At 73.7% G+C, this 57,671-nt stretch carries 43 protein-coding genes and 1 pseudogene (1 of these 44 running past the window's edge); 30 read left to right on the top strand and 14 right to left on the bottom strand.

Annotation, left to right across the window (positions count from 1 at the left end; genetic code table 11):
• The 5 genes from MTQ01_RS17100 to MTQ01_RS17080 all read left to right on the top strand — a co-directional run.
• Positions 1-684, top strand: partial view of a family 2B encapsulin nanocompartment shell protein gene (locus MTQ01_RS17100; RefSeq protein ID WP_247491401.1) — the final stretch only. 708 nt of this gene lie to the left of the window's left edge; only the last 684 of its 1,392 coding nucleotides appear in the window; its start codon lies beyond the left edge, outside the window; its stop codon occupies positions 682-684.
• Between the two features lie 459 nt (positions 685-1,143).
• Complete coding sequence (locus MTQ01_RS17095; RefSeq protein ID WP_247491399.1) at positions 1,144-1,578, top strand: Crp/Fnr family transcriptional regulator; 435 nt, start codon at positions 1,144-1,146, stop codon at positions 1,576-1,578.
• Positions 1,579-1,782: 204 nt separating this feature from the next.
• A complete protein-coding gene (locus MTQ01_RS17090) occupies positions 1,783-3,036 on the top strand; it encodes a helix-turn-helix domain-containing protein (protein WP_247491397.1) in 1,254 nt (417 codons plus the stop codon).
• A gap of 376 nt (positions 3,037-3,412) precedes the next feature.
• On the top strand, positions 3,413-4,936 hold the full coding sequence (locus MTQ01_RS17085; RefSeq protein ID WP_247491395.1) for an aldehyde dehydrogenase family protein: 1,524 nt from the start codon (positions 3,413-3,415) through the stop codon (positions 4,934-4,936).
• Between the two features lie 94 nt (positions 4,937-5,030).
• A complete protein-coding gene (locus tag MTQ01_RS17080; protein ID WP_247491393.1) occupies positions 5,031-5,480 on the top strand; it encodes a DUF779 domain-containing protein in 450 nt (149 codons plus the stop codon).
• An 84-nt stretch (positions 5,481-5,564) separates the two neighbouring features.
• Here the strand turns inward: MTQ01_RS17080 and MTQ01_RS17075 are convergent, their stop codons facing one another.
• Positions 5,565-5,756, bottom strand: coding sequence for a hypothetical protein (locus MTQ01_RS17075; protein ID WP_247491391.1), 192 nt, complete (start codon positions 5,754-5,756; stop codon positions 5,565-5,567).
• Between the two features lie 158 nt (positions 5,757-5,914).
• Positions 5,915-6,382 (bottom strand): DUF6643 family protein, encoded by a 468-nt coding sequence (locus MTQ01_RS17070; RefSeq protein ID WP_247491386.1) that lies wholly within the window; start codon positions 6,380-6,382, stop codon positions 5,915-5,917.
• A 271-nt stretch (positions 6,383-6,653) separates the two neighbouring features.
• Here MTQ01_RS17070 and MTQ01_RS17065 point away from each other — a divergent pair, with 271 nt between their 5' ends.
• From MTQ01_RS17065 to MTQ01_RS17045, 5 genes are all read left to right on the top strand, one after another.
• Positions 6,654-7,913: a TerD family protein gene (locus MTQ01_RS17065; RefSeq protein WP_247491706.1), complete on the top strand. Its 1,260-nt coding sequence runs from the start codon at positions 6,654-6,656 to the stop codon at positions 7,911-7,913.
• 208 nt (positions 7,914-8,121) lie between these two features.
• Positions 8,122-8,907 (top strand): glutamate racemase, encoded by a 786-nt coding sequence (locus MTQ01_RS17060; RefSeq protein WP_247491385.1) that lies wholly within the window; start codon positions 8,122-8,124, stop codon positions 8,905-8,907.
• A gap of 155 nt (positions 8,908-9,062) precedes the next feature.
• Positions 9,063-9,563: an NUDIX domain-containing protein gene (locus MTQ01_RS17055; RefSeq protein ID WP_247491383.1), complete on the top strand. Its 501-nt coding sequence runs from the start codon at positions 9,063-9,065 to the stop codon at positions 9,561-9,563.
• Between the two features lie 170 nt (positions 9,564-9,733).
• Entirely contained in the window at positions 9,734-10,645 is a 912-nt protein-coding gene (locus MTQ01_RS17050) for a MerR family transcriptional regulator (protein ID WP_247491381.1), read from the top strand.
• Between the two features lie 213 nt (positions 10,646-10,858).
• Positions 10,859-11,713 carry a trypsin-like serine protease gene (locus tag MTQ01_RS17045; protein WP_247491379.1) on the top strand — a complete coding sequence of 285 codons (855 nt, stop codon included), beginning with the start codon at positions 10,859-10,861 and terminating at the stop codon, positions 11,711-11,713.
• Positions 11,714-11,919: 206 nt separating this feature from the next.
• Here MTQ01_RS17045 and MTQ01_RS17040 read toward each other — a convergent pair whose 3' ends face one another.
• The 3 genes from MTQ01_RS17040 to dhaK all read right to left on the bottom strand — a co-directional run bounded on the left by MTQ01_RS17040 (position 11,920) and on the right by dhaK (position 14,033).
• Entirely contained in the window at positions 11,920-12,330 is a 411-nt protein-coding gene (locus MTQ01_RS17040; RefSeq protein WP_247491378.1) for a PTS-dependent dihydroxyacetone kinase phosphotransferase subunit DhaM, read from the bottom strand.
• Complete coding sequence (dhaL, locus tag MTQ01_RS17035) at positions 12,323-12,907, bottom strand: dihydroxyacetone kinase subunit DhaL (protein ID WP_247491704.1); 585 nt, start codon at positions 12,905-12,907, stop codon at positions 12,323-12,325. The genes MTQ01_RS17040 and dhaL overlap by 8 nt, the downstream gene beginning before the upstream one ends.
• A gap of 133 nt (positions 12,908-13,040) precedes the next feature.
• Positions 13,041-14,033: a dihydroxyacetone kinase subunit DhaK gene (gene dhaK, locus MTQ01_RS17030; RefSeq protein WP_247491376.1), complete on the bottom strand. Its 993-nt coding sequence runs from the start codon at positions 14,031-14,033 to the stop codon at positions 13,041-13,043.
• Positions 14,034-14,383: 350 nt separating this feature from the next.
• On the opposite strand from dhaK, the gene MTQ01_RS17025 reads away from it, so the two are divergent.
• The 6 genes from MTQ01_RS17025 (at position 14,384) to MTQ01_RS17000 (ending at position 21,197) form a co-directional block, all read left to right on the top strand.
• On the top strand, positions 14,384-16,558 hold the full coding sequence (locus MTQ01_RS17025; RefSeq protein ID WP_247491374.1) for a tetratricopeptide repeat protein: 2,175 nt from the start codon (positions 14,384-14,386) through the stop codon (positions 16,556-16,558).
• A 125-nt stretch (positions 16,559-16,683) separates the two neighbouring features.
• The gene (locus MTQ01_RS17020) at positions 16,684-18,384 is read left to right on the top strand and encodes an NAD(P)/FAD-dependent oxidoreductase (protein WP_282613792.1); all 1,701 of its coding nucleotides are present in this window, start codon (positions 16,684-16,686) and stop codon (positions 18,382-18,384) included.
• Positions 18,385-18,542: 158 nt separating this feature from the next.
• Positions 18,543-19,388: an alpha/beta fold hydrolase gene (locus tag MTQ01_RS17015; RefSeq protein ID WP_247491372.1), complete on the top strand. Its 846-nt coding sequence runs from the start codon at positions 18,543-18,545 to the stop codon at positions 19,386-19,388.
• Between the two features lie 233 nt (positions 19,389-19,621).
• Positions 19,622-20,164 carry a VOC family protein gene (locus MTQ01_RS17010; RefSeq protein WP_247491370.1) on the top strand — a complete coding sequence of 181 codons (543 nt, stop codon included), beginning with the start codon at positions 19,622-19,624 and terminating at the stop codon, positions 20,162-20,164.
• A gap of 115 nt (positions 20,165-20,279) precedes the next feature.
• Positions 20,280-20,681 carry an ACT domain-containing protein gene (locus MTQ01_RS17005; protein WP_247491368.1) on the top strand — a complete coding sequence of 134 codons (402 nt, stop codon included), beginning with the start codon at positions 20,280-20,282 and terminating at the stop codon, positions 20,679-20,681.
• Positions 20,682-20,702: 21 nt separating this feature from the next.
• Positions 20,703-21,197, top strand: a complete 495-nt coding sequence (locus tag MTQ01_RS17000) for a hypothetical protein (protein WP_247491366.1) — start codon at positions 20,703-20,705, stop codon at positions 21,195-21,197.
• 63 nt (positions 21,198-21,260) lie between these two features.
• Here MTQ01_RS17000 and MTQ01_RS16995 read toward each other — a convergent pair whose 3' ends face one another.
• Entirely contained in the window at positions 21,261-22,364 is a 1,104-nt protein-coding gene (locus tag MTQ01_RS16995; protein ID WP_247491364.1) for an aminoglycoside phosphotransferase family protein, read from the bottom strand.
• 256 nt (positions 22,365-22,620) lie between these two features.
• Here MTQ01_RS16995 and MTQ01_RS16990 point away from each other — a divergent pair, with 256 nt between their 5' ends.
• Positions 22,621-24,117, top strand: a complete 1,497-nt coding sequence (locus MTQ01_RS16990; protein WP_247491362.1) for a hypothetical protein — start codon at positions 22,621-22,623, stop codon at positions 24,115-24,117.
• A 235-nt stretch (positions 24,118-24,352) separates the two neighbouring features.
• On the opposite strand, the gene MTQ01_RS16985 is transcribed toward MTQ01_RS16990, so the two are convergent.
• On the bottom strand, positions 24,353-25,819 hold the full coding sequence (locus tag MTQ01_RS16985; RefSeq protein ID WP_247491360.1) for a PP2C family protein-serine/threonine phosphatase: 1,467 nt from the start codon (positions 25,817-25,819) through the stop codon (positions 24,353-24,355).
• A 355-nt stretch (positions 25,820-26,174) separates the two neighbouring features.
• On the opposite strand from MTQ01_RS16985, the gene MTQ01_RS16980 reads away from it, so the two are divergent.
• The 5 genes from MTQ01_RS16980 to MTQ01_RS16960 all read left to right on the top strand — a co-directional run bounded on the left by MTQ01_RS16980 (position 26,175) and on the right by MTQ01_RS16960 (position 38,828).
• The gene (locus tag MTQ01_RS16980; RefSeq protein ID WP_247491700.1) at positions 26,175-27,638 is read left to right on the top strand and encodes a HEAT repeat domain-containing protein; all 1,464 of its coding nucleotides are present in this window, start codon (positions 26,175-26,177) and stop codon (positions 27,636-27,638) included.
• Between the two features lie 184 nt (positions 27,639-27,822).
• Positions 27,823-31,434: a hydantoinase B/oxoprolinase family protein gene (locus MTQ01_RS16975; RefSeq protein ID WP_247491358.1), complete on the top strand. Its 3,612-nt coding sequence runs from the start codon at positions 27,823-27,825 to the stop codon at positions 31,432-31,434.
• Positions 31,435-31,476: 42 nt separating this feature from the next.
• Positions 31,477-33,039: a hypothetical protein gene (locus tag MTQ01_RS16970; protein WP_247491356.1), complete on the top strand. Its 1,563-nt coding sequence runs from the start codon at positions 31,477-31,479 to the stop codon at positions 33,037-33,039.
• A 79-nt stretch (positions 33,040-33,118) separates the two neighbouring features.
• Positions 33,119-34,033 (top strand): hypothetical protein, encoded by a 915-nt coding sequence (locus tag MTQ01_RS16965; RefSeq protein ID WP_247491354.1) that lies wholly within the window; start codon positions 33,119-33,121, stop codon positions 34,031-34,033.
• A gap of 190 nt (positions 34,034-34,223) precedes the next feature.
• Positions 34,224-38,828 carry a hypothetical protein gene (locus MTQ01_RS16960; protein WP_247491353.1) on the top strand — a complete coding sequence of 1,535 codons (4,605 nt, stop codon included), beginning with the start codon at positions 34,224-34,226 and terminating at the stop codon, positions 38,826-38,828.
• Positions 38,829-38,999: 171 nt separating this feature from the next.
• Here the strand turns inward: MTQ01_RS16960 and MTQ01_RS16955 are convergent.
• A pseudogene (locus MTQ01_RS16955) lies at positions 39,000-39,278 on the bottom strand (hypothetical protein); the annotation flags it as partial.
• Positions 39,279-39,661: 383 nt separating this feature from the next.
• Between MTQ01_RS16955 and MTQ01_RS16950 the strand changes: the two are divergent.
• From MTQ01_RS16950 to MTQ01_RS16920, 7 genes are all read left to right on the top strand, one after another.
• Positions 39,662-42,334, top strand: a complete 2,673-nt coding sequence (locus MTQ01_RS16950) for a nitrate- and nitrite sensing domain-containing protein (protein ID WP_247491350.1) — start codon at positions 39,662-39,664, stop codon at positions 42,332-42,334.
• The gene (locus MTQ01_RS16945) at positions 42,331-42,780 is read left to right on the top strand and encodes a roadblock/LC7 domain-containing protein (protein ID WP_211039643.1); all 450 of its coding nucleotides are present in this window, start codon (positions 42,331-42,333) and stop codon (positions 42,778-42,780) included. Before MTQ01_RS16950 ends, MTQ01_RS16945 begins: the two co-directional genes overlap by 4 nt.
• Before the next feature lie 9 nt (positions 42,781-42,789).
• Positions 42,790-43,257 (top strand): DUF742 domain-containing protein, encoded by a 468-nt coding sequence (locus tag MTQ01_RS16940; RefSeq protein WP_247491348.1) that lies wholly within the window; start codon positions 42,790-42,792, stop codon positions 43,255-43,257.
• 103 nt (positions 43,258-43,360) lie between these two features.
• Positions 43,361-44,320, top strand: coding sequence for an SDR family oxidoreductase (locus MTQ01_RS16935; RefSeq protein ID WP_247491346.1), 960 nt, complete (start codon positions 43,361-43,363; stop codon positions 44,318-44,320).
• Positions 44,317-44,931: a carboxymuconolactone decarboxylase family protein gene (locus MTQ01_RS16930; protein WP_247491344.1), complete on the top strand. Its 615-nt coding sequence runs from the start codon at positions 44,317-44,319 to the stop codon at positions 44,929-44,931. Before MTQ01_RS16935 ends, MTQ01_RS16930 begins: the two co-directional genes overlap by 4 nt.
• The gene (locus MTQ01_RS16925) at positions 44,928-45,545 is read left to right on the top strand and encodes a TetR/AcrR family transcriptional regulator (protein ID WP_247491342.1); all 618 of its coding nucleotides are present in this window, start codon (positions 44,928-44,930) and stop codon (positions 45,543-45,545) included. The genes MTQ01_RS16930 and MTQ01_RS16925 overlap by 4 nt, the downstream gene beginning before the upstream one ends.
• 265 nt (positions 45,546-45,810) lie before the next feature.
• Complete coding sequence (locus tag MTQ01_RS16920; protein ID WP_247491340.1) at positions 45,811-46,416, top strand: ATP/GTP-binding protein; 606 nt, start codon at positions 45,811-45,813, stop codon at positions 46,414-46,416.
• A 129-nt stretch (positions 46,417-46,545) separates the two neighbouring features.
• Here the strand turns inward: MTQ01_RS16920 and glpK are convergent, their stop codons facing one another.
• From glpK to MTQ01_RS16900, 4 genes are all read right to left on the bottom strand, one after another.
• Complete coding sequence (gene glpK / locus MTQ01_RS16915; protein WP_247491338.1) at positions 46,546-48,054, bottom strand: glycerol kinase GlpK; 1,509 nt, start codon at positions 48,052-48,054, stop codon at positions 46,546-46,548.
• A 14-nt stretch (positions 48,055-48,068) separates the two neighbouring features.
• Positions 48,069-48,803, bottom strand: coding sequence for an MIP/aquaporin family protein (locus MTQ01_RS16910; RefSeq protein ID WP_247491335.1), 735 nt, complete (start codon positions 48,801-48,803; stop codon positions 48,069-48,071).
• A gap of 455 nt (positions 48,804-49,258) precedes the next feature.
• Entirely contained in the window at positions 49,259-50,188 is a 930-nt protein-coding gene (locus MTQ01_RS16905; protein WP_247491334.1) for a M15 family metallopeptidase, read from the bottom strand.
• A 72-nt stretch (positions 50,189-50,260) separates the two neighbouring features.
• On the bottom strand, positions 50,261-52,630 hold the full coding sequence (locus MTQ01_RS16900; RefSeq protein ID WP_247491332.1) for a glycoside hydrolase family 31 protein: 2,370 nt from the start codon (positions 52,628-52,630) through the stop codon (positions 50,261-50,263).
• Positions 52,631-52,895: 265 nt separating this feature from the next.
• Here MTQ01_RS16900 and MTQ01_RS16895 point away from each other — a divergent pair, with 265 nt between their 5' ends.
• Positions 52,896-54,914 carry an acetoacetate--CoA ligase gene (locus tag MTQ01_RS16895; protein ID WP_247491330.1) on the top strand — a complete coding sequence of 673 codons (2,019 nt, stop codon included), beginning with the start codon at positions 52,896-52,898 and terminating at the stop codon, positions 54,912-54,914.
• A gap of 80 nt (positions 54,915-54,994) precedes the next feature.
• On the opposite strand, the gene ptsP is transcribed toward MTQ01_RS16895, so the two are convergent.
• Entirely contained in the window at positions 54,995-56,665 is a 1,671-nt protein-coding gene (ptsP, locus tag MTQ01_RS16890) for a phosphoenolpyruvate--protein phosphotransferase (RefSeq protein WP_247491328.1), read from the bottom strand.
• A gap of 75 nt (positions 56,666-56,740) precedes the next feature.
• Complete coding sequence (locus tag MTQ01_RS16885) at positions 56,741-57,190, bottom strand: PTS glucose transporter subunit IIA (protein WP_247491326.1); 450 nt, start codon at positions 57,188-57,190, stop codon at positions 56,741-56,743.
• Positions 57,191-57,671 lie beyond the last annotated feature (481 nt).

Raw genomic sequence — 57,671 nt, 5'->3', positions numbered from 1 at the left:
CTGGAGTTGCCGGGCACGTTCGTGGATTACGACGTGTCGCCGCGGGAGTACGAGTTGTCGGTGGCGCAGACGGTGCTGCGGGTGCATTCGCGGGTCGCGGATCTGTACAACGAGCCGATGAACCAGGTGGAGGAGCAACTGCGCCTGACCGTCCAGGCGTTGAGGGAGCGGCAGGAGCACGAGCTGGTGAACAACCGGCAGTTCGGTCTGCTGCACAACGCCGATCTCGGGCAGCGTCTGCACACCCGCACCGGCCCGCCGACCCCCGACGACCTCGACGATCTGATCACCCGTCGGCGCAAGACCCAGTTCCTGCTGGCGCACCCGCGCACCATCGCCGCGATCGGCCGGGAGTGCAGCAGCCGGGGGATCTACCCCGGCCACGCCGAGGTCGACGGCTCCGCGGTCCGCACCTGGCGCGGCATCCCGCTGCTGCCCTGCAACAAGATCCCGATCAGCAAGAACCACACCAGCTCGGTGCTCGCGATGCGCCTGGGCCAGGAGAACCAGGGTGTCGTCGGCCTGCACCAGACCGGCATCCCGGACGAGATCGAGCCGAGCCTGAACGCCCGCTTCATGGGCATCAACGACAAGGCGGTGATGTCCTACCTGGTCAGCGTCTACTTCTCGGCCGCCGTACTGGTCCCGGACGCCCTCGGCATCCTGGAGGACGTGGAGATCTAGCACTCGACACGGACCGCAGCACTGGGCGCGGTACCGGGTTCCGGTGGCAGCCGGCGCGAAGACACCGCGCCGGCTGCCACCGCGCGCACCCGTCTCCCGCCGCCGTCTCCGCACCCGCCTCCCGTAGCCGTCCTCGCACCCGCCTCCCGCCGCCGTCTCCGCACCCGCCTCCCGCGGCTGTCCCCGCACCCGCCTCCCGCGGCCGTCCCCGTACCTGCCTCCCGCGGCGGTGCGCACCGGTCCTTGCCGTTGCCGGTCCGGTGCGCACCCGCGGCGTGCCCGGCCCGCACCGGCGGCCCGTCCGCGGCGTTCCGCCACGGCTGTCCCCGCCACGGTGTCGGTGTGACACTGGGGGAGGGGCGGCCGTGGTGACCGCCCGACCCCGTCGGCAGTCCGCGCCGGGGGCCGGGCCCGCGGCTCCCCGTGCCGGGGACGCAGAGCCCGGCGAGAGGAGGCGCCATGCGGACCAGAACAGGACTGCTCGGCACGCTCAGCCCCGAGCACGCGGCGCGGCTGCGACAGCTCGGCCGGGAGGTGGCCTTCTCCTCGGGAGAGCGCATCTTCGAGGAGGGCGACAGGGCCGACCGTTTCTGGATCGTCCACACCGGGTCCGTGACGCTGGAGCAGCGGGTGCCGGGCCGCAGCGCCCAGGTCGTGGAGAACATCAGCCACGGTGAACTGCTCGGCTGGTCCTGGTTCTTCCCGCCCTTCGCCTGGCATCTGAGCGGCGAGGCGGGCAGTCCGGTGCGCGCCCTGGAGTTCGACGCCGCCGAGGTGCGGGCGCTGTGCGAGCGGGACCACGAGCTGGGGTACGCGCTCGCGCTGGCCGTCGGCGAGATCGTCTCGCACCGCCTCCAGCGCTCCCGCAGCCGGCTGATCGATCTGTACGGCTGAGGGGCGGCCCGCCGTGCCTCCCCTCCCGGTTCCGCCGGCGCCCCGCCGGGTCGCGGAGGGCCTGCGATGAGCCCGTTCCGCCGGCCCGGCCCGCCGCGGGACCAGCGCCAACCGGAGTGGCGCGGGCTCAGCGGCCCCGCTCCGCCCGCAGTTCGTACACACGGTCCCATTGCCCACCCGCCCGCGCTGGCGCACGATGTGCACGTGCTGAACCCCTGGCTGGCGCTGGCAGCCGGCGCGGACCCGCAGGAGCGGGCCGTCGCCGTGCGTCGCGCGCACGCCGACTTCCTGAGCGACGGCACCGTGCGGCCCGGGGTGCGCCCGGTGGTCGCCGAGTCCTGGCGGCGCTGCGCCGGGGCCAGGGTCGGCCCCGGCGAGGTCGCCGAGGTCGACATGTCCGACGCCGACCTCGCTGCGCACCGCGCCCAGCACCCGCTCGCCCAGGTCATGCCGCTGGTACGGGAGTTGCTGGGCGGCGTCGCCCAGGACGGCGAGCATCTGCTCTCGGTCTGCGACGAGTACGGACGGATGCTCTGGGTCGAGGGCCACCCCCAGGTCCGACGGCGCGCGGAGCGCATGAACTTCGTTCCGGGGTCCCGGTGGGCGGAGGCCCGGGTCGGCACCAACGCGCCCGGCACCGCGCTGGCCGTCGACCACGCGGTGCAGATATTCGGCGCCGAGCACTACTGCCTCCCGGTGCAGCAGTGGACCTGCGCGGCGGCCCCCGTCCACGACCCGCGCACCCGGCGGATCATCGGCGTACTGGACATCACCGGTGGCGACCACCTCGCCGCCCCGCAGAGCCTGGCCCTGGTCCAGGCGACCGCCAGGGCGGCCGAAGCGCAGCTGGCGGCGCTCGGCACCCTGCCCGACCGTGCCCGACTGCAGGTGCTCGGCCGCGACGAGGCCGTGCTCCACCGAGGCGGCGGCAGCGTGCGGCTGGGCCGCCGGCACAGCGAGATCGTGACGCTGCTCGCCGCCCATCCCGACGGCCTGAGCGGCCAGGCACTGGCCTGGGAGCTGTACGGCGAGCGCGAGGTCAACCCCGTCACCCTGCGCGCGGAGCTCTCACGGCTGAGGCAGCTGCTCGGCGCCTTCCTCGCCTCGCGGCCCTACCGGCTGACCCAACCCGTCGACACCGACGCCGGATTCGTCGCCGAGGCCCTGCGCGCCGACCCCGCCGCGGCGCTCGCCGCCTACCGCGGGCCGCTGCTGCCCGAGTCCGAGGCGCCCGGCATCGTCGGGATGCGCCGCCGCCTCCTGGGAGGGCTCCGGCAGGCGCTGCTGGGTGCCGGCGATCCCGCTCTGCTCCGCGACTGGGTCGCCACCGGCTGGGGCGAGGACGACCTCGAGGCGTGGGAGGCGCTGCTGGCGCTCGTCCCCACCCGTGAGCACGCCGTGCTCACCGCCCGTGTCGCCGCACTGCGGACCGACTACGGACTGGACGCGTCCCACTGAGCACGGCCGCCCCAGCCGACCGCCCCGCCCCGCTCGCCCCCCCCGCCCCGCTCGGCCGCACCGCAGGACCGCGCAGGACCACACCCCGCAGGGCCGGAACGCCCCGCTCCGGCCAGGAACCGAAACGCCCCCGCCCCTCGGCTCCGCCGACCCGCCCCCCCCGGGGGGGCGCGCTGCCGTCGCAACCGCCGGCGCACACTCCGGTCCGCACCACCTGCCGCGCTCCCCGGCGAGCGTGCCCCCGTACCCCCGTCCGGCGCCGAACTCCCCGTGTCCGCACGGCGCAACGTCCGTGCAACCTCCCCGCACCTACGCTCTGGGCCCAGGCCGCCGCACCGCAGTGGGTGGGGCGGCGACCCCAGCCAGGAGGGCGACCATGAGCCGCTACGCCGCGCCCGGGACGGCCGACGCCGTCATGAGCTACCAGTCCCGCTACGACCACTGGATCGGCGGGGCCTACGCACCGCCCGCGGGGGGCCAGTACTTCGAGAACCCGAGCCCGGTCAACGGGCAGCCGTTCACCGAGATCGCCCGCGGCACGGCGGCGGACGTCGAGGCCGCGATCGACGCGGCGCACGCGGCGGCTCCGGGGTGGGCCGCCACCTCGGCCGGTGAACGCGCCCTCGTCCTCAACCGGATCGCCGACCGCATGGAGGAGAACCTCGAGCGGCTGGCCGTCGCGGAGAGCTGGGAGAACGGCAAGCCGGTGCGCGAGACGCTGGCCGCCGATCTGCCCCTGGCCGTCGACCACTTCCGCTACTTCGCGGGCGCGATCCGGGCCCAGGAGGGCACCCTCTCCGAGATCGACCCCGACACCGTGGCGTACCACTTCCACGAGCCGCTCGGCGTGGTCGCCCAGATCATCCCGTGGAACTTCCCGCTGCTGATGGCGACCTGGAAGCTGGCCCCGGCACTCGCGGCGGGCAACGCCGTCGTGCTGAAGCCGGCCGAGCAGACACCCGCCTCGATCCACTACTGGATGAGCCTGATCGCCGATCTGCTCCCGCCCGGTGTGGTCAACATCGTCAACGGCTTCGGTGCCGAGGCCGGCAAGCCGCTCGCCTCCAGCGCGCGGGTCGCCAAGGTCGCCTTCACCGGTGAGACCACCACCGGCCGGCTGATCATGCAGTACGCCTCGGAGAACCTGAAGCCCGTCACCCTCGAACTCGGCGGCAAGAGCCCGAACATCTTCTTCGACGACGTCTCCGCCGAGCAGGACGACTTCCTCGACAAGGCGCTCGAGGGCTTCACGATGTTCGCGCTGAACCAGGGCGAGGTCTGCACCTGCCCCTCGCGGGCGCTGATCCAGCGCGGCCACTACCGGGACTTCCTGGACGCGGCTGTCGCCAGGACCGAACAGATCGTCCAGGGCAACCCGTTGGACACCGAGACGATGATCGGTGCCCAGGCGTCCAACGACCAGCTGGAGAAGATCCTGGCCTACCTCGACATCGGCGCGCAGGAGGGCGCGAAGGTGCTCACCGGCGGCACCCGGGCGGAGCTGGACGGCGAGTTGGCCGGCGGCTACTACGTGCGCCCGACCATCCTGGAGGGCGCCAACCACATGCGGGTCTTCCAGGAGGAGATCTTCGGACCGGTCGTCGCCGTCACCGGGTTCGACGACTACGCCGATGCCATGAAGATCGCCAACGACACGCTCTACGGGCTCGGCGCCGGAGTGTGGACCAGGGACGGCAGCACCGCCTACCGGGCGGGCCGGGCGATCCAGGCCGGCCGGGTGTGGACCAACTGCTACCACGCCTACCCCGCACACGCCGCGTTCGGCGGCTACAAGCAGTCCGGCATCGGGCGGGAGAACCACCGGATGATGCTCGACCACTACCAGCAGACCAAGAACCTGCTGGTCAGCTACTCCCCGAAGAAGCTCGGCTTCTTCTAGGCCGCGTGTGTGCCGGCTCGCCGCGGCCCGCGGCCCGCGGCCCGCGGCGGGCTCGTGCGGCGGCGGGTCCGCACGGAGGAAAGGAGGAGCGCAGGTGTCCAGAGTCGAACTGACCGGTGCGGCGGGCGAGTTGCTGGCGCGGCTCACCGCTCTGCACGGGCCGCTGATGTTCCATCAGTCCGGTGGCTGCTGCGACGGCAGCTCACCGATGTGCTATCCGCGCGGCGACTTCCGCACCGGGGCCTCGGACGTGCTCCTCGGCGAGCTGACAGCGCCGGGAGTGCCGGAACCGGTGCAGTTCTGGATGTCGGCGAGCCAGTACGCGTACTGGAGCCACACCCACCTGACGGTGGACGTGGTGCCGGGCCGTGGCGGCGGCTTCTCGGTGGAGGCGCCGGAAGGGGTGCGGTTCCTGATCCGCTCCCGGCTGCTCACCGACGAGGAACTGCGGGCGCTGGAGGCGGAGGACGGGACGGCGGACGAGCGGGACGAGGCGTCGCGGACCGACCGCGCCGCGCCGCCCGCGGACCGCCGGAGCGACTGACGACCGGCTGACGACCGACTGACGGCGACCCGGTATCCCGATACCCCGTCGTATGCCTGCCCGTGGTGCACGGGCCGCCGGCTCCTACAGGCCGGCGGACCGACGGCCGACGGCGGCGGGCAGGCGTACGGCGGCCCCGAGGCCGCGCCCCTCGTGCGAGCGGGGCGCGGCCTCCTCCTCGAAATTGCGCGTCTCCTCGAACTCCCGCGTCTCCCCGAACTCCCGTGCGCCCGCCGGGTGCCGGCCGCCCGGTGGGGGCGAGGGCCTGTGCGCCACCGATCCGGTGTGCGCGAACCGCGACACCCACGCGACGGGGCGGCGGCGGAGGAACGGATGTCGTTCCCCGCCGCCGCCCCTGACGGCTGAGCTGGACCACCCCCGTGGTGCTGGGCCCAGTGGTTGCGGTGCGTAGGACGCGTGCGGTGGTCTGCGGCTCAGTAGCCGTGGCCGGGGTGCGGCCTTCCGTACGGGTCCTCGTAACGCGTGGGTGCGGGCTGCGCGTTCATCGGGCGCGGAGCGGCGGGCCGGGGCGCCGCCGGACGCATCCGGGTCTGCTGCGGGTACCCGCCCGGCTGCTGGTACGGCTGCCCGTACTGCTGCTGTGCGCCCACCGACGCCTGCTGCGGGATGTAGGGCGCGGGCGCCTGCTGGAGCGGCGCCGCGTGCTGCACGGGCTGGGGGAAGCCGCGCTGATGCCCCAGCGAGGCCTGACTCGGCCCCGAGGCGAGCGCCGGGAGCGCGGGCAGATTGCTCGCACTCTCGTACGCGGCGGGAACCCGGATGGGCGCGATCTGCGGGGTGCCCCGCTCGGCCACCAGGCTGTCGTAGATAGGCGTGTCGGCGAAGGATGGGGCGGAGTAGTAGCCGCCGCCGTATCCGCCGCGGGAGGAGGGGGAGGTCATGCTGCCCAAGTTAAACCGAAGAAAGGCTTTCTGAGGAGGGTGGCAAGGGGGTCATTTGCCGCCGTTCCGGTGGCAACGATCTTCGAACCGCCGCGAAGTGACGCAAACCGCCCAGGAGTTGGCCGTCGCGACATGGTGGCCGGGGTCCGTGCGCGGTCGACCGCCGCCGTCCGGCAAGGGGCGGCGGTGGCATAGGTTGGGTGGTCGGCGAGCAGTGAACAAGCGGGCGGCGCCATGAGGGTTGGCCGTTTTGAGGGGAATCACCATGACGATGAGTAAAGGCATGAACGTCCCGGTCGCGGCGTCGGCGGTGCGAGTGGAGATCGGCTGGCAGACCGGCGCCGGGGTGCCCGACGTCGACGCCTCCGCTCTGCTGCTGCAGGATTCCGGCAAGGTGCGCTCGGACGAGGACTTCGTCTTCTACAACCAGGCGCAGCACCCCTCCGGCGCGGTCCGCCACGCCGGCAAGTCACCTGCGGGCGGCGCGGTCAGCGATGCGCTGACGGTCGAGTTCGGACAGGTCGAGGCCGGGATCGAGAAGGTCGTGCTCGTCGCCTCCGCCGACGGCGGCACCTTCGGGCAGGTGCCCGGCCTGCACGTGCGCGTCCTCGACAGCGCGAACGGCGCGGAGTTGGCCCGCTTCGACAGCGAGGACGCCTCCAACGAGACGGCGTTCGTCCTCGGCGAGCTCTACCGCAGGCAGGGCGCCTGGAAGTTCCGCGCAGTCGGCCAGGGCTACGCCACCGGACTCGGCGGCCTGGCCACCGACTTCGGGATCTCCGTCGAGGAGCCCGCCCCCGCCCCTGCGGCCCCCGCGCCCACACCCGTGCAGCCCGCGCCACCCGCACCGCAGGCCCAGCCCACCCCGCCGCCCGCCCCGCCCGCGGCGCCGGTGAGCCTGAGCAAGATCACGCTCACCAAGGAGGCGCCGGTCGTCTCCCTCACCAAGCAGGGCGGCACCTCCGGCAATCTGCGGGTCAACCTCAACTGGGAGGTCCGCAAGCAGTTCAAGGGCTGGGGCCAGAAGCTCGGTCGCGCCATCGCCCAGCACAACGACCTCGACCTCGACCTCGGTGCGCTCTTCGAGCTGAACGACGGCCGCAAGGGTGTCGTCCAGGCCATCGGCAACACCTTCGGTGCGCTGGACCGCCCGCCCTACATCCACCTGGACGGCGACGACCGCACCGGCGCCGTCTCCAGCGGCGAGAACCTCGACGTCAACCTCGACCACGTCCAGGACTTCAAGCGCATCCTCGTCTTCGTCACCGTCTACGAGGGGGCCCGGTCCTTCGCCAACCTCAACGCGACCGTCACCCTCCAGCCGCAGCACGGCGCCCCGGTGGAGTTCTTCCTCGACGAGTGCACGGTGCCCTCCACCGTCTGTGCGCTCGCGCTGCTCACCAACCAGGGCGGCGAGCTCGTCGTCCAGCGCGAGGCCCGCTACCTCGTCCCCGAGCGCGGCGTCAGCCCGCAGCGCACCCTGGACTACGCCTACGGGTGGGGACTGAACTGGACCCCCGGCCGCAAGTGAGGCAGCCCCGCCGGGGCTGATCCCGAATTCGACCGCGACCGGTCCGCGCACATTCCGCGCCGCCGCACCCCGTCCGGGGGCGTGGCGGCGCGGCACGCCCCCGGGCGGGGCAGGCGCGGGGCGGGTTCGGGGCCGCGCCCGGCGCGGACGGCGCGGCAGCGGTGGCGCGGAAGCCGGTGCCGGACACCGCCGACGTACGCTCTGTGTTGTGAAAATCGCGCTCATCGACTCCGGCGTCGGGCTCCTGGCCGCCGCTGCCGCCGTACGCAGGCTGCGGCCCGACGCCCATCTCGTGCTCTCGAGCGACCCCGACGGGGCGCCCTGGGGCCCCAGGACCGAGGCCGAGATCCGGGAACGGGCGCTGCTGTGCGCCCGAGCCGCCGCGGCGCACGGACCGGACGCCCTGATCGTCGCGTGCAACACCGCCTCGGTGCACGCACTGCCGGCCCTGCGCGCGCAGCTGGAGCCCGACATCCCGGTGATCGGTACGGTGCCCGCGATCAAGCCCGCGGCGGCCGGCGGCGGCCGGGTCGCGGTGTGGGCCACCCCGGCCACGACCGGCAGCGCGTACCAGCGACGGCTGATCGAGGAGTTCGGCGGCGGCGCGGACATCACCGCCGTTCCCTGTCACGGCCTCGCCGAGGCGGTGGAGCACGGCGACGAGAGCGCGATCGACCGGGCCGTCTCGGCCGCCGCGGAACTCACCCCCGAAGGTGTGAACGCGGTCGTACTGGGCTGCACCCACTACGAGTTGGTCGGCGAGCGGATCCGCGGCGCCGTACGGCTCGACGGCCGTCCTGCGCCCGACACCCACGGCTCGGCACGGGCGGTCGCCGCGCAGGCCCTGCGGCGCGCGGGCGCGCTGCCCAAATCGCCGGCACACCCGGTGGGCACGGTGACCGTGCTGCACAGCGGTCGCCCGGCAGGGCTGGGCGGGACCGCGCAGGTCTACGCCGAGGGCCGGCTGCTCGCAGCCCCGAGCCCGGTGGTGTGACGCGGTGGCGTGTGCGCCGCCCCGACCGGCCCGCACGCGCGCCCGCACACGAGCCGCGCACGCGCCCGACCGGACCGCACACGAGCCCGTACGAGCCCCGTACGGGGCCTGTGGACATCGGCAGGCGGCTGCCCGCGGCGACGTAGGGTCGGGGCATGGCGACTCCCGACTTCATCCGCGAGCTGCGTGCCGGCATCGGTACGCGGTTGCTGTTCCTGCCCGGCGTCACGGCGATCGTCTTCGACGACGAGGGCCGCGTACTGCTCGGCCGCCGTTCGGACACCGGCCGCTGGGCGGTGATCGGCGGCATCCCCGACCCCGGTGAGCAGCCCGCCGAGACCGCGGTGCGGGAGGTGTACGAGGAGACCGCGGTGCACTGCGTGCCCGAGCGGATCGTGCTGGTGGAGACGCGGGACCCGGTCACCTACGACAACGGCGACGTCTGCCAGTTCATGGACGTGACCCTGCGCTGCCGTGCGGTCGGCGGCGAGGCCCGGGTGAACGACGACGAGTCCCTGGAGGTGGGCTGGTTCGCGCGGGACGCGCTGCCGCCGCTGGAGGAGTTCGGGCTGACCCGCATCAAGCTGGCCGCCGGCGACGATCCGACCTGGTTCGCCCCGGCCGCGCCGCAGGACGCCCGACCGCAGGACGCCTGACCGCAGGACGTCCGGGGCCGTCGTTCGGCCCGTGTGCCGGGGTGGGGCACGCCGGGCCGCAGCCGCTCGGGTTGCACCTTCCGCAGCGGCATGTGTTCCGGTGGGATCCGGCTCCCACCCCGCCCAGGCCGGTGGAGCAGCTTCCCCCTCGCCCAGGAAGGCCCCTGTTCATGTCCTCGCCCCTCATCAACTCGCCGCGCCGGGTCAAGATCGGTGACGCGGCGGCCTTCGTCGGCACCACCGCCCGGGCGATCCGGCACTACCACGGGATCGGCCTGCTCCCGGAGCCGGAGCGCGGCGGCGACGGCCGCCGCCGCTACGGCTACGAGGACATGATCCGGCTGCTGTGGATCCGCAGGATGGCCGACGCCGGGATCGCCCTGGACGACATCCGCGGCGCCTTCGCCGACACCGCGGCCGCCGATCCGGCCGGTCCCGCCGCACCTGCCGACCCCGCCGGCGAGGACGGCCTCGCCGGCATCCTGGAACGGCTGGAGGAGACCCTGCTCGCCCAGGAGGCAGAACTCCGTCGGCAACGCACGGCCGTGCAGCGCATGCGCACCGAGGGCAGCCGGATGGGCCTGCTCTCCGACTTCGTCACCCGCCGTCTCACGGACCTGCCCGAGGGCTCCCTGCGCCAGGCGGACCTGGACAGCCTGCTGGTCACCGAGCGCATCTTCGGCCCGCTCGGTGCCGCGGTCCAGGCCACCCGCTTCATCGCCCTGGCCACGCACCCGGAACTGCGGGAGGGCTCCGACCGCGTCGACGCCGCCGAGGAGGCGCTGGACGACACGGTCGCCGTCGACGACCCCCTGGTGGCCCGGGTGGCTGCCGAACGGCACGCCTTCGAGGCGGAGTTGAACGCCGTCATCGAGGAGTCCGGCCTGGCGGCGAGCGACGAGGCGCTCTTCGACGACTGGGAGGCACTGCACCCCGTCAACGCCGACGAGGACGACCCGGACTCCGAGCGCAAGCAGAGAACCATGAGCGTGTTCGAGGCGACGGGCAAGATGCCCTACGACTTCTCCCCGGCCCGTCTGCGCTGCATGGAACTGTCCGTGGAGCTCCTCACCCGCGAGTAGCCCGCCTCCGGGAGCACGCCCCGTCAGACCGGACGGGGGCGCAGCTCCCCGGCGAGGGAGCGGCCCCGGGCCGACCCGTCGCGGTTGCCCGACTCGCCCCGGGCCGGAGGCGGTCGGACGGCCGTGCCGGGCCGAGGAGGCCGTACGGAACTTCTCGCCGCCGCCGAGGAACGCTTACTTTGCTGCAAGGTCGGGCGTGCTGGACTGCGGCGCATGAAGATCCCAGCGAAGACCAGAAACAGCAGCGGTTTCGGACGTCCGGGCGGCGGGCGTTCCCCGCTCTCCCGGCGCGCCCTGTGTGCCTCCGGCGTGGTGGCCGCCCTGGTGGCCGGTGTCGCTCCCGCGCAGGCGATCAGCGGGGGAGAGGAGGCAACCGCCACCTACTCGTTCATGGCGTCGCTCCAGGAACGCGAGAGCGGCGAGCACTTCTGCGGCGGAACGCTCGTGGACCGGCAGTGGATACTCACCGCCGAACACTGCCTGCTCGCCCGGGACGACGCCTCCGGGAACGAGCTCACCGATCCGGAGCAGATCCGGGTGCGGCTGGGCAGCAACGACCGTACGAAGGGCGGCGTGATCCGCCACGGCACCAGGATCGCGGTGGCGCCCAAGGACGGCGAGATCGGCCAGGACATGGCGCTCCTCAAGCTCGACGCCCCGGTCGACGCCGCACTTGCGACCCTGCCCGACACGGCCTCCGAGCCGGGGCAGGCGGTGCGCACCATCGGCTGGGGCAACCACGAGATTCCGGAGGACCCGACCGGTCCCTGGCCGCCGCTGCCGATCAAGCTGCGCCAACTGGACACGCACGTCATCGAGGACGACCGCTGCCCCGGGATGAGCGGCGAGCCCATCCTGTCGCGGGAGTTGTGCGTCGAGGCTCTGCCCGGCGAGGGGAAGTGGCCGCAGACGACGCGGTCCGGGGACTCCGGCGGCCCTCTGCTGGTGAAGGCGGGCGACTCCTGGACCGTCGTCGGCGTCGTCTCCCGCGGCAGCCGCGAACAGCACGCGATCTTCGGTTCCACCCACGGTGAGCTGGAGTGGATCGAGGAGACCGTCGGCCGGTGACGCCTCGTCTGGGGCCGGGCCGCCACGCCCGCCGCGTGCGCGGCCCGGCCCCCGCACCGCGGGCCCGGCCTCCCGGCCCTGCCCGCCGCCCCGCCGTACGCTCGCGGCCCGCCGTACGCTCCAGCCCCGTCCCGGCCCCGGGCGTCGCGTCCCGGCGCGCCGGGAACGCGGCTCCGGCTTCCCGTCGCCGGGACGGCCGCGCCGGCTCAGAGCTTGCGGTACGCGTACGCCTCCTCGGCCGCGGCCCGTACCGCCTCGACATCGCCCCCGGCCGAGGCGGTGACCAGTGCGGAGACGGCCCCCTCCAGGAAGGGAGCGTCCGCGACGACGGTCTGCGGCGGCAGTTCGTCCTCGTCCGCCAGCAGACTGCGCACCGTCAGCACGGCGCTGCCCAGGTCGACCAGAACGACCACGCCCGCACCCCGGTCGACCTCGCCGGCAGCCGCCACCACCCGCTCCGAGCTGGTGCCCACCCCGCCGTCGTCGGTGCCGCCCGCCGCGGCCAGCGGCGCGTGGCCGCCTCCCGGCGTGAGGTCCTGTGCCAGCCGGGCGACCGACTTGGCCACCTCTGCGCTGTGCGAGACCAGCACCAGTCCGACCCGACCGCGCTCACTCATCGCCCGCCACCTCCGCCAGTGCGCCGAGCAGCAGGGCCGCCGAGGTCGCGCCGGGGTCCTGGTGGCCGACGCTGCGCTCGCCCAGATAGCTCGCTCTGCCCTTGCGGGCGCGCAGCGGCACCGTGCCCTCGGCGCCGCGCAGCGCGGCCTGCGAGGCCGCCGCGAACCCGCTCTCCAGTGCGTCGACCGCGGGTTGCAGGGCGTCCACCATCGTCTTGTCGCCCACGGCAGCCCCGCCGAGCTTCACCACGCCCTCCACGCCGGCGCGCAGACCCTCGCCCAGCACCGAGGGGTCGACCTCGGCCTCGTCGCCCAGCGTCTTGCCCACGCGCCGCAGCAGCGTCCCGTACAGGGGCCCCGAGGCGCCGCCGACCTTTGAGATCAGCGTGCGGCCCGCGAGTGTCAACACGGCTCCGGGGCCGGTGAGTTGGCCCTCCTCCTGGGCGGAGTCGAGAGCCGAGGTCACCGCCTGGAAGCCTCTGCGCATGTTGCCGCCGTGGTCGGCGTCGCCGATCGGTGAGTCCAGCTCGGTGAGCCGCTGCTCGTTGTCCGTCATCGCACGGGCCGCCGCCGCCATCCAGTGCCGGGCCCGATTGGAGTCCCACTTCGCCTCTGTGTTCCGGTCGCTCACGCCGCTCCGCCTCTCCTGTCGGCCGTACGAGATCCGCTCCGCCGCCCGCGCGCCCGCTCCGGACGCCCGAGCGCCCGCTTCAGGCACCCCAGCGCAGGCCGGGCGTCCGCACGGGGGCGTCCCACAGCCGCAGCGTCTCCTCGTCCGCCTGGCACAGGGTGAGCGAACAGCCGGCCATGTCGAGCGAGGTGACGTAGTTGCCGACCAGGGTTCGGGCCACCACCACACCGCGCTCGGACAGCGCCCGCTGGACCTCGGCGTTGAAGCCGTAGAGCTCCAGCAGCGGGGTGGCGCCCATGCCGTTGACCAGTGCGAGGACCGGAGCGGTGGGCATCCGGTCGGCGAGCAGCGCGTCGACGGTGGCGTCGGCGATCTCGCCCGAGGTCATCATCCCGCGCCGCTCCCGCCCCGGCTCGCCGTGAATGCCGATCCCCAACTCCAGCTCGCCGGCGGGCAGTTCGAAGGTGGGACTGCCCTTCGCCGGAGTCGTGCACGGGCTGAGGGCGACACCGAAGCTGCGGCAGGACTCCGACACCTGCCGGGCGATCGCGGCCACCCGGTCCAGCGGTGCGCCCTCCTGCGCGGCGGCACCGGCGATCTTCTCCACGAAGAGCGTGCCCCCGGTGCCGCGGCGGCCGGCGGTGAAGGTGCTGTCGGTGACCGCCACGTCGTCCTCCACCAGGACCCTGGCGACCTGTACGCCCTCGTCCTCGGCGAGTTCGGCGGCCATGTCGAAGTTGAGCACGTCGCCGGTGTAGTTCTTCACCACGAACAGCACGCCCGCGCCGCTGTCCACCGCGGCCGCGGCCCTGGTCATCTGGTCCGGCACGGGGGAGGTGAACACCTCTCCGGGGCAGGCGGCGTCCAGCATGCCCGGACCGACGAAACCGCCGTGCAGCGGCTCGTGACCGCTGCCGCCGCCGGAGACCAGCGCCACCTTGCCGGCGACCGGGGCGTCCGCGCGCGTGATCACCCGGTTCTCCACATCGACACTCAGCTCGGGGTGGGCAGCCGCCATCCCGCGCAGCGCGTCGGCCACCACCGTCTCGGGCACGTTGATCAACTGCTTCATGGGACCTCCTGGCGCGAGTGGCGGATCGCCGCAGCGGCGTCCGTGCCTGGTGCCGACCGTGCCAGTATCGCGGCAATCGGCCACTCCGGCAGGGGTACCGCCGGACGGGTCCCCGCGCCCCCGGAGAACGCGGCGCCCGCGCGGCCCGAGCACCGGCCGCGGGCGCGGTTCTGCCAGGTCCGGGCCACCTGCGGCCCGGTCCGCACGGGTGCGGCGGGTGCCCGCGGCACGGGTCGCGGCACACGTCCCGGTACGGGTCGCGGTACGGGGCCCGCCATACCCAGGCCGAGCGGCGACGGACATACTGTTCGGGCGCAAGGGGAGCTGAGGCACACGACGGGGGCGGAGAGATGGAGGGGACCACGCTGATCCAGGGCAGATACCGGCTGCTGGAGCGGATCGGTCGTGGCGGCATGGGCGAGGTGTGGCGCGCCCGTGACGAGTCGTTGGGACGACGAGTGGCCGTCAAGTGCCTGCGCGCGGGCCGCAGTCAGGGCGGCGGACTCGACGACGAACTGCATCAGCGCTTCCGCCGTGAGGCGCGGGTGGCCGCCTCCCTCCAGCACCGGGGAGTGACCGTCGTCCACGATTTCGGCGAGTCCGAGGGCACGCCGTTCCTGGTGATGGAGCTGCTGGAAGGGCTGAACCTCAGTCAGCTGCTGAAGGAGAACGACGGCGATCCGCTGCCGGTGGCCGACATCTGGGACATCGCACAGCAGATCTGCGAGGCGCTGGCGTACACCCACGGCCAGGACATCGTCCACCGGGACCTCAAGCCGGCCAACGTGATGCGGCTGACCGACGGCACCGTGAAGATCTGCGACTTCGGCATCGCCCACCTGAACCAGGAGCCGGGCTTCACCGCACGCACGCCCAACGCCGGTGCCGCGATGGGCACTCCGCCGTACATGTCGCCCGAGCAGATCAGCGGCCGAGCGGTGGACGAGCGCAGCGACCTGTACTCGATGGGCTGCGTCCTCTACGAACTCGCCACCGGTGCACCGCCGTTCGACCTGGAGGACACCTGGTCCATCCTGATCGGCCACACCGAGACCGAGCCGACCCCGCTGCGCGAGGCGCGCCCGGGACTGCCCGAGGAGCTGGACCGGATGGTGCTGGCGCTCCTCGCCAAGGAGCCGCACGACCGCCCGCAGGGGGCGACCGAGGTCGTCGAGTGGATACAGCGGGCCAGGCTCGACACCGGCCCGCTGGTTCCCGCCCCGCGCGGCGGGGAGCAGGAGCTGCTGCCGGGCTGGGCGCTCGGCATCCGGGCGGGCCTGGCGCCCGGCCGCCTGCCGCGCGGACGTGCCCCCGAGCCGTCGCCGCTCAGCGCGCGCTGGACGCTGCCCCGCCCCGGCCTCGAACCCCACGCCGCCGTGCTCGGCGCCGTGCCGACGCCCGCGACCGTCGAGGAGCGGCACGCACTGGGGCTGAGCCTGGGGCACCACGGGCGGTGGGCCGAAGCGGGCGAACTGCACCAGCAGGTCGCCGCCGAGCGGGCCGCGGCCCTGGGTCCCGAACATCCCGAGACCCTCTCCAGCCGCTACGAGCTGGGGTTCGCCCTCTCCCGGCAGGGTCGGCACGCCGCGGCGCTCACCGAGTTCGAGCAGGTCGCGGCCGCCAGGGAGCGGCAGTTCGGGGCCACCCACGCCGAAGTGCTGGACGCGCTCCAGGAGTCGGCGTACGTCCTCGACGGCCTCGGCCGCCACGAGGAGGCCCACCGGACGTACACGGCGGTGCTCGCCGCGCGCGAGGCGAGCGCGGGCCCGGACGATCCGGAGACCCTGCGCTGCCGCCACAACCTCGCCTTCAACCTCAGCGGTCTCGGGCGGCTGGAGGAGTCCTGCCGACTCTCGCACGACGTCGCCGCGGCCCGCGCCAGGGTGCTGGGCGAGAACCACCCGGACACCCTCTCCACCCGGTACGAGGCCGCGTACGCGCTGGGGCGGCTCGGCCGCTGGGAGGAGGCGCTGGCGATGTACGTCCGGGTCGCCGACGCCCGTTCCCGCGTCCTGGGGCCCGACCACCCCGACACCCTCGCCGCCCGCTACGAGACCGGGATCAGCCTCGGCCGGCTCGGCCGCAGCGAGGAAGCCCTCGCGCTGTACCGGGAGTTGGCGGCCGCCCGCAGCCGCGCCCAGGGCGTCGGGCACCCCGAGACGCTGCGCGCCCGACACGGCATCGGCGTCAACCTGGGGCGGCTGGGCCAGTGGGAGGAGGCGCTGGTGGAGGCCCGTGAGGTCACCGCGCTGCGGGCCGGCACCATGGGGCCCTCCGATCCCGACACCCTGGTGAGCCTGCGGGAAGTGGCCGTCGCCCTGGGCTGGTTGAGCCGCTGGGAGGAGGCGCTGACGATCTACCGGCAGGTTGCCGCCGCCCGCGACCGGGTGCTCGGCGCCACCCATCCGGACGCGCTCACCAGCGGAAACGACGAGGCGCACTGCCTGGAGCAGCTGGGCCGGCACACCGAGGCCACCGCCGTCTACCACCGGGTGGCGCAGATACGCCGCAGCGCCCGCACCTGACCGTCCCGATCCGCCCCGTGCGCGACGGCCCCGTGCGTCCCGGCCCCCGTGCGCGTCGGCCGACGTGCGGGCCGAGCGTGTACGCACTGCTGCCGCGGTGGCGGAAGCCGTGCTAACCAGGTGCCATGAGTGCATCCTCCGCGCCGCCCGCGCGCCCGAACGCCGTGTACGACGCCGTGATCGTCGGCGGCGGCCACAACGGGCTGGTCGCCGCCGCCTACCTCGCCCGCGCCGGTCTGAGCGTCCTGCTGCTGGAGCGGCTGGACCACACCGGCGGCGCCGCCGTCTCCGACCGCGCCTTCGAGGGGGTGGACGCCCGGCTCTCCCGCTACTCGTACCTGGTCAGCCTGCTGCCCGGGAGCATCGTGCGAGACCTGGGGCTGGACTTCTCGGTGCGCGGACGCTCGGTGGCCTCCTACACACCGGTGCGGCGCGATGGCCGCGACCAGGGTCTGCTGGTGACCGACGACGCGTCCCACAACCGCCGGGCGTTCGCCGAACTCACCGGCTCGGACCGGGAGTTCGAGTCCTGGCAGCGCTTCTACGGCAGAGCCGCACAGGTCGCCCGACGAGTTTTCCCCACCCTGACCGAGCCGCTCCCCAGCCGCAGCGAACTGCGCCGCAGGGTGGACGACGACCGCACCTGGGAGGAGTTCTTCGAGCGCCCCATCGGCGAGAGCATCGAGCGCCACTTCGCGGACGACCTGGTGCGCGGCGTCGTGCTGACCGATGCGCTGATCGGCACCTTCAGCCATGCGCACGACCCCTCGCTGCGCCAGAACCGCTGCTTCCTCTACCACGTCGTCGGCGGCGGCACCGGCGACTGGAACGTGCCGGTGGGCGGCATGGGCGCGCTGACCGACGCCCTCGCCGCCTCCGCCGCAGCGGCCGGCGCCGAACTGGCCACCGGGCACGAGGTGACCGCGGTCGCCACCGACGGCAGGCAGGCGGAGGTCACCTTCCGCACCCGGGAGGGCGAGGGCCGGGTGGCGGCCCGTTACGTACTGTCCGGCGCGGCTCCCGCCGAGCTGGAATCGCTGCTCGGCGCGGGCGGTTCGGCCGACGCGCTCTTCGGCGACTCGGGCGCCGGACGGGACACCGGGGGCGAGGAGCGTGTCGAGGGCGCCCAGTTGAAGGTCAACATGCTGCTGCGCCGGCTGCCCCGGCTGCGCGACCGGCGGGTCGACCCCCGGCAGGCGTTCGCCGGAACCTTCCACATCGCGGAGGGCTACGAGGCGCTGGAGCACGCCTACCGGCAGGCGGCCTCCGGCGTCCTGCCCTCGGCGCCGCCCTCGGAGATCTACTGCCACTCCCTGACCGACCCCTCGATCCTCGGCCCCGAAGCGGCCCGCGAGGGCTTTCAGACGCTCACCCTGTTCGGGCTGCACGCTCCCGCCCGTCTCTTCCGCGGCACCGACGAGGCGGCGGTGCGCGAGGAGTTGTGCGAGGCGACCCTGGCGCAGCTCCAGGAACACCTGGACGAGCCGCTGTCCGACTGCCTCGCCACGGACGCCGCGGGCCGCCCGTGCCTGGAGGTCAAGACGCCCCTGGACCTCGAACGCGATCTGCGGATGCCCGGCGGGCACATCTTCCACCGCGACCTCGCCTTCCCGTACGCGCCCGACCCCGGTACGGCCGAGCCCGGCGGCCTCGCGCCGCAGCCCGGCGACCCGGCGGACCCGCAGGCGCGCTGGGGCGTGGCCACCGGGAGCGCGAACGTGCTGCTGTGCGGCGCGGGTGCGGTGCGCGGCGGCGGCGTCAGCGGCATCCCCGGACACAACGCGGCCCGCGCGCTGCTGGAGTTGGAGGCCCGCTCAGCGCGCTGACCCCCGCTCCGCGCGCTGACCCCGCGCCCCGCCCGGTGCCGCTCGCCGCGGACGGCGCCGGCAGGGCCCGGCGGCGTGTGGAGCCCGGCGGCGCCCAGGGCCCGGCGGCGTGTGGCGGGGCCTGGCCCAACCCGGTGGCCCTGCGCGAGGATCGGGCCATGGACTTCCTCACCGCCGCCGACGGGACCCGCCTCGCCCACCACCGCCGCGGAAGCGGTCCGCCGCTGCTGTGCGTACCGGGCGGGCCGCTGCGCGACTCCGCCTACCTCGGCGGGCTGGGCGGTCTGGACGCACACCGCGAACTGCGTCTGCTCGATCTGCGCGGCACCGGTGGCTCGGAGCGCCCGCGCGACGTGCAGAGCTACCGGTGCGACCGGCAGGTCGACGACATCGAGTCGCTGCGCGGGGTGTCCGACCTCGAACGGGTCGATCTGCTGGCGCACTCCGCGGGCGCGGAGATCGCGGTGCAGTACCTGCTGCGCCATCCCGACCGGGTGGCGCGGCTGGTCCTCCTCACCCCGAGCGCCGCCTCGCTCGGCTTCGGCGACGACTTCCCCGCACGGCGGCGGGCGTACGAGCGGCGCAGCGGACCGCCGTGGTACCCGGCGGCGCACGCCGCCCTGGAGCGGATCGCCGCCGGAGAGGCCGAGGACGAGGACTGGGCGGCGGTACGGCCCTTCACCTACGGGCGCTGGGACGCCGCGGCCCGGGAGCACGCCGCACGCAGCCCCCAGGAGCGCAACCAGGAGGGCGGCGCCCTCTACTACGCTCCCGAGGCGTTCGACCCACCGGCCGCCCGCGCCGCGCTGCGCGACTTCACCGGTCAAGTGCTCGTGGTGGCGGGCGAGTTGGACGGCGGCCCGACCCCCGAACGCGCCGCCGAGATCGCCGCAGCCTTCCCGCGAGGACGCGCGGTGGTGGTCCCCGGCGCCGCGCACTTCCCCTGGCTCGACGAGCCCGAGCGCTTCACCGCCACCGTCAACGGCTTCCTCAGGCTGCGCTGAGCCTGCCGAACCGCAGCACACCGCAGCGCCCCGCACCCCGGCGCCCCGCACCCCGGCGCCCCGCACCCCCCCCCGACGCGCCCCTCTCCAAGGCTCTGCCGGGACGGCAGGCGCTGCCCGGTGGCCCCGATCGACGCTGTGCGCGAGGCTGGTTGACGACGCAACCACCGTCCGGCGCCGGACGCATCCGCATCGCGGGCGTGCCTGCCGCCCGGACCGGCCGAGGAGGTGCCATGCCCCAGCCCCAGGGCGAGGAACTGGAAGCGATCCGGGCGCGGCGGGAGGAGGTGCGGGAGCGCTGGCTGCGCCCGCGCGCCGAACGTCCGGCGAGCACGGCACGCGGTGTGCACCATGTCGCCTTCATCTGCGCGGACGTCGAGGAGACCGTCCGCTTCCACCAGGAGCTGCTCGGCTTCCCGCTGGTGGAGATGGTCGAGAACCGCGACTACCGCGGGTCCACCCACTTCTTCTTCGACATCGGGCACGGCAACCTGCTCGGCTTCTTCGACTTCCCCGGCCATCCGCACCCGCCGGCGGCCGAGCACGTGGGCGGCGTGCAGCATCTGGCGATCTCCATGACCGACGCCCAACACGCCGCCGCGAGGCGGGCGTTGGACGAGGCGGGCGTGGAGTACGGCGGCCCGGACCGCGGTGTCGAGGAGAGCCTGTACCTGAAGGACCCCAACGGCGTTCCGCTGGAGCTCTACCGCGAGCGACTGGGCGACTTCGACGGAACGCCCCTGGTCGACCCCGACGGCCCCGCCGCGGACGACTGACCACCGCACCGCGCACCACCCGCCGCGCCCCACCCTCCGCCGTGCCGCCGTGGGCGGCTCGCACGGGGCCGGAGCCGCCTCGCGGGTCTCCCCGCCCGCCCGTACGCTGGCGATCATGACTGGCGAACGCGACCTCAAGAAGCTCCTGACCGGACTGCGACCGGAACTGCGGGAGGGCCCGTACGTCTTCACCAGCATCGAGGGCACCGCGGTCCCGGACTCGGTGGAACCGGTCGTCACCGTCGCGGAGCGCGAGGGCCTGACAGTGGTGGTGCCCCGCGCGCAGGCGGACGCCGCCGGGCTGCGCTACCACTCGGTCTTCGGCTGGATCACGCTGCGCGTGCACTCCTCGCTGGAGGCCGTCGGCCTTACGGCGGCCGTCTCCGCCGCGCTCGCCGGCGCGGGTCTGGGGTGCAACGTCGTCGCCGGCTACCACCACGACCATCTGTTCGTTCCCTACGAGCAGGCATCGGTCGCGGTCGCGGTGCTGGAGGACCTGGCGGCCCGGGAAGGCTGAGGGGTTGCGTACCATGGCGGCATGTCCTTCCTCCGCCGCCGCAGTGCCACACCCGCAGGGCCAGACTTCGACGTCCTCGCGATGGATCCGGGTGACTGGCCGGGAAATCTCGGCGCCGGTCTCCTGCCCGCCGCCGACGGAAGCTGCCAGGGCGTCTTCCTCAGGTACGACCTCTTCGGCGGCCACGGCCCCGCCATGATCATCGGCAACCTGCCCGAGGGCAGCCCGGCGCGCGAGACCGCCGACGACGAGGTGCCCTTCGAGGTCGCGCAGTTGCTGCTGGCGCTGGAGATGGACGAGCCGGTCAGCGTGACCGGCCGCGAGGACACCCCGGTCATGCACGAGGACAATCTGCTGATCGTGCGGCGGATCACCTGCTCGGAGCGCCGGATCTCCTGCGTGCAGTTCGACCGCAGCGACAACGTGCTGGTGACGATCGCCAGTTGGGACCGTCCGATCACCGACGACCTCTACCAGCTGCTCAAGCCGCTGCCCCCCAAGCTCTTCCAGCAGTGACCGCGGGTGCGCGCACGGCGCCGGGAGCGCCGTGCACACGCACCTTCGCGGGCGGTCGGTGAATCAGCGCGTACCGACGGCGGCGCGCACCGCCCGCCGGGCCAGGCCGCAGTCCTCGTGCAGCTGGCGCAGCAGCAGCCGTTGCTCCTCGCCGGGCGCCGGAGCGGCGTCGCCGGGGGCGGGAGCCTCGTCGCGCATGGTGCGCTGCACGGCCGCCTCGCAGGCCCGCACCTCCTTGGTGAGCACCAGCATCAGATTGACCAGGAAGGCGTCCCGTCCGGCGGGGCCGCCGCGCTGTGCGAGCTGGCTGATCTGGCGCCGTGCCGCCAGGGAGTCCCCGAGCGCGCACCACAGGGTGGCCAGGTCGTAACCGGGCAGGTACCAGCCGGCGTGCTCCCAGTCGACCAGCACGGGTCCGTTCGGCGCCAGCAGCACGTTGTCCGGGCGGGCGTCGCCGTGGCAGAACTGGCGCAGCGAGGTGCTGCGGGCGCCCGAACTCACCACCGAGCGCAGCAACTTGTGCAGATCGTCGAGATCGCGGTCGGTGAGCAGCCCGAGCTCGTGGTACCGGGTCAGCCGCTTGCCGTAGTCGAGCGGGCTGTCGAAGAGGTCGTGGGAAGGCTGCCAGGCGTTGAGCCGGTTGACCGCGCCGAGCACCGCGCGCAGCTGCGAGCGGTCGGGCAGGTCGATCGCCTGGTGGGGAGTGCCGGCCGGTCTGCCCAGCATCCGTTCGACGACCAGCGTGCTGGTCTCGGGGTCGGCGGCGATCAGCCGCGGCACCCGTACCGGCGGGCGGTGCCGTACGAAGGTGCGGTACGTCGCGACCTCGTTGCGGTAGCGCTCCGCCCACGACGGCGAGCGGTCGAGTAAACATTTCGCCACGGCCTGGCCGCGCCCGATCGTCCCGGCGAGCAGGACGGTGCGTCCGCTGCGGCGCAGCAGTTCGGTCGGCTGGAAGTCCGGGCACACCCGGTGCACGGACGCCACCGCGGCGCGCAGGGCGACTCCCTGCGGACCGGACAGGTCCAGCCGTACCCGGCCCGCGCGCGGGCCGGGGGGAGCGGGCACCGTACGCGCTCGGGGACGGGGGGCGACCATGGCGCTCGCGGAGGTCTGCGAGGACCGGCTCCGAGGAGGAGCGGCCACGGGTGACGTTGCGTGATACATAGTCGAACCAGATCCCTTCGCACGCCGGCAAGTTCACTGCGCACCCCGCCCCGGACATCCGATGCGGCCGGGACCGCACCCTGGGGAGTGCCGACCCGGTCGCCCCGGACACCCGGGGCGGGGTGGCGCGTTTCTACAGCACACCCGAGCGCGGGTGGCAGACCACATGGCGAACCCTGGCGAACGGTGGCGAATGCTCGCAGCCCCGGTCGGACGGCCGTTACTGTCAACTCAGCCGAGAACCTGGGGGCTTGACGTGAACAAGGGGCCCAATGCCCGACTCGCGGACCTGTTCGACCTCACCGGCTGGTCCAAGGGCGAACTCGCCCGGCTGGTCAACCGGCAGGCGGCGGCCATGGGCCACGCGCATCTGTCGACGGACACCTCCCGCGTACGGCGCTGGATCGAACGGGGCGAGACCCCGCGCGACCCCGTGCCGCGAGCGCTGGCCGCCCTGTTCACCGAGCGACTCGGCCGTGTCGTGACCATCGAGGACCTGGGGATGGGCAGATCAGGACCACCGGGCAGGAGGCCGTCCGTCGCCGGACTGCCGTGGAACTCTGACCAGACCGCAGCGGTCCTCACCGAATTCACGGGAATGGACCTCATGCTCAACCGACGCGGCTTGGTGGGCGCGAGTGCCGCGCTCGCCGCCGGCTCAGCACTCAGCAGCTCCCTGTACGAATGGATCCAGACCGACCCCACCACGGCACCCCCACCGGCGAGTTCCATGGGCCTGACCCAGGTGGACGCCGTCGCCGACCGCTACGAGGCCGCGCCGGTGGGCTCGGCCGAGGTCGAGGAGCTCGAACGCTCCGTCGAGGTGTTCCGGGCCTGGGACGCCGCCCGCGGCGGCGGCCTCCAGCGCAAGGCCGTGGTGGGCCAACTCAACGAGGTGGGCGGCATGTTGGCCTACCAGGACCATCCCGCCCATCTTCAGCGCAGGCTGTGGGGGGTGGCGGCCAACCTCGCCGTGCTGGCGGGGTGGATGTCGCACGACGTCGGCCTGGAGCCCACCGCCCAGAAGTACTTCGTGATCGCCGCGCACGCCGCGAGAGAGGGCGGCGACCGGCCGCGCGCCGGCGAGGCGCTCTCCCGCGCGGCACGCCAGATGGTCCACCTGGGCCGCCCCGACGACGCGTTGGACCTGATGAAGGTCGCCAGGGCCGGTTCCGAGGAGGAGACGCTGCCGCGCACCCGCGCCATGCTCCACACCATCGAGGCGTGGGCGCAGGCGTCCAAGGGGCAGGGCCAGGCGGTGCGGCGCACACTCGGCGAGGCGGAGGAGCTGTTCGTCTCCGACCGCGGCGACGAACCGCCGCCGAGCTGGATGCAGATGTTCGACGAGGCCGATCTGCACGGTATGCAGGCGCTGGCCTACCGCACGCTCGCCGACACCGACTCCTCGGCCGCACCGGTCGCCGAGCACCACGCCAAGCGGGCGCTGGAGCTGCGCGAGGACGGACGGCAGCGCTCGAAGCTCTTCGACCATCTCTCGCTCGCCTCGGCCTGCTTCATCGCGGACGATCCCGAACAGGCCGATCTGTACGCGCGGTTGGCGCTGGAGGCGATCGGTGAGAACTCCTCGCACCGCACCTGGCACCGGCTGCGCGAGATGTACCGGCTGACCGGCAGGTACGCGGGCGACGCGAAGATCGAGATCCTTCGGGAGGAGATCCAACTCGCGCTGCCCAAGGCACCCAAGGCCCCGCCGGCCGGCCAGGTCACCTCTCCGCGCGGGCTGAAGGTCTGACCGGCTGCGGGCCCCGATCGGCTCGCGCGCCCATCGCAACGGTCTTCGAGGCGCGGCTTCGGGCCCCGACCCCGGGTTCGACGCGCGGCTTCCGGCCCCGGTCTCGACGCGCGCCTTCGGGTCATGGGTTCGACGCGCGCCTTCGGGTCACGGATTCGGGTCCGGGCGCGCACCGGGCGAACTGCAGCGGCGGGGCATCCGCGCGATGCTCCGGCAGCCGCCCGGGACCGGCCCGCTACTCGCAGACGCGGGCGACCAGCGCGCAGGCGTCGTCCTCGCGCTCGGTGTCCCCGAACTCCTCCACCACCGCGCGCACGCACTCCCGTGCGGTCCGCGCCTCGCTGAAGCGCGGGGCGAGCTCCAGCAGCCGGGCCGCCCCCGAGCGCGTGGAACTGTCGAACTCCACGCTGCGCGGGGCCAGTCCGTCGGTGTGCAGGACGAGCAGGTCGCCCGGTTCGAGCTGTTCGGTGCGCTGGCCGTACCGGACGCCGTCCATGGCGCCCAGCAGTACGCCCTCGGGCTGGTCGAGCATCCGGCCCCGTCCCTCGCGGAAGAGCAGAGGGGCGGGGTGCCCGGCCTGCGCCCAGGTCAGGCGGCGGCTGCGCGGGTCGTAGTGGCAGCACAGCGCGCTGCCGAGCGCGGGCTGGGCCGAGCTGTCCAGGAGCTGGTTCAGATGCCCCATCAGCTTGCCCGGCTCCACTCCGGCCAGGGCGATGCCGCGCACCGCGCCGAGCAGCATCGCCATGCCGGAGGTCGCCTCCACCCCGTGGCCGGTGAGGTCGCCGACCGTCAACATCGAGCAGCCGTCGGGCAGTTCCATGGCGTCGTACCAGTCACCGCCGATCAGGGCGCTGGTGGCGGAGGGCAGGAAGTGCGCGGCGAGCTCCAGCGCGCCGCCTTCCTGGCGAGTGGCCGCCGGGTGGCGCATGGTCTCGCGCCAGGGCGGCAGGACCGCGGCCTGGAACTCGACCGCCACCCGGTGCTCGGTCTGGGCGAGGTGCCGGTCGCGGGCGTAGCTCTCCTGCGTCTCCAGCAGTGCCCGCTCGCTGCGCCGGATCTCGCTCACATCGCGCAGCACGCCCCACATCGCGACGGTGCCGCCGTCGGACGCCAGTACGGGCTCCGCGGACATGTGCACGGTGCGCACCTGATCGTCGGTGCGCCGTATCCGGAACTCGCCGTCGACCGGCTTCGCGTCCACCAGGCAGTTGGTCACTGCCTCCATCAGCCAGGGCTGGTCCTCGGGGAGCAGCCAGGCGGGCAACTCGTCGAGGGAGACCGGGCCCTTGGCGGGGTCGCGCCCGAAGATCGTGTAGAGCTCGGGCGACCAGCTCACCTCGTCGGTGCGCAGGTTCCACTCGGCGCTGCCCGCGCGGCAGGAGAGCGCACGGGGGTCGCCGTCCGGCACGGGCTCGGCCACCGCGATCTGCGGGGCGGACGGCGCCTGGGTGCGCAGCGGCGGCAGACCGTCGCGCAGCAGGCCCAGGTGCTGGCCGAAGTCCTCGAGGTGGTGGACGGCGATCTCGCACAGTGCGCGCTGCCAGCGGTGCTCGGGTGTGCCGACGCCGTCCCTCGTGGCGGCGTTGGCGTTCCTCCGGACACTCTCCATGCCTCCGCGCAGTCTGCGCGCCTGGGAGATGAGGGTGTCCAGGGTGCCGTGCTCAGCGGGGGTTGCGGGACGTTCCGCGGAAGGCTGGGGCATGGCGTACTCCGAATTGAGCGGTCAGCGGTAACACATCGGTCAACCGGTTTCGGGTAACGACTCTTGCACAGCCTGCGACGGTCCGTAAGACGTTTGGCAATACCCGATACGGTGGTGCATCTGGCATATGCCTGCGGCTGCCCGGGGGGATTCCTGCCCATCGGTCCGGAACACTCCCGCCGGGCTCCGCCGGGCTCGGGGCGAGGTCGGTCGCACCGGTAGGATTTCCGCCAGTCGTGCCCCCTGCCGGCCCGTCGGCGGTGGCCCCTGCCACCGGCGCCAATCGGCCACCACAGGGTCCGCATGGCGGAAATCCCGTTGCCAGCCCTCGACTCCGCACCGGATGCTGACCACTATGTTCGCCGAAAACGTCGATCCAGACACAGCGCCCAGCGGCACGCTGCTCGGCCTGCTGCAGCGGGGCCGCGGAGACGGCACCCTGCACGCGCTGGCGGCACCCCGCGCCGAGGCGCTGGCCGCACTCCACCACTGTCTGCTGCACGACCCACGGCGAGACTGGCAGCTCGAGAACCGCTCCCTCTACTACGCCCGCCTCCACCGCGACCTCCAGGCGGGGCCGGCCGAGCTGGAGGCCCACCTCTTCGCTCCCGCCGACCGCCTCGACCAGCGCGAGGAGCGCACCGGCCTCGCCCTCTCCGTGCTCGGGCACCTCACCTCCTACGGCGACACCCGCGCCCGCGACCTGCTGCGCCGCTACGCCGCCGAGGGCACCAACTGGCAGTGGGCGCTCGACGAGTTGGCCGTGCGCGACGACGACGACGCCCTGCGCGCGCTCGGGCCCCGCACACTGGAGCGCTTCCCCCGCACCCCCGAGGGGGACGCGCAGCTCGCCACCGCCCTGCGCGAGGCGTACGAGCCCCGGCCCTGGCGGCTGTGGGAGGAGGACGAGCGCCACCCCGAGCAGCGTGCCCGCCTCGCCGCGGTGCGCGAGACCCAGTCCTTCGACCGCTGGTCGCGGCAGCTGCGCACCCCGGGCCCGCGGCCCGGATGGAGCGTCGGCGAAGTGCTCGAATGGGCCGGCCAGACACCTCACGACCCCTCGCCCCAGGCCGACCCGGTCCTGCTGCGGCGCGCCCGCGAGGCGGCTGCGGCCCGTTGCCTGGGAGCCGTCGCGGGCCCCGAGGACCGCGCCGAACTGCTGGCCGCCGCCGACCGCGGACCGGACGCGGCACGCGGTGCGGCGCTGCGCCACCTCGCCGAGCGGGACGACCCGGCCGTGCTCGACCTGATCGAGGCCGCCTGCCTGACCGCGCCCGCCGCCGTCGCCGAAGCGGCCCGTACCGCCTTCGCCCGGATGCGGGGCCCGGCCGCGCTCCGGCGCAGCCGCCGCTGGGCCGACGGCGAGGACGAACTCGCCACCGAGGCCGCCGTGATGCTCGCCCGCCGGGGCGGGGCACAGGACACCGCCCAGGTCCTCGGCGCGCTCCGCCGGATCGTGCGCAGCGAGGGGCCGGACGCCCCCTGCCTGCCCGCGCTCGTCGACGGCGCCGAACGCCTGGCCATCGAGTGCGCGGCGCCGGTGCTGCGCCACCTCTACCGCGAGACCGCCTCCTCGCAGCTGCGCGGGCGCACCGCCGCCGCGCTCGCCGCGACCGACCCGAAGTTCGCGGCCGGTTTCGCGGTGGAGTGCCTGTGGGACTGCGAGGAGAGCACCCGGGAGCTGGCCGCCCGCGTCGCCACCACCGGGGACGCGCGCGTGGTCGAGCGGCTGCGCCGGCTCGCCGCGGACCCCGCCGAGGAGGCCGGAGTGCAGAGCGCGATACGCGGTCGGCTGCGGCCCCACCCCAGCCACGGCTGACCCCGGCCCGCCCGCCGCGCCACGTCGCGCACGCCGTCCGCGCGCCGACAGACGCGCCCGCCACGTCGCGCCCGCCCGCCGGTTCCGCCCCGCCCCGCCGCCCGCGCTCCGGTCCAACCGGGGCGCGGGCGGCGCCCGTTGCCGGCTCGGACGGCGACGGGCGCCGCCCTGGCACGATGGCGGCATGACTGGACGCTGGGAGTTCTGGATCGACCGTGGCGGCACCTTCACCGACGTCGTGGGCAAACGCCCCGACGGCCGGCTGGTCACCGAGAAGCTGCTCTCGCACGATCCCGCTCGCTACCGGGACGCCGCCGTCGCGGGCATCCGCCGGATGCTCGCCGTGCCCGAGGGCAGGCCGGTTCCCGCGGAGCGCGTCGAGGTCGTCAAGATGGGCACGACGGTCGCCACCAACGCCCTGCTGGAGCGCAAGGGCGAGCCGACCCTGCTGGTGACCACCGCCGGTTTCCGCGACGCGCTGCGCATCGCCTACCAGAACCGTCCCGCGCTCTTCGACCGCGAGATCGTGCTGCCCGGCGTCCTCTACGACCAGGTCGTGGAGGTTCCCGAACGTGTGGGCGCCGACGGGCGCACGGTCCTGAAGCTGGACCGCGAATGTGCCGAGCGGCTGCTGCGCGAGGCATACGGCCGGGGCCTGCGCTCCGCGGCGATCGTACTGCTGCACGGCTATCGACATCCCGAGCACGAGCGTGCGCTGGCCGAGCTGGCGCGCACGGTCGGCTTCACCCAGATCAGCGTCTCGCACGAGGTGAGCCCGCTGATCAAACTGGTGCCGCGCGGCGACACCACCGTCGTCGACGCCTACCTCTCCCCGGTGCTGCGCCGCTATGTGAGGGAGGTGGCGCGGGAGTTGGACGGCATCCGGCTGATGTTCATGCAGTCCGGCGGCGGACTGCGCGAGGCGGCCCACTTCCGCGGCCGCGACGCGGTGCTCTCCGGTCCGGCGGGCGGTGTGGTCGGCATGGTCCGCAGCTGCGCCGAGGCCGGATACGACCGTGTCATCGGCTTCGACATGGGCGGCACCTCGACCGATGTCTCGCACTGTGCGGGCGAGTTGGAACGCACCTTCGACGCCGGCGTCGCCGGGGTGCGGATGCGTGCGCCGATGATGGACATCCACACCGTCGCGGCCGGCGGCGGTTCGATCCTGCACTTCGACGGCGCCCGCTTCCGGGTCGGCCCCGACTCGGCGGGCGCGGACCCGGGCCCGGCCTGCTACCGCCGGGGCGGACCGCTGACCGTCACCGACGCCAACCTGATGCTCGGACGGGTGCAGGCCGCCCACTTTCCCTCCGTCTTCGGCGAATCCGGCGATCAGCCGCTGGACCGCGAGGCCGTGGCCGAGGGGTTCGGCGCGCTCGCCGAGCAGGTCGAGGCCCTCGGCGGGGGCACCGGCCGGCGACGCAGCCCCGAGGAGGTCGCGGACGGTTTCCTGCAGATCGCGGTGCTCGGCATGGCCAACGCCGTCAAGAAGATCTCCGTTCAGCGCGGCCACGACGTGACCCGCTACGCGCTGGCCGGTTTCGGCGGCGCGGGCGGCCAGCACGTGTGCGCCGTCGCCGACGCGCTGGGAGTGGCCACCGTGGTCGTCCCGCCACTGGCCGGGGTGCTCTCCGCCTACGGCATCGGGGTCGCCGACGCGACCGCGCTGCGCGAGCAGTCCGTCGAACGCCGCCTGACCGACGAGGAGTTCGGCCGGCTGAACGAACTCGCCGACGCGCTGGAGGCCCGCACCCGCCGGGAGCTGGCGGCCGACGGCGTGCCCGCGCACTCGGTGACCGCCACCGCCAGGGTCCATCTGCGCTACGAGGGCACCGACGCCGTACTGCCCGTGACACTGGCCGAAGTCGGCGCCATGGCCGAGGAGTTCGCCGCGCTCCACCGCGCCCGGTACGGGTTCACCATGGACAAGCCGCTGGTCGCCGCCACCGTGGTGGTCGAGGCCGCCGGCGCCGCGGGCGGCCACGCGCCGCACACCGCGGCCGGCGCACACCCGGGCGCCCGGCCCGAACCCGCCGACCGGGTGCGGATGTACGCCGACGGCGCCTGGTGCGACGCCCCGCTGTACCGGCGGTCGGAGCTCGCCGCCGGCGACACCGTCGAGGGCCCCGCGATCATCGCCGAACCGGACTCCACCACCGTTGTGGACCCCGGCTGGCAGGCCCGGGCCGGGGAGGCCGGCCATCTGGTGCTGACCCGGGTCCGTGCCCGTGCGCGCGCCGCAGCCCTCGGCACCGAGGTCGACCCGGTGAAGCTGGAGGTCTTCAACAACCTCTTCATGGCGGTCGCCGAGCAGATGGGCGTCACCCTGGAGAACACCGCCCACTCGGTCAACATCAAGGAACGCCTGGACTTCTCCTGCGCCGTCTTCGACGCGGACGGCAACCTCATCGCCAACGCGCCGCACATCCCCGTGCACCTCGGCTCGATGGGCGAGTCCATCAAGGAGGTGCTGCGCCGCAACGAGGGCACGATGCGACCGGGCGACGTCTACGCCGTCAACGACCCGTACCACGGCGGCACCCACCTGCCCGACGTCACCGTGGTCACCCCGGTCTTCGACGAGGCCGGCACCCGACTGCTCTTCCTGGTCGCCTCCCGCGGCCACCACGCGGAGATCGGCGGCCTCACCCCGGGCTCGATGCCCGCCTTCAGCCGCACCGTGCACGACGAGGGCATCCTCTTCGACAACTGGCCGCTGGTCCGCGACGGTTCGCTGCGCGAGGAGGCCACCCGCGAGCTGCTCGCCTCCGGCCCCCACCCCTCGCGCAACCCCGACTCCAACCTCGCCGACCTGCGCGCCCAGATCGCCGCCAACGAGAAGGGCATCACCGAACTGCGCGCCATGATCGAGGAGTTCGGATTCGAGGTCGTGCACGCCTACATGGGGCATGTGCAGGACAACGCCGAGGAGTCGGTGCGCCGCATCGTCGCCGAGCTGCCCGACGGACACTGCCGGTACGAGACCGACGGCGGCGCGGTGATCGAGGTGCGGGTCACCGTCGACCGCGAACGGCGCACCGCCGCAGTGGACTTCACCGGCACCTCCGCACAGCGCGAGGACAACTTCAACGCCCCCCGCTCGGTCGTGATGGCCGCCGTCCTCTACGTCTTCCGGACCCTGGTCGCCGACGACATCCCGCTCAACAGCGGCTGTCTGGTGCCGATCGACGTCACGATCCCCGAAGGCTCCATGCTCGCCCCGCACTTCCCGGCCGCCACCGTCGCCGGAAACGTGGAGACCTCCCAGGCCGTTACCGGCGCGCTCTACGCCGCGCTCGCAGTCCAGGCCGAGGGGTCGGGCACCATGAACAACATCACCTTCGGCAACGACCGCGTCCAGTACTACGAGACGCTCGCCAGCGGTTCGGGCGCGGGCGAGGGCTTCGCCGGCACCGACGCCGTGCAGACCCACATGACCAACTCGCGACTGACCGACCCCGAGGTGCTGGAGTGGCGATTCCCGGTGCGGGTCGAGGAGTTCGCGGTGCGCACCGGCAGCGGCGGCGAGGGCCGCTGGCGCGGCGGCGACGGAGTGGTGCGCAGACTGCGGTTCCTGGAGCCGATGACGATCGCGCTGCTCACCGGCCACCGCCGGGTGGCGCCGTACGGGATGGCCGGCGGGGCGCCGGGAAGCCTGGGGCACAACGCCCTCCAGCGGCGCGACGGCACCGTCACCGAGCTGCCGGGCGTCGCCTCCGCGCACGCGGACGAGGGCGAGGTGCTGATCGTACGGACGCCAGGCGGCGGCGGATACGGGGCAGTTGGGCAGTGACCGGCGCACGCGGCTCGCGGCGCGCCCACGCCGTTTCGGTCGATGTCACAGCGAGCGCCTAACCTGTCCGTCGTGACCACCGCACCATCCACCTCCCGCACGGGCAGGCCCCATCCGGCTCCCGGACCCGCGGCCGACGAGGGCCTGGCCCGTCGGCTGCGGGCGCTCGCCTGCACCGCCCCGCTGCACGACCTGGACGTCCGCAAGGCGAATCTGGCGGGGGAGTTCGGCAAGTACGCCATGGCCGAGGTGGCGCTGTCGGCGATCGATGTCGTCACGCTCCAGATGGACTTCGACACCGGCGCCGACCACGAGGAGATAGTGGCCAGGCTGCTGCCCCGGATCGCCGCCCAGGCGCCCGGCAGCCCCTCGGCCGAGCATGACCGCGTCGCCCGCTGGGTCCTGGAGAACCTGATCAACGTCGGCAGCGTGGACCGCGGCTTCCGCGCCGTCTACGGCACCTTCGGCCCGGACGGCCAGTACGTGCGCAGGGACTACGACTTCAAGCTCATCGAGGAGGTCCCCGGGCCCGGCGGCGGGGTCTATCTGCGCACCACCGACGAAGCGGTCAACGTCCTGGTCGGCGCTCTGGACACGGACGTCACCAGCGCCCAGATCGCCGCCGAGGTCAAGCTGGAGGTCCTGGTCAACCGCGGGCGGCTGGCCGACGCCCAACTCGCCGCGGAGCAGGCGCGCTACCGCACCGTCCAGTACGCCGAGACCCTCCGCCGCACCCTGGACGCCACCCGTCGCAACGTACGCGCGGTGGACTGGCTGGAGACCGTGCCGGACATGATCACCGAGGCGCTGGACCACGTCGCCGACCGCTACCGCCACGAGAACGCCATCCTCACCAACATCCGGCGGGTGCGCGACGACACCAGCCACCAGGGCCACCAGGACACCCCGCAGCACCGCGCCCGCGCCGCCGAGCTCGTCGACATAGTCAAGGACTGCATCCGGCGCCACACCCAGCTCCAGTCGCGGCTGCTGGACGCCGGGCCCGTCTTCCGCGCCGAGCAGGACCGCCAGGCGTTCGCCCCGCCCACCGCGCACTCCGGCCTCGACCTGTACGGCCAGCTCCTGGCCCCGCTGCTGGGCGAGCCCGTCGAGCGCGCCCAGCGCGTCACCGACGCGTTCTTCGCCCGCGGCACCGGGCTGCGCACCCCGTCCTCGGTGCGCCTGGGAGACCTGACCGACCTGCTGTTCACCCCGCCCGCCCCGCGCGAGCACCTGGGCGCGGAGATGCCCGAGCCCGACCTCATCGCCACCCCGGACGACAGCCGCTTCAGCGAGGAGCAACTGGCCGCCGCCACCGAGCTGCTGGACCTGCCCGTCGACGCACCGCGCAGACTCTCCGGGCTCCTCGCCGAGGCCCGGCGCAGCGACCCCGAACTCCCGTACCTGGTCGCGCTGATGGCGGTGCACGCCGCCTCCCCGCCGGTCGGCACCGCCTACCGGCAGGGCGAGGAGAGCCTGCTCTTCGCGGTCGACGACGGCACCGAGCTCGAGGACCGGGAGTTCGGCGGCGCGGACCTGGTGGTCGGCACCGCCCGGCTCGACGCCGCGCAGATGGCCGCCGCCCGCAGCGAGACCCCGGGATGAGCCCCGCCGAGGTCCGCGTCCACCGAAGCCCCCGCACGTCGGCCGTCCCGGCCCACACAGATCCCAAGGAGTCCCGGCAGTGAGCGAGTACGGCACCGAGTCCCCGCAGAGCGCGGGCGCGGCGTCCGCGGCACCCCCCGCACTCAGCCCGGCGGACGCGGCGGACGCGGCCAAGCTGGTCGCCTTCGGACTGCAGCCCAAGCTGCTGCCCGCCCGGGACGCCGAGTACGCCGACATACTGCGCCGCTACCGCGAGGAGCCCGCCTTCGCCCGGGTCACCGACGCCGTCGCCACCGGGCTCGGGCTGATCGTCCTGGAGGTCTCCCCGCGCGCCGGCATGGTCGTCACCGCGGCCGAGGACTCCGTCTTCGCCGTCCGCATGGGCGACTACGCCCGCCGTGCGAGCACCGACTCCACCGACCGCTTCCTGCACGGGCTCGCACATCTGGCCGTCGCCGCCATGGCCTTCCCCAGGCCCGAGGACCTCGCCGACGACGGCTACATCGGCCGGATCACCGTCAACGGCGTCGACTCCTTCGTGCGCCAGACCTGCCGCCGGTTGGAGGAGCGGTCCGCCGAGCAGGGAGAGAACACCGACCCCGGCAGCGAAGCCCCCGGCCTGGAGGCCGCCTGGCGGGTGTACGCGCGCCGCAGCGCCACCGGCGCCACCAAGGACGCCCGCCGTCTCGCGGGTTCGACCACCGGCATCATCGGCAAGGCCGTGGCCTTCCTCACCGACTCGGGCTTCCTCCAGCGCACCGGGGACGACTCCGGCGGCACCTACCGCACCACCGCCCGCTACCAGCTCCAGGTCCGCGACATGGCGGGCAGCGCCGCCCTCAGCGAGCTGCTTGAGCTCGGCATCGTGCCGGTCAGCGACGGCACCGGCAGTCTGCTGCCGCCCGCCGAGGACGAGTTGGAGCTCGTCGAGGGGGCGGGGCTGCCGTTCCACCAGGACAGCGGTCAGGCGCTGCCCGCCCAGCGCCACGGCTGAGCCGGGCCCGCCCCGGGGCGGGCCGCGACCGCTCGCGGGCGCGCGGGTGCGGTGCCGCCGGCGCCGCACCCCGGCGCCGGCAGCCGCAGCCCCGTACCCGCAGCCCACCCCGCCGCAGCTCCGCACCCGCAGCCCCGCACCCCGCAGACATCCACCGACCCGCACCGCCCGCAACGAGAGTCCGCACCCCATGTACGAGCTGTCCCGCATCCGTCTCTACTCCATCGGCCCGGCCGGCGCGCGCTACGCCGACACGGTGCTCGACCTGCGGGGAGTCGGTGCGCCCGTACCCGATCCCGCGCCCACCCAGGCGGACTTCTTCGAGGACGAGCCGACCGGCCCTCCCCGTCGCCCCGCGCCCGCCGGCGTGTTCTTCCTGGAGAACGGGGGCGGCAAGTCCGTACTGCTCAAACTGATCTTCTCGGTCATGCTCCCGGGCCACCGCAACACGCTGGGCGGCGCCAGCTCCGGCGTCCTTCGCAAGTTCCTGCTCGCCGACGACTGCGGGCACGTCGCGCTGGAGTGGCAGCACACCCTCACCGGCGAGAGCGTCGTGGTGGGCAAGGTCAGCGAGTGGCGCGGACGCCAGGTCTCCGGCGACCCGCGGAAGTTCGCCGAGGCCTGGTACAGCTTCCGGCCCGGCCCCGGCATGAGCCTGGACTCGCTTCCGGTGGCCGAGTCGAGCGCACTGCGTGCCGCCGCCGAGGGCGCTTCGGGCGCGCGCGGCAGGCGCCGCACCATGAAGGGGTTCCGCGACGTCCTCACCGAGACCGCCAAGGCGTACCCCAACCTCGACGTGGTCTGGGAGGAGATCCACGACCGCTGGAAGGAGCATCTGGGCAATCTCGGCCTGGACCCCGAACTCTTCCGCTACCAGCGGGAGATGAACGCGGACGAGGGCGAGGCCGCGGGCCTGTTCGCGGTCAAGAACGACGCCGACTTCACCGATCTGCTGCTGCGCGCGGTCACCGACACCCGCGACACCGACGGGCTGGCCGACCTCGTGCACGGCTTCGCCCACAAGCTCGGCCGCCGCGCCGAGCTCACCGCGGAACGCGACTTCACCGCCGGCTCGTTGGACCTGCTCAACCGGATCGCCGAGCACGCCACCACCCGCGACCGTGCCAGGGCGGTGCACAGCGGAGCGGAGGAGCGCACCCGCGGACTGGCCTCCCGCATCGCCGCCCGCGCCCGGCAGGAGCGGGACCGCTCCGGTGAGTTCGCCGACCGCGTCTCCGACAGCGCCGAGGCCGTCACCGCGGCGGAGGGCGCCCGCGCGCAGGCTGCTCAGGTGGCCGCCGAAATCGCCTACCGCCACGCCTCGTTGGCGCTCGCCGCCGCCGAGAAGTCCGCCGCCGCGGGCAAGCGCGAGCTATCCGACGCCCGTACCCTCCACGCCGCCTGGCAGGCCGCCGAGGTGGTACTGCGCCACCGCGCCGCCGCCGACCGCTCGGCCAGGGTCGCCGAGGCCATCCAGGAGGCGGAGCGCGACGCGGCCCCCGCCCTCGCCGCCCGCGCCAAGGCGGCGCTGCGCCTGGTCGCCGCGCTGCACGGTGCCGCGGCCGAGAGCGAGGAGGCCGCGAGCACCGGCGAGGAGCGCTCCCGCGCGCTCCAGGAAGCCGCCGAGACGGCGCACCGCGACGCCACTGCCGCCGCCACCGCCGCCCAACGCGCCCGCAGCGAACGCGAGTACCTCCAGCAGCGTCTGGCCGAGCTGGAGGAGGAGACCGCCGAGGCCGTACGCGCCGGATGGCTGGCAGAGGCCGAGTCCAAGAGCGACCCCGCCCGCGCCGCGCAAGCCGCCCAGGAGGCGGGCTCTCGGGCCTCGGCCGCCTGGGAGGAGGCCCGCGCCGCCGCGACCGAAGCCACCGCCCAGGACCAGCAGTGCGCCGCCGAGCTCAGCCGGGCGGAGCTGGCCGCGGCCCGGGCCGCGGACGCCGCCCAGAGTGCGCAGGCGGCCCACCGGGTGGAGCGGGAGGCCGCCGCGCTGCTCGGCGCGGAGCCGCGGCTGGTCGAACTCCTCGGAGCGGAAGGGGCGTTGGAGGCCGAGGAGGTCGACCGGTACGCCGACGAGCTCACCGAGCTGCTGGAGGGCCGGATCGGTGAGGCCGAGCGCCAGCTCTTCGACCTGCGCACGGCGGCGGCGGACGACTCCCGCATCCTCGGCGCCCTCGGTGACGGCGGACTGCTGCCGCCGGGCCGCGATGTGCTCGCCACGGTGGAGTTCCTCGCCGAACACGGCATCCCCGCCCTGCCCGGCTGGCGCTATCTGGCCCAGTCCGTCGACCCGGCGCGGCACGCCGATGTGCTGGCCGCACGGCCCGAGTTGGTCGACGGGGTGGTCATCACCGACGAGGCCAGCCACGGCCGTGCCAGGGAGGCGCTGGAGCAGGCCGCGCTGCTGCCCCGCTCGGCGGTGGCGGTCGGCACCGCCGCCGCGCTGCTGGCGCCGGTCGCCGACCGGGACGGCTCGGTCTTCCTGGTGCCGCCGAACCCGGCGATGCACGACGAGCACGCCGCCGACGGCGAGCGCGACAGCCTCCGCGAGCGCGCGGTGCGCCGGGACGAGGAGATCCGGCGCCTGGCCTCCCGGCTCTCCGGCGACCGTGCCCTCGCCGCCCGCCTCGGCGCCTGGCGCAACGGTTGTGCCACCGGCCGCCTGGGCGAGTTGGCGCTCGCGGCCGAGGCCGCGCAGGAGGCCGCCGACGCGGCCGTCGACCACCACCAGCAGACCGTCACCGCCTCCACGGAGGCGCGCGCCCGCGCTGCCGAGTGCACGGCCCTGCGGGACAGCCGCCAGGAGGAGGCACAGCAGGCCCGCCGGCGTGCCGACGCTCTCGCCGGCCTCTCCGGACGGCTGCGCGAGCGTGCCCGCTGGCAGGGGATACTGCGCGAGCTGGCGGAGGACCAGGCCGAGCAGGAGCAGCGCGCCGCCACCTGCCTGGAGGCCGCCCGGGCCTCGGACGAGGACCGCAGGGCCGCCCAGCGCGGCGCGGACGACGCCCGCCGCACCGCCCGCGCGCTGCGCGCCGAGCGGGCCGAGATCGCCGGTGTGCCCGAGGACGCCGCGCCGCAGGAGGAGCAGCAGGAGAGCGGGCAGGAGCGCACGGCCGTCTCGCTCCCGGCGCTGCGCGAGGCGTACCGGAGCGCCTCCCAGCTGTACGAGAAGGTCGGCGTCGGCGCCGATCTGCGGGCCGAGCAGGCCCGCGCCGAGGGGGACGAGTCCGGCGCGCTGGCCGAGCTGGACCGGCTGACCAACAAGGTGCGCACCCGCGCCGCCGTACTGCTGGACTCCGCCGACGGTGCCGACGGGCCCTCCCGGCAGGCCGCCGCCTCCCGCGCGGAGGAGCTGGTCGCCCTGCTGGAGACCCGAGCCTCCACCGCGAGCGAGCAGCTCGGCCGGCTGCGCGGCGACGCCGAGCGCCTCGCGCCCACCACCGGCACCGCCCACACCGAGCTCACCGCCGAGCAGACACCCGCCGACGCCGAGTCCGCCCAGCGGCTGCTGCGCGGCGCCAACCAGGAACTCGCCGCCCGCACCGAGGCGTTGGAGACGGCCAGGTCGGCGCACGAGGAGGCGACGGTGGCCCACCGCGGCTCCCAGGACGCCACCGCCGCCTTCGAGGAGACCGCCGCGCTGCTGCGGGATCTGCTGCGGGACCCGACCGTCGGCGAGGGCGAGGACCAGCCCGAGCAGAGCCCGTACGAGGGTTCCCCCGCGCAGGCGCGTCACGCCGCGGCGGAGGCGCGGCGCTCGCTGCGCGGCTGCGCCGCCGATCTGTCCGCCGCCGAGACGGCACTGCGCGAGTCCTGCGACGTACTGGTGCGGCACGCCAACTCCACCCGCTTCGAGCAGGTGCGCACGCCCGCCCGGGCGCAGATCCGGGAGCTGCCCGCCTCCGCGCTGCCCGAGCACGCCGCCGCCTGGGCCGAGGCGTTCGCACCGCGCCTGCGGGTGCTCACCGACGAGCTCACCCAGCTGGAGCGCAACCGCGACTCCATCGTCGACCGGCTCCGCGGCCTGGTCGAGGCCGCGCTGGCGACCCTGCGCTCGGCGCAGCGGCTGTCCCGGCTGCCCGAGGGGTTGGGGGAGTGGTCGGGTCAGGAGTTCCTGCGCATCCGTTTCGAGGACCCCGACCAGGCCACGCTCACCGAGCGGCTGGGCGAGGTCATCGACGACGCCACCCAGGTCGCGGTGCGCCGCAACAGCGACCTGCGCCGGGACGGGATGACGCTGCTGCTGGGCGGAGTTCACGCCGCGCTGGAGCCGCGCGGAGTGTCCGTGGAGATCCTCAAGCCCGACGCGGTGCTGCGCGCCGAGCGGGTCTCCGTCGGTCAGATGGGGGACGTCTTCTCCGGCGGCCAGCTGCTGACCGCGGCGATCGCGCTGTACTGCACCATGGCCGCGCTGCGCAGCAACGACCGCGGCCGGGACCGCCACCGCTTCGCCGGGACGCTGTTCCTGGACAATCCGATCGGCCGGGCGAACGCCACGTATCTGCTGGAGCTCCAGCGCGCGGTCGCCGACGCGCTCGGCGTCCAACTCATCTACACCACCGGCCTGTTCGACACGACGGCACTCGCCGAGTTCCCGCTGGTCGTGCGGCTGCGCAACGACGCGGACCTGCGCGCCGGGCTGAAGTACATCAGCGTCGAGGAGCATCTGCGTCCCGGACTGCCGCAGCCGGAGCGGGACTCGGAGCCGGTGCACGGCGAGATCACCGCGACGCGGATGTTCCGCAGGCCGCCGGAGCAGGCGCAGAGGACGGAAGCGACGGCGACCGAGAGCAGCTGAACCGGCTCACGCCCGCCGCCCCCGAGCCGGTTCGCCGGGGGCCGGGGGCCGGGGGCCGGGGATACGGGCCGTACGGGACACGGGCCGTACGGGCGCGCGCCACAGGCAGCACCGGCGCGCGCCCGGAGCCCGTGCCCGTCTCCCGCGCCGGGTGCGGGGCGCGGCTCAGTGCCGTCCGGCGCGTGCCCGCCGACGGGCGGCGCTGCTCGGCGTCGACACCACTCCGTGCCGCTGGATCCACACCTGCCTGGTGACCCAGACGTCGAGCACGGCCCAGGTGGCGAGCACCGTGGAGGCGACCGTGGAGAGCAGCGCCGGGAACGCGAACCAGACTTCGGCCAGCGAGCACAGCACCGCCACGGTCAACTGCATCAGTGTCAGCGCGACGATGATCACCGCGCGCACTGCGGCACGGCGCACCGGATCGGGCAACCGCGGTTTTGCGTACATGTAATTTTCACTCCCCCTGCACAGGATGCCGCAAGCCCGGCCCGACGTGCACGTGTGCAGCACCACACCAACTGGTGACGATGTGCTGGTATCTCGGGAAACAACGGGACGATAGCCTCTCCCACGGTTCTGCAAACCGTCCTGCGGGCCTACGAGTTGGCGCATCGGCAGTAGTAGGCTCGCGAGGTCCACCGACGCGGACCGTTCGGCACAGGACCTGCGGGTTTCCCTCTCCCTCCGGGCGAGCAGACCGCGGGACCCCGGTGCACCGGGACGATTCCGACCTCGGGACACCGGACGGTCCCGGTCGCCGGGAGCCCCGGAGCGGACGCCAGTCGAGCCGAGTGGCACGTCACAGCCGTGGCGTCGAGGTAGGGGAGGCCATGCGCTTTCGCGGGAAGACCATCCGCCGGAAGATCGTGGCGCTGCTCTTGGTGCCCCTGTTGGCACTGGTCTCCATGTGGGGAATGGTCACCCACCAGATGGTGGGCGACGCCAAGCAGATCCTGGACGTGCGGGAGACCGTCGACGAGCTGAGCCGCCCGATCGAGCAGACCGTGCGCGCGGTGCAGTTGGAGCGACGCCAGGCGCTGGTCTACCTCGCGGATCCGCGCCGCTCGGACGCCCTGCCCCGGTTCCAGCGGGAGCAGCGGGCCAGCGACCAGGCCGCCATGGACCTGCGCGAGAGCGCCCGAGCCGTCCGGGGGAAGCTCTCCGCCGGGTCCCGCGAGCGCCTGGACGGCGTCCTGCGGAACATCGACGGACTGGAGTCGCTGCGCGGGAAGGTCGAGGGCAACACCGTCTCCCGCCCGCACGCCTCCACCGGCTACGACGGCGTCATCGAGCCCTCCTACGAGCTGCTCAGCCGGATACCCGCCCTGGACCACGCCACCCTGGACAAGGAGGCCCGGGCGATCGCCGGGCTGATGCGCGCGCGGGAGCTGCTGGCGCGCGAGGACGCGCTGATGGCCGCCTCGCTCGCCGCGGGACGCATGACGCAGGGCGATTTCCAGTCCTTCTCCGACCGGATCGCCGAGCGCCGCATCACCTACCGGCAGAGCTTCGAGGCGCTGCCCGACTCCGAGGCCAAGCGCTACGGCGAGTACTGGCAGGGCCCCGACGGCCGGACGCTGACCTCCTTCGAGGACGAGGCACTGCGGGCGGGACCGGACGAAGCCGTCCGGGTGCTGAACGCGGACCGCTGGGACTCGGCGACGGCCTCCGCCCTCCTGGACCTGGAAGAGCTGGACCGGGCCGCGAACGACACCTACGACGACCGGGTGGACCCGGTGGCCCGCTGGGTGTTCCTGCGCGCCGGGGTCGCGGCCTTCGTCGGACTGCTGGCGGTCCTGGCCACCATCGTCATCTCCTTCCGGGTCGGCCGCGGGCTGGTGCGCGATCTGCGGGCGCTGCGCAAGGAGGCCACGGAGGCCTCCGGGGTCCGACTGCCCAGCGTGCAGCGGCGGTTGGCCGCCGGCGAGCAGATCGACGTGGAGACCGAGGCGCCGCGGCTGGAGTACGGCGACGACGAGATCGGCCAGGTCGGCCACGCGCTCAACACCCTTCAGCGTGCGGCGGTGGAGGGAGCGGTGCGCCAGGCGGACATGCGCCGCGGGGTCTCGGAGGTCTTCGTCAACCTCGCCCGCCGCAGCCAGGTCCTGCTGCACCGCCAGCTCACCCTGCTGGACACGATGGAGCGCCGGACCGAGGACTCCGACGAGCTGGCCGACCTCTTCCGGCTCGACCACCTCACCACCAGGATGCGCCGCCACGCGGAGGGCCTGGTGATCCTCTCCGGCGCGGCTCCCTCGCGCCAGTGGCGCAAACCGGTGCAGCTGATGGACGTGGTGCGCGCGGCCGTCGCCGAGGTGGAGGACTACGAGCGCATCGAGGTGCGCAGGCTGGAGCGCCTGGCGGTGGACGGGCCGGCGGTCGCCGACCTGACCCATCTGGTGGCCGAACTCCTGGAGAACGCCACGGTCTTCTCGCCGCCGCACACCGGTGTGCAGGTGATGGGCGAGCGCGTCTCCAACGGCTTCACGCTGGAGATCCACGACCGCGGTCTGGGCATGACGCCCGACGCGCTGCTGGAGGCGAACCTCAGGCTTGCCGAGACACCCGAGTTCGAGCTCTCCGACACCGACCGCCTGGGGCTGTTCGTCGTCTCCCGGCTTGCACAGCGCCAGGGCGTGCGCGTCTCGCTCCAGCCCTCGCCCTACGGCGGCACCACCGCGGTGGTGCTGATCCCCGGCGCGATCCTCAACGAGTCGACCGACGCACCGGGGGAGGCGCTGGAGACCGGACGCGAGGACGGGCGCGGAGCCAGCCCCGCGCTCGCACAGCGGCTCGCGCTCGGCAGGCGGCCCGCGGGGAGCGGCCCCTCGGGCCCGCCGCAGCTGGGCGCCTCCGAGCCGCCCGCGCCGCGGCGCACCGGCCGCCCGGTCGAACTGGACGCCGCGCTCGAGGAGTTGGACGAGCCGGAGGATTCACTCGGCCGACTCTTCCGGGGCGGTGGCGAGCACGAACGTCCCCGCGGCGACCAGCAGTCCGGTGCCGAGGACACCGAGCGCGACGGCGGTGCGCGGCCCGTCCACCACGACGGCCCTCTCCCGCTGCCGCGCCGGCGGCCCGGGAACCACGGCGGCCCCGTCCTCGTCTCCGACCACGGGCGGACCGTCGGCGAACACCGGCCCAGGGAGGAGGCCGCAGACGACGACCCGGCCGTGCCGAGTCCTGACGCGGGACCGTCCGGCGAGGGCGCCGTCGCCGCGGGCCGGTCCGAGGCGGACAAGTCCGGCCGGACAGCGCCCGAGACGGTGGACGGACTGCCCAGACGAGTGCGGCAGGCGAGCCTGGCGCCGCAGTTGAAGACTCCGGCCGAGGCCCTCAGGGCCCTGCGCCGGGGCAGCGAGGGGCGCGAGGGAAGCCGGGAGGGCGAGGCGGAGGCCGAGCGTGACCCGGACGAGATCCGCAGCCGTATGGCGTCGCTGCAACGTGGCTGGCAACGTGGCCGCCAGCACAATGACGGAAGCACACCGGAGGGAAACGGGCGATGACCGTACCGAATGCCGCCAATGACAGCGCGTATGCCGAAGGCCCCGGCGGTTCGGGCGAGTTGAACTGGCTGCTGGACGACCTGGTCGACCGGGTCGGCAGCATCCGCAAGGTGCTCGTGCTCTCCGGCGACGGTCTGCCGAGGGGCGGTTCGCGCGATCTCTCGCGCGAGGACGGCGAGCACCTGGCCGCGGTGGCCTCCGGCTTCCACAGCCTCGCCAAGGGCGTGGGCCGCCACTTCGAGGCCGGCAGCGTGCGCCAGACCGTGGTGGAGCTGGACGGGGCGTTCCTCTTCGTCACCGCGGCGGGGGACGGCAGCTGCCTGGCGGTCCTGGCGGAGGCGGAGTCCGACATCGGCCAGATCGCCTACGAGATGACACTGCTGGTCAAGCGCGTCGGCGCCCATCTGGCGACCGCGCCCCGCACCGACAATCCCGGCGGAGGGTGAGCGGGGCGCATGACCGAGCGATGGTTCGACGACGCCGCCGGGCCCGTGGTACGGCCGTACGCGATGACGCGCGGCCGTACCCGCGGAGCCAGTGACGAGCCGCTCGACCTGATCGCGCTGGTCCTGGCGGACGACGAGCGGCCCACCGCGCCGGCAGCCGCGGAGCCCGGGGAGTCCGCGGAGCCCGGGTCCGAGGGCGCCGGCGGCCGGATGACCCGGGCCCGGGCCGAGGAACGGCTCCAGCACGAGCACCGCCTCGTGCCCGAACATCTGGACATCCTGCGGCTGTGCCGCGAGGAGTTGATCTCGGTGGCCGAGTTGGCGGCCGCCCTCGACCTTCCGGTGGGCGTGGTCCGAGTGCTGCTCGAGGACCTGCTGGAGGTCGAACTGGTACGGGTGACCCGGCCCGTCCCGCCCGCCGAGCTGCCGGACGAGTCCGTGCTGCGAGAAGTGATCAGCGGCCTGCGGGCGCTGTAGGGACCCCTCTTCGGCGGTGGTCGCCGCCCCTGTGTGCAGAAGCCTCGATTTTCCTCACCCTGATGACAAACAACACTGTTCGTGGATCGGTTAGCCTCCGATCATGCCCCGATCACATGTGAAGGACCTCACCGGACGGAACGTCTTCGTCACCGGCGCGGCCAGCGGTATCGGACGAGCCACCGCACTGCTCGCCGCCGAGCGCGGCGCGCGGATGCACCTCACGGACCTCCAGGCCGACCGCCTCCTGGAGGTGGCCGACGAGATCGTGGCGCGGGGCGGCTGCGTCCCCTTCGCCGAACCCGCCGACCTCGCCGACTGCGCCGCCGTCCGCGAGCTCGCGGACCGGCTCACCTCCCGGCACGGCTCGATGGACGTGGTGATGAACATCGCCGGCGTCTCGACCTGGGGCACGGTCAGTTCGCTGGAGCACCACCACTGGCGACGGATGGTTGACGTCAACCTGATGGGGCCCATCCACATCATCGAGTACCTGCTGCCGGCGATGGTCGACGGCGGTCGCGGCGGCCATCTGGTCAACGTCTCCTCCGCCGCCGGGCTGCTCGGACTGCCCTGGCACGCGGCGTACAGCGCGGCCAAGTTCGGACTGCGAGGGGTGAGCGAGGTGCTCCGCTTCGACCTGCGACGGCACCGGATCGGCGTCAGCCTGGTCTGCCCGGGCGCGGTCGACACCCCGCTCACCGAGACCGTCGACATCGTCGGGGCGGACACGAGCGCACCCGCCTTCCGCCGGTTGCAGGCCCGCTTCCGCAGGCGGGCGGCCAGGCCCGAGGAGGTCGCCGAGGCGATACTCGAAGGCATACGCACCGGCCGCTACCTGGTGCACACCTCGCGCGAGATCCGTCTGCTGCACTTCCTCCAGCGCGTACTGCCGCCGCTCTACGCGCTGGTGATGCGCGTGCTCAACGGGCTCGCGCACCGGGCGCTGCCCGCGGTCGCCGAGGCGCGGGCCAGCACCGCACGAACCCCGCAGGGGCCGGCCCCCGACCGGGCCGCCGAGCCTGAAGGGCCGGCCCTTCGCACCGGGAGGGCGGACCGTTGAGCCGCCCGCGCATCGCACCCGGCAACCGGCGCCAAGTCGGCCTGGCGGCCTGGATGTTCAGCCGCGCCGCCGGACGGGTGGCCGGCACCCGGCCCCCGCACCTCTTCCTCACCCTGGCGCGCAACAGGCGGCTCTTCCTGGGGTGGCTGCACTTCGCCGGCCGCCTGATGCCCGGGGGCGGGCTGCCCCGGCGCGAGACCGAACTGGTCATCCTGCGAGTGGCCCATGTCCGCGCCTGCGCCTACGAGTTCACCCATCACGTACGTCTGGGCCGCCGGGCCGGCGTCACCGCGGCGGATGTGGAGCGGGTCACGCAGGGGCCGGAAGCATCCGGTTGGTCCGCGCGCGAACGTACGCTACTGGCCTGTGCCGACGCCCTGTTGGCCGACGGCGACCTGGACGACGTGGCGTGGGCGTCGCTGCGCAGCCACCTCAGCGAACCGCTCGCACTGGAGTACCTGCTGCTGGTGGGGCACTATTCAATGCTCGCCACCACCATCACCACACTCCGTCTCCAGCCCGACCGCCCCCGCCCCCGACTCCGCCGCCAACTCCGCCGCCGAACCGCACGACCAGCCGCCGACGTCCGCGACCAGACCGGGACACGATGACCAGCACCAACCCCCTGCCCAGAGGCCGCCACAAGCTCTCCCGCGAGTTCGTGGCGGCGACCCAGCGCGAACGCATGCTGCTCGCCTGCGCCCAGGCCATGTCCGAGAAGGGGTACGCGGGCACCCCCGTCGCCGCGATCCTCGAACGCGCAGGAGTCTCCAGGGAAACCTTCTACCAGCAGTTCGGCTCCAAGCAGGACTGCTTTCTGGCGACCCTGGACAGGGCGTCGGCCCTCTTCGTCGAACGCCTCTCCGCGGCGCTGGGCGAAGTCGAGCTGACTCCGGACCTCTTCCCGGACTTCCTCGGCATCTACCTGGACACCATCGCCGACGAGCCCGATCTCGCCCGCGTCTTCCTGGTCGAGTCCTATGCGGCCGGACCCGAGGCGATCGCCCACCGTGCGGCGCTCCAGCACCGTTTCGTCGACGCGCTGGCGCTGCTCTACGGGGAGGCGGCCGAGCGGTTCGCGCTGGAGGTGCTGGTCGCCGCGGTCGGGGCCAAGGTCTCGGCGCTGCTGCTGGAGGGCGATGTCGAGGCGATCCGCGAGCTGCACGGCCCGTTCGTCGCCGTCGCCGGTCGACTCTTCGACTCGCCGCCCGGCGCCGGGAGTTGAGACACGGCGTACGCGGTGACCACCGGCCCCGAGGCGCCGGTGGTGCGTCACCCCTCGCGCGCCACGCCCGAACCGGGCCGAACGGCTGAAACACGACGTCCCGCCCCGCGAGCGGCACGACCGGCGCCCCGCCGGTCACTGCACGTTCCGCTGCGGCTACAGTCCCTGTCTACAACGACGGCCGGCAGTACGGCACACCGGCGGAACGCGCAGCGCACGACCCCGTCCGCCCGCCGCGCGGACCCGAGGAGCGGGAGGAGATGACATGGTTTTCGGGCGCGGAGGACGAGCCCGCAACAACGCTCCCGACCCGGTCGCCCTGAAGGTGCTCGTCGCGGGCGGATTCGGCGTCGGCAAGACCACGTTCGTCGGCGCGGTCAGCGAGATCAAGCCACTTCGGACCGAGGAGACCCTCACCGAGGCGAGCGTCCCGTACGACAACACCACCGGGGTGGAGCGCAAGACCACCACCACGGTCGCGATGGACTTCGGCCGCATCACGCTCAGCGACAGCCTGGTGCTCTACCTCTTCGGCACCCCCGGACAGGACCGCTTCTGGTTCCTGTGGGACGAGTTGGCGCAGGGCGCGCTCGGCGCCGTGGTGCTCGCGGACACCCGCAGACTCGAGGACTGCTTCGCCGCCATCGACTACTTCGAGCGCCGCGCCATCCCCTTCACCGTGGCGGTCAACTGCTTCGACGGGGCCCAGAGCTACCCGGAGGAGACCGTGCGCGCGGCGCTCGACCTGGACGCCGGAGTTCCGCTGCTGCTGTGCGACGCCCGGCGACGCGAGTCCGCCCGCGACGTACTGATTTCGGTGGTCGAACACGCGATGCGCACCGCTGCCGCCCGCCAGTCCGCGCCTCGCTGACCCCGCCGCCCCGCCGCGACCGGCTGTCGCGGACCCGGCCTCGCAGCGCGCCCGGGGCCCTGCCCGCGGACGGACGGGGCGTACGCCCGCGCGGTGCGCTCGCCCCGCGCCGCGGACCGGGCCGGCGTCTCACTCCTCCAGCCAGCCGAAGCTGCGCTCCACCGCCTTGCGCCAGTGCCGGTACTCGCGGTCCCTGGTCTCGGCGTCCATCTGCGGGCTCCACTCGGCGTCCCGCTTCCAGTGCGTGCGCAGCTCGTCCAGATCCGACCAGACACCGGTGGCCAGACCGGCCGCGTACGCCGCGCCCAGACAGGTCGTCTCCGCGATCACCGGGCGGATCACGGGCACGTCCAGCACGTCTGCCTGGTGCTGCATCAGCAGGTTGTTGGCGGTCATGCCGCCGTCCACCTTCAGCGTGGTGATCTCCACGCCGGAATCCTGGTACATGGCGTCCACGACCTCGCGCGTCTGCCAGCTGGTCGCCTCCAGCACCGCCCTGGCCAGATGGGCCTTGGTGACGTAGCGCGTCAGCCCGGTCACCACGCCGCGGGCGTCGGACTTCCAGTACGGCGCGAAGAGTCCGGAGAAGGCCGGCACGATGTACGCCCCGCCGTTGTCCTCCACGCTCGCCGCCAGCGGCTCGATGTCCGCCGCCGTCCCGATGATGCCGAGCTGGTCGCGGAACCACTGCACCAGCGCCCCGGTGATCGCGATCGACCCTTCCAGGCAGTAGACCGGGGCCTCTCCCGCCAGCTGGTACCCCATGGTGGTGAGCAGACCGCTCTGCGAGGCGACGGGCCGCTCGCCGGTGTTGAGCAGCAGGAACGAACCGGTCCCGTAGGTGTTCTTGGCCTCGCCCACGCCGTAGCAGGTCTGTCCGAAGACCGCGGCCTGCTGGTCGCCGAGCGCCGAGGCCACCGGTACCCCGTCGAGCTGCCCGACGGCCGTCCCGTACACCTCGGAGGAGCTGCGGATCTCCGGCAGCAGCGAGGGGGGAATGCGCATCGCGCCCAGAATCTCCGGGTCCCACTGGAGGGTCCGCAGATCCATCAGCATCGTGCGGCCCGCGTTGGTCACGTCGGTGACGTGTCGGCCGCCCTCGACGCCGCCGGTGAGGTTCCAGATCAACCAGCTGTCCATGGTGCCGAAGGCCAGCTCGCCGCGCTCGGCGCGCTCGCGCAGCCCGGGGACGTTGTCCAGCAGCCAGGTCACCTTGGGTCCGGAGAAGTAGCTCGCGAGCGGCAGACCGGTGGTCGAGCGGAAGCGGTCCTGCCCGATGTGACCGCCGAGCTCGGTGCAGAGCTGGGCGGTCCGGGTGTCCTGCCAGACGATGGCGTTGTGCACCGGCTGACCGGTGGCGCGGTCCCACAGCAGCGTGGTCTCGCGCTGGTTGGTGATGCCCAGCGCGGTCAGCCCGTCCGCGCGCAGCCCGGCCTTCGCCAGTGCGCCGGCGACCACCGCCTGGGTCTTCGCCCAGATCTCGGTGGCGTCGTGCTCCACCCAGCCGGGCTGCGGAAATATCTGCTCGTGCTCCTTCTGGTCGACGGCGACCACCGCGCCGTCGTCGCTGAAGATCATGCAGCGGCTGGAAGTGGTGCCCTGGTCGATCGCGGCGACGTACCTCGTGGTGCTGCTCATGCTCGATCCCCCTGTCAGAAGGCGAGTTGGAAGATCCCCGCGCCGACCAGGGCGCCCAGGATCGGGCCGACCACGGGGATCCAGGAGTAACCCCAGTCGGAGGTGCCCTTGTTCGGGATCGGCAGCAGATGGTGTGCGATACGGGGGCCGAGGTCGCGGGCCGGGTTGATCGCGTACCCCGTCGGACCGCCCAGGGACAGGCCGATGCCGACGACCAGCAGCGAGACGATCAGCGTCTGGGTGCCGTGCTCGCCCAGGCCCTCGGTCATGCCGAACGCCAGCAGCGGGAGGATCAGCGCCGCGGTGGCGATGGCCTCGGTGGTCACGTTGGCCGCGGTGTTGCGCACCTCGGGAATGGTGGCGAAGTTGCCCAGCGTGCCCTGCGCCTTGTCCTCGTCGCCGTTGGCGCGGAACTGCGAGTAGTACACCAGCCAGGCCAGTACGGCGCCGATGATCGCCCCGATCATCTGGGAGACGATGTAGAGCGGCAGCTTCGCCCAGTTGCCGTCGTCGGTGGTGGCGATGGCGACGGAGACGGCCGGGTTGATGTGGCCGCCGGAGAGCGGGCCGGCCGTGTAGGCGCCGGCGAGCACGCCGAAGCCCCAGCCGAACGCGATGACGACCCAGCCGGCCGCCCTTGCCTTGGAATGGTGGAGGTTGACCGCGGCGCACACACCCACGCCGAACAGCACCAGAATCGCCGTTCCGATGATCTCGCCGACGAAAATATCGCCGTTGGGAAAGTCCATTGCGACTCCTCGTACGTGCCCTCGCCCGGGCCGCGCGGGCCGGGCCTCCTGCGGCTGCGTGCTCCCGTCCCGGCCCACGGAGGGCGGAGCACCCGCAGCGCGGGGCGCCCGCCCGGCCTCGAGATCGGGCGTACGTACCTGTCGCCGGAATCGTCCGCCTGCGGCCGTGCACCGCTGTGCGGTCAGGGAAAGCGCGGGCGGAGATCCGTTCGATCCCGGCAGTGTTCACCGCTGCTGAGAGGCCGTCAAGGATGTCCGCGACCACCGATGCAGCTGCTGTCGAACCCGCGGGCACCCCCTGTGCTCGCGGCGCCGACCGCCGAACTGCGCACACCTCGGCGGCCCACGCGTACAGTCTCGCCCGACCACCGCGCACCTGCATGCCGAGCCGCCCGCGGCCCTCGTCGCGCCCGGCTCCCGCGTGTTTTGTGCGCCCCGACGGGGGCCTTGCGCGGTCAGCGCCGTCCGGCCAGCTCCTCGCGTGCCACCGGGAAGTCGAACCACCGGTCCGGGAACGTCTCCGGCCGGTGGGTGAAGTGCCACCACTCCTCGGGCAGGTTGACGAAACCTTCGCGCTCCAGCAGCCGGCGCAGCCACTGTCGGTTCGCCCGCTGCTTGCCGACGATCTCGGGATGGTCGGTGTGGGACAGCACGTCGAAGCAGTCGTAGCCGGTGCCCATGTCCAGCGAGCCGTCGCCGCCCCGGTCCGCCGACCCCGTGCCGCACGGGCCCGGGCCGCCGGGCCGCCCCGGCCGCGCGCCGTACCCGGGCACCAGCGTGAGGTCCACCGTCGACCCGCGGCTGTGGCCGGAGCGCTCGGCGATGTACCCGTCCGGGATCAGCCGCTCCTTGTCCACCCGGGGGTAGAACTCCTGCTTCATCCGGATGTCGGAGGGGTCCTTCGCCCACCGCACGAAGCGGTCCACCGAACGCTGGGGCCGGTAGCAGTCGTAGACCTTCAGGCTGTGCCCCGCGGCCAGCGCCGCCCGCTGCGCCCGGCGCAGCGCCAGGGCGGTGTCCCGGGTCAGCAGGCACTGCGCCTCGCGGTAGCCGGGGATCGGCTCGCCGACGAAGTTGTGGGACCCGGCGTAGCGGATCTCCTGGAGGATCGAGGGGGCGACCGACTCCAGCGCGGTGAACTCCGCGGGAGCCCGCCGCTCGCCGTCGGGTACGGAACCGGGGGAGCGGGCCGTGCCGGAGGAGGGGCGGGCCGACGCGTCGACGGAGTCGGGCCGGTCAGGAGTGCCGACCGGCTCAGGGACGCTGCTCCGGTCAGAGGCGCCGACCGGCTCAGGGGCGCCGACCGGAGCGGGTGAACCGTCCGGAGCGGCGGCAGCGGCCGTCGAGGCGGCGAGGACCAGCAGGCAGACAGCACTGTGTCGCATGCCCCTCCCAACGACGCCGGTGCCGCCGCGGTCACCCTCGCCCCTCCGGCGGCTGTACCCCCGTCCCGCCGGCTACGCGCCCCGCCCGCGCACCCGGACGGGCAGCTCGGGCGCCCGACCGTCCTCCCGCGTGACGACCGGCTCCCCGTCCCGCACCGCGACCGCGTATCTGCGAAGCGTGCCGGCCGCCGTCCCGTCACCGGTCGGCTGCCCTTCCGGGCCGGTCGGCTGCCCTCCCGGGCCGGTCGGCTGCTTGGGCACCGTGCGCAGCCCGCCGCCGGTACGTCCCGCTGCGGGGGCCCACACCTCCAGCGCCACGCCGCCGTCGGGCTCCGCCACCGGCACCACCGCGCCGGCCCGGACCAGTACCGGCAGTCGGGTCGCGGGCGCGGCGACCGTCACCGTCCCCGGCCCGTACCGGACCTCGCCGGTGGCGGTGTCGTACCAGGCGCCGCGCGGCAGCCGCACCCGCCGCTCCCGGACGCCCGGCTCGCACACCGGCGCCACCAGGAACGCGTCACCCAGCAGGAAGTCCACCTCCCGGGCCGTCCGCAGCCCGCGGTCGGCCGGCGTGTGCCACCACAGCGGCCGTACCGGCGGCGCGCCGCTGACCGACGCCACCTGCGCCAGGGTGGCCAGATACGGCAGCAGCCGCTCCCGCCGCGCGACGGCCGCAACCAGCCCGTCCGCCTCCCGCCGGTCGCTCGGCCAGCGCGGCACCCCCGCAGACTCGGCGAAGGTGCGGAACAGCGGCAGCCAGGCGCCGAGTTGGAACCACCGCTGCCCCAGCTCCGTCGACAGCTCCTCCCGCACGTCCACCCCGGCGAACGGCACCCCGCACAGACCCAGCCCCAGCACCGTCGAGACCGCGGCCCGCATCCCCTCCCAGCCCTCGGGAACCCGCGCGCACACCCCGCCGTAGCGGTGCGAGCCGGCCCACGCGCCGTCGGAGAACGACCAGAGCCCCGCCTCGCCCCCGTACTCGTGAGTGGCACGGGCCATCGCCAGCGGCAGCTCGTGGTGCGCCTCGCGCAGCTCGCCTCCGCGCCCCTCCCGCGTGAGCCGCGACCGGGGCGGCAGCCCACCGCGAGCTTCCGGCCCCGCCGCCCGCGCGCCGAACGGGCGCAGCCAGTACGCGCTCGCGCCCCGCGCACACAGCGGCAGATACGACTCGCCCCACCATTTGCGCGCGCCCGGGTCGGTGAAGTCGGGGACGACCGCACGTCCCTCGGGGCCCGCCACGACCGCCGGCCGGGCGGTCCCGTCCGCGGCCGGCACGAAGACCTCCGCGGCCAGCCCGGACTCGTAGAACTCCGCACCCGGGCGCAGCGGAACCCGCGAGTCCACGCCCCGTACGAGCCGCACCCCCGGCAACTCGTCCCCGCCGCCCGCTCGTTCACCGCTGCCGCTGCCTGCCGGTGGGCCGTCCGAGCCTGCCGGTGGGCCGTCCGAACCCGCCAGATGCAGTCCGCTCAGCGGTACGCCGCGCTCGCGGAAGGCGGCGACCAGCGAGGGCAGTTCGCCGGCTTCCCCGCGCCCGACGGCGTGCTGGTACCCCAGCGCCCACACCGGAGGAACGGCTGCGGCTCCGGTCAGCGCGCGCCAGCCGCGCAGCGCCCGTGCCGGCGGGCCCGGCAGCACCCAGTAGCGCGCCGTACCGCCCGACAGGCGCAGCAGGCACCGGCCCGGCCGGTCGTGCCCGGATCCCTCGCCCGTGGTGCCGTGCCGCAGCGTCAACTCCCCGTCTCCGCCGACATCGTGGAAGACCAGGTGCGAACCCGCGTCCGCCACGACCAGCTGGACGGGCAGGGCGAGCGGCGAAGGTCCGCCCGGCCCGTCGACCACCTCCTCGCCCACCTGCCACAGCCGGTACCCGCCGTCCGGCAGCCCGGGGCCCGCCGCCCGGCCGCCGAGGCCGAACACATCGGCGTCGGAGGTCAGCACCGATCGCTGGACGACACGGCCGTCAGCCGCCCGGTCCGAGCTCTCCCACCAGCGCGGCGGCAGGTCCCGTCGCAGCAGCAGACCGCCCGGCGTACGTATCTCCACCGCGCCGTACTGCGCCACCACCACCGACACCCGCTCCGAGACGACTCGCCATCCGCCCGCCGCGTGCGGCTCCAGCGTGACTCTGGCGTCCACCGGCGGACAACCGACCTCCGGCACCGCACTGGACGGCGCCGGCTCGGCGCCGTCCCAGCCGAGGAAGACCGCGCCGCCCGTCGCCACCCGCACGCGCAGCGACGAACGCGCGAACCGCACCACACCGCCGCCCGGCTCCGGCTCCACCCGCTCCAGCAGCCCCGGCACCCTGGCCCGCCCGGCGTCCGGAGACCGACGCGCTGCGCCCGGGCGCAGCCTCCACCACCGGCCGAGGGCGGCCCGCGGCCCGCCCGCCGTGCCGGCCCCTCGTACTGCCCGCACCAGGTCCCCTGCGTTCATGCTGCTCAGCCTGCCACCGTCCCGGGCGCGACCCGGTACCAGTTCAACTCCTGTTCACCGCACGAGCGTTCGGAGTTCGGTCCGGCACGCGCATCCGCGGCCCGTACATGTGGCGCGGCAACCCCGTGGCCGTGCCCGCCATGTGTGGCGGACCACCCTGGCGGCGCGGACGATCACATGGCATCGTCCCCTGCGAACCCCGCGTCACGCGCACACCCTCGCCCGTGCGCGGAGCACGCACACGACGCGTAGAGCCGGAGCCGCAATGACCGCAGCGCAGCAGCCAGAACCCCTGTGGAAACCGGGGGCCGACCGGATCGAGCAGGCCCGGCTGACCCGCTTCCACGACTGGGCAGTCGACCGCCACGGCGCGCCGGCGCGCAGCGCGGACGACCCGCAGGGGAGTTACGCGGCGCTGCACCGCTGGTCGGTCGAGGAGCTGGAGACGTTCTGGGAGTCGATCGTCGAGTGGTTCGACGTACGTTTCGACACCCCGCCCACCGCGGTCCTCGCCGGCCGCGGAATGCCCGGCGCCTCCTGGTTCCCCGGCGCCACGCTCAACTACGCCGAGCACGCCCTGCGCTCCGCCCTCGACCCCGCGCGCGCCGACACCCCGGCGCTGCTCCACGTCGACGAGGAGCAGCGTCCCGAGCCCGTCGACTGGGCCGAACTCCGCCGCCAGGTGGGCTCGTTGGCCGCCGAGCTGCGCCGCCTCGGCGTACGTCCGGGCGACCGCGTCTGCGGGTACGTCCCCAACATTCCGCAGGCGGTCACCGCGTTCCTGGCCGCAGCCACCGTCGGCGCCGTGTGGACCTCCACCGCCCCCGACTTCGGCGCCCGCAGCGTGCTCGACCGGTTCCAGCAGGTGGAGCCCGTCGTCCTGTTCACCGTCGACGGCTACCGGTACGGGGGGAAGACCCACGACCGTACGCAGACCGTGGCCGAGCTGCGCGAGGGTCTGCCCACCCTGCGCGCGACGGTCCACATCCCGCTGCTCGGCACCGCCGCGCCCGAGGGCGCCCTGGAGTGGGCGGACCTCACCGCCGCCGACACCGAACCCGTCTTCGAGCAGGTCGCCTTCGACCACCCGCTGTGGGTGCTCTACTCCTCCGGCACGACCGGTCTACCCAAGGCGATCGTCCAGTCCCAGGGCGGCATCCTCCTGGAGCACCTCAAGCAGATCGGCCTGCACTGCGATCTGGGCCCCGGCGACCGCTTCTTCTGGTTCACCTCCACCGGCTGGATGATGTGGAACTTCCTCGTCTCCGGCCTCCTGACGGGCACCACCGTGGTGCTCTACGACGGCAGCCCCGGCTATCCGGGCACCGACGCCCAGTGGCGTATCGCCGAGCTCACCGGCGCCCACCTCTACGGCACCTCCGCCGCGTACGTCATGGCCTGCCGCAAGGCCGAGGCCCGCCCGGCACGCGACTTCGACCTCTCCGCGCTGCGCTGCGTGGCGACCACCGGCTCCCCGCTGCCGCCCGACGGCTTCCGCTGGCTGCACGAGGAGGTCGCCGAGGACCTGTGGATCGCCTCGGTCAGCGGCGGCACCGACGTCTGCAGCTGCTTCGCCGGCGCCGTACCCACGCTCCCGGTGCACACCGGGGAGCTGCAGGCGCCCTGTCTGGGCACCGATCTGCGCTCCTACGACCCGCAGGGACGACCGGTGGTCGACGAGGTGGGGGAGCTGGTCGTCACCAACCCCATGCCCTCCATGCCGGTCCGCTTCTGGAACGACCCCGGCGACGCCCGCTACCGCGAGAGCTACTTCGAGATGTATCCGGGCGTCTGGCGCCACGGGGACTGGATCACCCTCACCTCGCGCGGGTCCGTCGTCATCCACGGCCGCTCCGACTCCACCCTCAACCGCCAGGGCGTACGCATGGGTTCGGCCGACATCTACGAGGTCGTCGAGCGCCTCCCGGAGATCAAGGAGTCCCTGGTCATCGGAGTGGAGGAGGCCGAGGGCGGCTACTGGATGCCGCTGTTCGTCCAACTAGCCCCCGGCGCCGCCCTCGACGACGAACTGCGCGACCGGGTACGGGCGGCCCTGCGCGCCGAGCTCTCCCCGCGCCATGTGCCCGACGAGATCATCGAGATCGCCGCCGTACCGCACACCCTCACCGGGAAGCGCCTCGAAGTGCCCGTCAAACGCCTGCTGCAGGGCACCGCACTGGAGAAGGCCGTCAACCCCGGCTCCGTCGACAACGTCGAACTCCTGCGCTTCTACGAGGAGTTGGGCAGCACCCGCGCAGCGCGGACAGACCGGGCGCGCCAGTAGAAAGCGGCGACCGAACGGAAAGCGGGGCCGGCCCCCCCCGGACTGGGGAAGGCCGGCCCCGCTTGCGCCTCGGCGCTCGTTCACTCCCCGGACAGCACCGCCTGCGCCGCGGCCCGGGCCTCAGGCGCACTCTCCGCGGCCCGCGCGGCGGCAGCGGCGCGCTCGCACTGCGCCAGAGTGTGCTTGGCCAACGTCGCCCGCACATAGGGGATCGCCGCGGCCCCCATCGACAGGCTCGTCACTCCCAGACCGGTCAGCACACAGGCGAGCAGCGGGTCCGCCGCCGCCTCGCCGCACACCCCGCAGCTCTTGCCCTCGGCCACGGCCGCCTCGGTCGAGAGCGCGACCAGGTCCAGCAGCGCGGGCTGCCAGGGGTCCTGCAGCCGGGACAGGGCACCGACCTGACGATCGGCGGCGAAGGTGTACTGCGCCAGGTCGTTGGTGCCCAGCGAGAGGAACTCCACCTCCTGCAGCACCGAACGCGCCCGAAGAGCGGCCGAGGGGATCTCCACCATCGCACCGAACTTCGCGCGCAGCCCCACCTCCCGGCAGGCGTCGGCGAAGGCCCTCGCATCCGCCCGGTCGGCGACCATCGGGGCCATCACCTCGAGATAGACCGGCAGCCCCTCCGCCGCCGCGGACAGCGCGGACAGCTGGGTGCGCAGCACCTCGGGATGGTCGAGCAGCGTACGCAGACCGCGCACCCCGAGCGCCGGGTTGGGCTCGTCGGCCGGTGTCAGGAAGTCCAGCGGCTTGTCCGCGCCCGCGTCCAGCACCCGTACGACCACCCGCCCCTGCGGAAACGCCTCCAGCACCTTCCGGTAGACCTCGGTCTGCCGCTCGGCGGAAGGCGCCCGACTGCTGTCGTCCAGGAAGAGGAACTCCGTGCGGAACAGGCCCACCCCTTCCGCGCCCGCCTCCACCGCGGCCTCGACGTCGTCCGGTCCGCCGATGTTCGCCAGCAGCGGCACCTTGTGTCCGTCGGAGGTGGCGCCCGGCCCGCTCGCCGCGGCCAGCGCGGCCCTGCGCTCCTCGGCGGCGCGGGTGAGCGCGGTCCGCTCGGCCTCGTCGGGGTTGACGATGATCTCGCCGGTGCTGCCGTCCACCGCGACGACGGTCTCCTCGGGGAGGTCGGCCGCACCCGGCAGCGCCACCACAGCCGGCACGCCCAGGGCCCGCGCCAGGATCGCGCTGTGGCTGGTCGGCCCGCCCTCGGCGGTGACGAAACCCAGCACCAGCGAGGTGTCGAGCAACGCCGTGTCCGCGGGCGCCAGATCGCGCGCGATCAGTACGAAGGGGTCGTCGCTGTCCGGAACACCCGGCATCGGCACGCCGAGCAGCCGCGCCACGATCCGGTTGCGCACATCGTCCAGATCCGCGACCCGACCGGCGAAGTACTCGCCCGCGCCCGCCAGGAGCGCGCGGTAGGAGGCGAAAGCGTCGTAGACGGCCCGCTCCGCGCTGCTTCCCACGGTGATGCGCCGGTCGACGTCCGAGAGCAGCTCGGGGTCCTGCGCCATCAACGCCTGGGCCTCCAGGACGGCTTGAGCCTCACCGCCCGCGAGGTTGCCCCTGGCGTTGAGGTCCGCCGCGACGGCATCCACCGCCTGCCGGGCGCGCTGCTGCTCGCGCGGCGCCTCCTGCGCGGCGATCTGCTTCGCCGGGGGCTCCAGCACGGCCGTACCCATGTGCCGCACCTGCCCGATCGCCACACCGTGGCTGACTCCGACGCCTCGAAGCTTTGCGTCCATCTCACCCGTCCCCGGTTGTCGCGGCCCTCGTGGGTACCGCGTCGTCTGGCTCCACCACGCTGTGGAATGTGTGCACTAGCTCCAACGGAAGAGCAGGTCCCCACTGTCCACGTCGGTGTCCTGCTCGAGGTCGACCAGTGCTTCGGCCGTCGCCTCCAGCGCGACCACCGGGCTCACCGCGGACTTGCCGGCGCGCTCGACCTCGGCCGGGTTCCACCGAACCACCGGAGTACCGCGTGTGACGGTGTCGCCCTTGGCGGCCAGCAGTTCGAAGCCCTCGCCGTGCAGCTTGACGGTGTCGATGCCCAGATGCGTCAGCACCCCGTGGCCCTCGCCGTCCACCACCACGAAGGCGTGCGGGTGGAGGGAAACGATGACGCCGTCGACCGGAGCCACTGCCTCGGTCGGCTCCCGCACCGGGTCGATCGCCGTCCCCGGGCCTACCATCGCACCCGAGAACACGGGGTCGGGAACCGCCGCCAAGCCGATGACACGGCCGGGCAGCGGGGACGTCACAGTGGTCATGGAGCCTCCCGGCGAAGAGCGGTGCACAGGGGGTACCGCGTCGTTGGCCGCCGTACCGTTTGAGAAGCCTAAGTCATAGGAACGTATGATTCCGGTTCGATGGACCACCGGTCCGAACACCGGTGCCCGGCAAGCGATTTGCCTCGTGTCCGGGCCCGCTGTACTGTCGTGTGCCTGCCCAGCGCCAAGCGCGGCAGCTTCTGACTGAATCATTCAGTTCTCCTTCCCAGTGGAAGTGCTTTTCGTATGCCTTCACGGCTGCGCCGAGTACCGGATTCTGAGAAAACGAGAACAGCTGATAATGTCGGAGACACCGAAGGGAAGCCCGGAGGAAAGCCCGAGAGATTGGGTGAGTACAAAGGAAGCGTCCGTTCCTTGAGAACTCAACAGTGTGCCAAAAGTCAACGCCAGATATGTTGATACCCCGTCCCCGCATCATGTGGGAGACGTGGTTCTTTTGAGAGATACACAGCGAGGACGC

Source organism: Streptomyces sp. XM4193 (assembly GCF_023072595.1).
Taxonomy (GTDB): domain Bacteria; phylum Actinomycetota; class Actinomycetes; order Streptomycetales; family Streptomycetaceae; genus Streptomyces.
Note: the sequence above shows the minus strand (reverse complement) of the source record. Positions and strands in the feature narration are given on the sequence as shown.

Bases quoted from the DNA above. Each gene is read 5' to 3' on its own strand.
- MTQ01_RS17095 (WP_247491399.1), top strand. From the start codon at position 1,144: ATGCGGACCAGAACAGGACTGCTCGGCACGCTCAGCCCCGAGCACGCG.
- MTQ01_RS17085 (WP_247491395.1), top strand. From the start codon at position 3,413: ATGAGCCGCTACGCCGCGCCCGGGACGGCCGACGCCGTCATGAGCTAC.
- MTQ01_RS17070 (WP_247491386.1), bottom strand. From the start codon at position 6,382: ATGACCTCCCCCTCCTCCCGCGGCGGATACGGCGGCGGCTACTACTCC.
- MTQ01_RS17065 (WP_247491706.1), top strand. From the start codon at position 6,654: ATGAGTAAAGGCATGAACGTCCCGGTCGCGGCGTCGGCGGTGCGAGTG.
- MTQ01_RS17055 (WP_247491383.1), top strand. From the start codon at position 9,063: ATGGCGACTCCCGACTTCATCCGCGAGCTGCGTGCCGGCATCGGTACG.
- MTQ01_RS17050 (WP_247491381.1), top strand. From the start codon at position 9,734: ATGTCCTCGCCCCTCATCAACTCGCCGCGCCGGGTCAAGATCGGTGAC.
- MTQ01_RS17045 (WP_247491379.1), top strand. From the start codon at position 10,859: ATGAAGATCCCAGCGAAGACCAGAAACAGCAGCGGTTTCGGACGTCCG.
- MTQ01_RS17040 (WP_247491378.1), bottom strand. From the start codon at position 12,330: ATGAGTGAGCGCGGTCGGGTCGGACTGGTGCTGGTCTCGCACAGCGCA.
- dhaL (WP_247491704.1), bottom strand. From the start codon at position 12,907: ATGGCGGCGGCGGCCCGTGCGATGACGGACAACGAGCAGCGGCTCACC.
- dhaK (WP_247491376.1), bottom strand. From the start codon at position 14,033: ATGAAGCAGTTGATCAACGTGCCCGAGACGGTGGTGGCCGACGCGCTG.
- MTQ01_RS17025 (WP_247491374.1), top strand. From the start codon at position 14,384: ATGGAGGGGACCACGCTGATCCAGGGCAGATACCGGCTGCTGGAGCGG.
- MTQ01_RS17020 (WP_282613792.1), top strand. From the start codon at position 16,684: ATGAGTGCATCCTCCGCGCCGCCCGCGCGCCCGAACGCCGTGTACGAC.
- MTQ01_RS17015 (WP_247491372.1), top strand. From the start codon at position 18,543: ATGGACTTCCTCACCGCCGCCGACGGGACCCGCCTCGCCCACCACCGC.
- MTQ01_RS17010 (WP_247491370.1), top strand. From the start codon at position 19,622: ATGCCCCAGCCCCAGGGCGAGGAACTGGAAGCGATCCGGGCGCGGCGG.
- MTQ01_RS17005 (WP_247491368.1), top strand. From the start codon at position 20,280: ATGACTGGCGAACGCGACCTCAAGAAGCTCCTGACCGGACTGCGACCG.
- MTQ01_RS17000 (WP_247491366.1), top strand. From the start codon at position 20,703: ATGTCCTTCCTCCGCCGCCGCAGTGCCACACCCGCAGGGCCAGACTTC.
- MTQ01_RS16995 (WP_247491364.1), bottom strand. From the start codon at position 22,364: ATGTATCACGCAACGTCACCCGTGGCCGCTCCTCCTCGGAGCCGGTCC.
- MTQ01_RS16985 (WP_247491360.1), bottom strand. From the start codon at position 25,819: ATGCCCCAGCCTTCCGCGGAACGTCCCGCAACCCCCGCTGAGCACGGC.
- MTQ01_RS16980 (WP_247491700.1), top strand. From the start codon at position 26,175: ATGTTCGCCGAAAACGTCGATCCAGACACAGCGCCCAGCGGCACGCTG.
- MTQ01_RS16975 (WP_247491358.1), top strand. From the start codon at position 27,823: ATGACTGGACGCTGGGAGTTCTGGATCGACCGTGGCGGCACCTTCACC.
- MTQ01_RS16970 (WP_247491356.1), top strand. From the start codon at position 31,477: ATGTCACAGCGAGCGCCTAACCTGTCCGTCGTGACCACCGCACCATCC.
- MTQ01_RS16960 (WP_247491353.1), top strand. From the start codon at position 34,224: ATGTACGAGCTGTCCCGCATCCGTCTCTACTCCATCGGCCCGGCCGGC.
- MTQ01_RS16950 (WP_247491350.1), top strand. From the start codon at position 39,662: ATGCGCTTTCGCGGGAAGACCATCCGCCGGAAGATCGTGGCGCTGCTC.
- MTQ01_RS16945 (WP_211039643.1), top strand. From the start codon at position 42,331: ATGACCGTACCGAATGCCGCCAATGACAGCGCGTATGCCGAAGGCCCC.
- MTQ01_RS16940 (WP_247491348.1), top strand. From the start codon at position 42,790: ATGACCGAGCGATGGTTCGACGACGCCGCCGGGCCCGTGGTACGGCCG.
- MTQ01_RS16935 (WP_247491346.1), top strand. From the start codon at position 43,361: ATGCCCCGATCACATGTGAAGGACCTCACCGGACGGAACGTCTTCGTC.
- MTQ01_RS16925 (WP_247491342.1), top strand. From the start codon at position 44,928: ATGACCAGCACCAACCCCCTGCCCAGAGGCCGCCACAAGCTCTCCCGC.
- MTQ01_RS16920 (WP_247491340.1), top strand. From the start codon at position 45,811: ATGGTTTTCGGGCGCGGAGGACGAGCCCGCAACAACGCTCCCGACCCG.
- glpK (WP_247491338.1), bottom strand. From the start codon at position 48,054: ATGAGCAGCACCACGAGGTACGTCGCCGCGATCGACCAGGGCACCACT.
- MTQ01_RS16910 (WP_247491335.1), bottom strand. From the start codon at position 48,803: ATGGACTTTCCCAACGGCGATATTTTCGTCGGCGAGATCATCGGAACG.
- MTQ01_RS16905 (WP_247491334.1), bottom strand. From the start codon at position 50,188: ATGCGACACAGTGCTGTCTGCCTGCTGGTCCTCGCCGCCTCGACGGCC.
- MTQ01_RS16900 (WP_247491332.1), bottom strand. From the start codon at position 52,630: ATGAACGCAGGGGACCTGGTGCGGGCAGTACGAGGGGCCGGCACGGCG.
- MTQ01_RS16895 (WP_247491330.1), top strand. From the start codon at position 52,896: ATGACCGCAGCGCAGCAGCCAGAACCCCTGTGGAAACCGGGGGCCGAC.
- ptsP (WP_247491328.1), bottom strand. From the start codon at position 56,665: ATGGACGCAAAGCTTCGAGGCGTCGGAGTCAGCCACGGTGTGGCGATC.
- MTQ01_RS16885 (WP_247491326.1), bottom strand. From the start codon at position 57,190: ATGACCACTGTGACGTCCCCGCTGCCCGGCCGTGTCATCGGCTTGGCG.